Origin of the sequence: Alicyclobacillus acidiphilus NBRC 100859, from assembly GCF_001544355.1 — a bacterium.
GTDB classification, from domain to species: Bacteria; Bacillota; Bacilli; order Alicyclobacillales; family Alicyclobacillaceae; genus Alicyclobacillus; species Alicyclobacillus acidiphilus.
Genome location: NZ_BCQI01000012.1, coordinates 1 through 57671, shown reverse-complemented (window position 1 = coordinate 57671; position 57671 = coordinate 1). Strand labels below are relative to the sequence as shown.

Annotated in this window: 49 protein-coding genes, 13 tRNA genes, 1 pseudogene and 1 riboswitch (1 of these 64 running past the window's edge); of the genes and pseudogenes, 17 read left to right on the top strand and 46 right to left on the bottom strand. The window is 57.1% G+C overall.

All coding sequences use genetic code 11. From position 1 onward, the window contains the following. The 12 genes from murB to bshC form a co-directional block, all read right to left on the bottom strand. Positions 1-75, bottom strand: partial view of a UDP-N-acetylmuramate dehydrogenase gene (gene murB / locus AAC01S_RS06710; RefSeq protein WP_067620751.1) — the start only. The gene continues 849 nt to the left of window position 1, outside the view; the window shows 75 of its 924 coding nt (coding positions 1-75); the start codon lies at positions 73-75; its stop codon lies beyond the left edge, outside the window. A gap of 122 nt (positions 76-197) precedes the next feature. Next, positions 198-1295, bottom strand: a complete 1098-nt coding sequence (murG, locus tag AAC01S_RS06705; protein ID WP_067620749.1) for an undecaprenyldiphospho-muramoylpentapeptide beta-N-acetylglucosaminyltransferase — start codon at positions 1293-1295, stop codon at positions 198-200. Next, positions 1292-2410, bottom strand: a complete 1119-nt coding sequence (gene spoVE / locus AAC01S_RS06700) for a stage V sporulation protein E (protein ID WP_067620745.1) — start codon at positions 2408-2410, stop codon at positions 1292-1294. Before spoVE ends, murG begins: the two co-directional genes overlap by 4 nt. Before the next feature lie 144 nt (positions 2411-2554). Continuing rightward, on the bottom strand, positions 2555-3940 hold the full coding sequence (gene murD, locus AAC01S_RS06695) for a UDP-N-acetylmuramoyl-L-alanine--D-glutamate ligase (RefSeq protein WP_067620742.1): 1386 nt from the start codon (positions 3938-3940) through the stop codon (positions 2555-2557). Positions 3941-3956: 16 nt separating this feature from the next. Next, complete coding sequence (mraY, locus tag AAC01S_RS06690; protein ID WP_067620739.1) at positions 3957-4925, bottom strand: phospho-N-acetylmuramoyl-pentapeptide-transferase; 969 nt, start codon at positions 4923-4925, stop codon at positions 3957-3959. Between the two features lie 26 nt (positions 4926-4951). Next, a complete protein-coding gene (locus tag AAC01S_RS06685) occupies positions 4952-6439 on the bottom strand; it encodes a UDP-N-acetylmuramoyl-L-alanyl-D-glutamate--2,6-diaminopimelate ligase (protein ID WP_067620736.1) in 1488 nt (495 codons plus the stop codon). Between the two features lie 50 nt (positions 6440-6489). Next, entirely contained in the window at positions 6490-8463 is a 1974-nt protein-coding gene (locus tag AAC01S_RS06680; RefSeq protein WP_441394804.1) for a stage V sporulation protein D, read from the bottom strand. A gap of 98 nt (positions 8464-8561) precedes the next feature. Continuing rightward, positions 8562-10775, bottom strand: a complete 2214-nt coding sequence (locus tag AAC01S_RS06675) for a penicillin-binding transpeptidase domain-containing protein (protein WP_067620734.1) — start codon at positions 10773-10775, stop codon at positions 8562-8564. A 9-nt stretch (positions 10776-10784) separates the two neighbouring features. After that, positions 10785-11168, bottom strand: a complete 384-nt coding sequence (locus tag AAC01S_RS06670; RefSeq protein ID WP_067620731.1) for a septum formation initiator family protein — start codon at positions 11166-11168, stop codon at positions 10785-10787. Positions 11169-11243: 75 nt separating this feature from the next. Continuing rightward, complete coding sequence (gene rsmH, locus AAC01S_RS06665; RefSeq protein ID WP_067620728.1) at positions 11244-12206, bottom strand: 16S rRNA (cytosine(1402)-N(4))-methyltransferase RsmH; 963 nt, start codon at positions 12204-12206, stop codon at positions 11244-11246. Between the two features lie 74 nt (positions 12207-12280). Further along, positions 12281-12712 (bottom strand): division/cell wall cluster transcriptional repressor MraZ, encoded by a 432-nt coding sequence (gene mraZ / locus AAC01S_RS06660; protein WP_067620842.1) that lies wholly within the window; start codon positions 12710-12712, stop codon positions 12281-12283. A gap of 293 nt (positions 12713-13005) precedes the next feature. Further along, complete coding sequence (gene bshC / locus AAC01S_RS06655; RefSeq protein WP_067620725.1) at positions 13006-14643, bottom strand: bacillithiol biosynthesis cysteine-adding enzyme BshC; 1638 nt, start codon at positions 14641-14643, stop codon at positions 13006-13008. 340 nt (positions 14644-14983) lie between these two features. Between bshC and ymfI the strand changes: the two genes are divergently transcribed. Both ymfI and AAC01S_RS06645 read left to right on the top strand, forming a co-directional pair. Next, complete coding sequence (gene ymfI / locus AAC01S_RS06650) at positions 14984-15766, top strand: elongation factor P 5-aminopentanone reductase (RefSeq protein ID WP_067620722.1); 783 nt, start codon at positions 14984-14986, stop codon at positions 15764-15766. Between the two features lie 32 nt (positions 15767-15798). Beyond that, the gene (locus AAC01S_RS06645) at positions 15799-16314 is read left to right on the top strand and encodes a hypothetical protein (protein ID WP_067620720.1); all 516 of its coding nucleotides are present in this window, start codon (positions 15799-15801) and stop codon (positions 16312-16314) included. A gap of 1 nt (position 16315) precedes the next feature. Here the strand turns inward: AAC01S_RS06645 and AAC01S_RS06640 are convergent, their stop codons facing one another. The 6 genes from AAC01S_RS06640 to clpP form a co-directional block, all read right to left on the bottom strand. Further along, positions 16316-17533 carry a Ger(x)C family spore germination protein gene (locus AAC01S_RS06640; protein ID WP_441394805.1) on the bottom strand — a complete coding sequence of 406 codons (1218 nt, stop codon included), beginning with the start codon at positions 17531-17533 and terminating at the stop codon, positions 16316-16318. A 160-nt stretch (positions 17534-17693) separates the two neighbouring features. Further along, entirely contained in the window at positions 17694-18335 is a 642-nt protein-coding gene (locus tag AAC01S_RS06635; protein WP_245630105.1) for an RsfA family transcriptional regulator, read from the bottom strand. A 135-nt stretch (positions 18336-18470) separates the two neighbouring features. Then, positions 18471-18719, bottom strand: a complete 249-nt coding sequence (locus AAC01S_RS06630; RefSeq protein WP_067620714.1) for a hypothetical protein — start codon at positions 18717-18719, stop codon at positions 18471-18473. Positions 18720-18878: 159 nt separating this feature from the next. Further along, the gene (gene thiI / locus AAC01S_RS06625) at positions 18879-20048 is read right to left on the bottom strand and encodes a tRNA uracil 4-sulfurtransferase ThiI (protein WP_067620710.1); all 1170 of its coding nucleotides are present in this window, start codon (positions 20046-20048) and stop codon (positions 18879-18881) included. Between the two features lie 11 nt (positions 20049-20059). Continuing rightward, positions 20060-21214 carry a cysteine desulfurase family protein gene (locus AAC01S_RS06620; protein WP_067620707.1) on the bottom strand — a complete coding sequence of 385 codons (1155 nt, stop codon included), beginning with the start codon at positions 21212-21214 and terminating at the stop codon, positions 20060-20062. 37 nt (positions 21215-21251) lie between these two features. Continuing rightward, a complete protein-coding gene (clpP, locus tag AAC01S_RS06615; RefSeq protein WP_067620704.1) occupies positions 21252-21830 on the bottom strand; it encodes an ATP-dependent Clp endopeptidase proteolytic subunit ClpP in 579 nt (192 codons plus the stop codon). Positions 21831-22752: 922 nt separating this feature from the next. Here clpP and AAC01S_RS06610 point away from each other — a divergent pair. Beyond that, the gene (locus AAC01S_RS06610; RefSeq protein ID WP_067620701.1) at positions 22753-23190 is read left to right on the top strand and encodes a YgaP family membrane protein; all 438 of its coding nucleotides are present in this window, start codon (positions 22753-22755) and stop codon (positions 23188-23190) included. A gap of 65 nt (positions 23191-23255) precedes the next feature. Here AAC01S_RS06610 and AAC01S_RS06605 read toward each other — a convergent pair whose 3' ends face one another. Then, complete coding sequence (locus AAC01S_RS06605; protein ID WP_067620698.1) at positions 23256-23459, bottom strand: hypothetical protein; 204 nt, start codon at positions 23457-23459, stop codon at positions 23256-23258. 263 nt (positions 23460-23722) lie between these two features. On the opposite strand from AAC01S_RS06605, the gene AAC01S_RS06600 reads away from it, so the two are divergent. The 5 genes from AAC01S_RS06600 (at position 23723) to AAC01S_RS06580 (ending at position 28057) form a co-directional block, all read left to right on the top strand. Beyond that, a complete protein-coding gene (locus AAC01S_RS06600; protein ID WP_067620688.1) occupies positions 23723-24211 on the top strand; it encodes an IDEAL domain-containing protein in 489 nt (162 codons plus the stop codon). Between the two features lie 155 nt (positions 24212-24366). Further along, positions 24367-24714, top strand: coding sequence for a YlbF/YmcA family competence regulator (locus AAC01S_RS06595; RefSeq protein ID WP_067620672.1), 348 nt, complete (start codon positions 24367-24369; stop codon positions 24712-24714). Positions 24715-24867: 153 nt separating this feature from the next. Then, positions 24868-25176: a DUF1292 domain-containing protein gene (locus tag AAC01S_RS06590; RefSeq protein ID WP_067620669.1), complete on the top strand. Its 309-nt coding sequence runs from the start codon at positions 24868-24870 to the stop codon at positions 25174-25176. 260 nt (positions 25177-25436) lie between these two features. Continuing rightward, the gene (acs, locus tag AAC01S_RS06585; RefSeq protein WP_067620666.1) at positions 25437-27392 is read left to right on the top strand and encodes an acetate--CoA ligase; all 1956 of its coding nucleotides are present in this window, start codon (positions 25437-25439) and stop codon (positions 27390-27392) included. 104 nt (positions 27393-27496) lie between these two features. After that, a complete protein-coding gene (locus AAC01S_RS06580) occupies positions 27497-28057 on the top strand; it encodes an acetate uptake transporter (protein WP_067620663.1) in 561 nt (186 codons plus the stop codon). Between the two features lie 68 nt (positions 28058-28125). Here AAC01S_RS06580 and AAC01S_RS06575 read toward each other — a convergent pair. From AAC01S_RS06575 to argF, 10 genes are all read right to left on the bottom strand, one after another. Continuing rightward, a tRNA-Thr gene (locus AAC01S_RS06575) sits at positions 28126-28200 on the bottom strand. A 15-nt stretch (positions 28201-28215) separates the two neighbouring features. Beyond that, positions 28216-28292, bottom strand: a tRNA-Met gene (locus tag AAC01S_RS06570). A gap of 66 nt (positions 28293-28358) precedes the next feature. Then, positions 28359-28451, bottom strand: a tRNA-Ser gene (locus AAC01S_RS06565). Between the two features lie 58 nt (positions 28452-28509). Further along, complete coding sequence (locus AAC01S_RS06560; protein WP_067620836.1) at positions 28510-29616, bottom strand: HAD family hydrolase; 1107 nt, start codon at positions 29614-29616, stop codon at positions 28510-28512. 33 nt (positions 29617-29649) lie between these two features. Then, positions 29650-30732 (bottom strand): 3-phosphoserine/phosphohydroxythreonine transaminase, encoded by a 1083-nt coding sequence (serC, locus tag AAC01S_RS06555; protein ID WP_067620659.1) that lies wholly within the window; start codon positions 30730-30732, stop codon positions 29650-29652. A gap of 18 nt (positions 30733-30750) precedes the next feature. Further along, positions 30751-32337, bottom strand: a complete 1587-nt coding sequence (gene serA, locus AAC01S_RS06550) for a phosphoglycerate dehydrogenase (protein ID WP_067620656.1) — start codon at positions 32335-32337, stop codon at positions 30751-30753. Between the two features lie 70 nt (positions 32338-32407). Continuing rightward, positions 32408-32553: riboswitch (ZMP/ZTP riboswitch) on the bottom strand. A gap of 63 nt (positions 32554-32616) precedes the next feature. Beyond that, complete coding sequence (locus tag AAC01S_RS06545; RefSeq protein WP_067620653.1) at positions 32617-33858, bottom strand: aspartate kinase; 1242 nt, start codon at positions 33856-33858, stop codon at positions 32617-32619. 94 nt (positions 33859-33952) lie between these two features. Next, positions 33953-35329, bottom strand: coding sequence for an argininosuccinate lyase (argH, locus tag AAC01S_RS06540; RefSeq protein WP_067620650.1), 1377 nt, complete (start codon positions 35327-35329; stop codon positions 33953-33955). Next, entirely contained in the window at positions 35326-36591 is a 1266-nt protein-coding gene (locus AAC01S_RS06535) for an argininosuccinate synthase (protein ID WP_067620647.1), read from the bottom strand. The genes argH and AAC01S_RS06535 overlap by 4 nt, the downstream gene beginning before the upstream one ends. Beyond that, positions 36591-37574 carry an ornithine carbamoyltransferase gene (gene argF / locus AAC01S_RS06530; RefSeq protein WP_370670814.1) on the bottom strand — a complete coding sequence of 328 codons (984 nt, stop codon included), beginning with the start codon at positions 37572-37574 and terminating at the stop codon, positions 36591-36593. The genes AAC01S_RS06535 and argF overlap by 1 nt, the downstream gene beginning before the upstream one ends. 247 nt (positions 37575-37821) lie before the next feature. On the opposite strand from argF, the gene AAC01S_RS19210 reads away from it, so the two are divergent. Next, positions 37822-37959: a hypothetical protein gene (locus AAC01S_RS19210; protein ID WP_157071081.1), complete on the top strand. Its 138-nt coding sequence runs from the start codon at positions 37822-37824 to the stop codon at positions 37957-37959. A 56-nt stretch (positions 37960-38015) separates the two neighbouring features. Here the strand turns inward: AAC01S_RS19210 and AAC01S_RS06525 are convergent, their stop codons facing one another. Together AAC01S_RS06525 and AAC01S_RS06520 are read right to left on the bottom strand one after the other, a co-directional pair. Next, the gene (locus AAC01S_RS06525) at positions 38016-38372 is read right to left on the bottom strand and encodes a hypothetical protein (RefSeq protein WP_067620641.1); all 357 of its coding nucleotides are present in this window, start codon (positions 38370-38372) and stop codon (positions 38016-38018) included. Between the two features lie 65 nt (positions 38373-38437). Beyond that, on the bottom strand, positions 38438-42940 hold the full coding sequence (locus AAC01S_RS06520) for a glutamate synthase-related protein (RefSeq protein ID WP_306307171.1): 4503 nt from the start codon (positions 42938-42940) through the stop codon (positions 38438-38440). 160 nt (positions 42941-43100) lie between these two features. On the opposite strand from AAC01S_RS06520, the gene AAC01S_RS06515 reads away from it, so the two are divergent. After that, positions 43101-43592 carry an N-acetyltransferase gene (locus tag AAC01S_RS06515; protein WP_067620634.1) on the top strand — a complete coding sequence of 164 codons (492 nt, stop codon included), beginning with the start codon at positions 43101-43103 and terminating at the stop codon, positions 43590-43592. A 171-nt stretch (positions 43593-43763) separates the two neighbouring features. Here the strand turns inward: AAC01S_RS06515 and AAC01S_RS06510 are convergent, their stop codons facing one another. From AAC01S_RS06510 to argC, 3 genes are read right to left on the bottom strand one after another with little or no spacing between them, the layout of a single operon-like run. Then, a complete protein-coding gene (locus tag AAC01S_RS06510) occupies positions 43764-44930 on the bottom strand; it encodes an aspartate aminotransferase family protein (RefSeq protein ID WP_067620631.1) in 1167 nt (388 codons plus the stop codon). Further along, the gene (gene argB, locus AAC01S_RS06505; protein ID WP_067620628.1) at positions 44927-45724 is read right to left on the bottom strand and encodes an acetylglutamate kinase; all 798 of its coding nucleotides are present in this window, start codon (positions 45722-45724) and stop codon (positions 44927-44929) included. The genes AAC01S_RS06510 and argB overlap by 4 nt, the downstream gene beginning before the upstream one ends. A 12-nt stretch (positions 45725-45736) precedes the next feature. Next, positions 45737-46777, bottom strand: a complete 1041-nt coding sequence (gene argC, locus AAC01S_RS06500) for an N-acetyl-gamma-glutamyl-phosphate reductase (RefSeq protein WP_067620626.1) — start codon at positions 46775-46777, stop codon at positions 45737-45739. Positions 46778-46940: 163 nt separating this feature from the next. On the opposite strand from argC, the gene AAC01S_RS06495 reads away from it, so the two are divergent. Continuing rightward, positions 46941-47159: a hypothetical protein gene (locus tag AAC01S_RS06495; protein WP_067620623.1), complete on the top strand. Its 219-nt coding sequence runs from the start codon at positions 46941-46943 to the stop codon at positions 47157-47159. 163 nt (positions 47160-47322) lie between these two features. Here the strand turns inward: AAC01S_RS06495 and AAC01S_RS06490 are convergent. From AAC01S_RS06490 to AAC01S_RS06445, 10 genes are all read right to left on the bottom strand, one after another. Then, a tRNA-Arg gene (locus tag AAC01S_RS06490) sits at positions 47323-47398 on the bottom strand. Between the two features lie 70 nt (positions 47399-47468). Beyond that, on the bottom strand, positions 47469-48992 hold the full coding sequence (locus tag AAC01S_RS06485) for an anthranilate synthase component I family protein (protein WP_067620620.1): 1524 nt from the start codon (positions 48990-48992) through the stop codon (positions 47469-47471). 20 nt (positions 48993-49012) lie between these two features. After that, entirely contained in the window at positions 49013-49579 is a 567-nt protein-coding gene (locus tag AAC01S_RS06480; RefSeq protein ID WP_067620617.1) for an anthranilate synthase component II, read from the bottom strand. 213 nt (positions 49580-49792) lie between these two features. Next, positions 49793-49869: transfer RNA gene (locus AAC01S_RS06475), tRNA-Ile, on the bottom strand. A gap of 22 nt (positions 49870-49891) precedes the next feature. Further along, positions 49892-49966, bottom strand: a tRNA-Val gene (locus AAC01S_RS06470). Beyond that, positions 49967-50041, bottom strand: a tRNA-Glu gene (locus AAC01S_RS06465). 4 nt (positions 50042-50045) lie between these two features. Further along, a tRNA-Asn gene (locus AAC01S_RS06460) sits at positions 50046-50120 on the bottom strand. A gap of 5 nt (positions 50121-50125) precedes the next feature. Continuing rightward, positions 50126-50201: transfer RNA gene (locus AAC01S_RS06455), tRNA-Ala, on the bottom strand. A gap of 46 nt (positions 50202-50247) precedes the next feature. Beyond that, positions 50248-50330: transfer RNA gene (locus tag AAC01S_RS06450), tRNA-Leu, on the bottom strand. Positions 50331-50333: 3 nt separating this feature from the next. Next, positions 50334-50410: transfer RNA gene (locus tag AAC01S_RS06445), tRNA-Arg, on the bottom strand. A gap of 157 nt (positions 50411-50567) precedes the next feature. Between AAC01S_RS06445 and AAC01S_RS06440 the strand changes: the two genes are divergently transcribed. The 5 genes and pseudogenes from AAC01S_RS06440 to AAC01S_RS06420 all read left to right on the top strand — a co-directional run bounded on the left by AAC01S_RS06440 (position 50568) and on the right by AAC01S_RS06420 (position 53740). Next, positions 50568-50786: a hypothetical protein gene (locus AAC01S_RS06440; protein ID WP_067620614.1), complete on the top strand. Its 219-nt coding sequence runs from the start codon at positions 50568-50570 to the stop codon at positions 50784-50786. 306 nt (positions 50787-51092) lie between these two features. Further along, positions 51093-51167: transfer RNA gene (locus AAC01S_RS06435), tRNA-Gly, on the top strand. 164 nt (positions 51168-51331) lie between these two features. Further along, a tRNA-Ser gene (locus AAC01S_RS06430) sits at positions 51332-51421 on the top strand. Positions 51422-52377: 956 nt separating this feature from the next. Continuing rightward, a pseudogene (locus AAC01S_RS19875) lies at positions 52378-52482 on the top strand (helix-turn-helix domain-containing protein); the annotation flags it as partial. A 58-nt stretch (positions 52483-52540) separates the two neighbouring features. Continuing rightward, entirely contained in the window at positions 52541-53740 is a 1200-nt protein-coding gene (locus AAC01S_RS06420; RefSeq protein WP_083511580.1) for a phospholipase D-like domain-containing protein, read from the top strand. 593 nt (positions 53741-54333) lie between these two features. Here the strand turns inward: AAC01S_RS06420 and AAC01S_RS06415 are convergent. After that, positions 54334-56316 carry a TOMM precursor leader peptide-binding protein gene (locus AAC01S_RS06415; RefSeq protein WP_067620605.1) on the bottom strand — a complete coding sequence of 661 codons (1983 nt, stop codon included), beginning with the start codon at positions 56314-56316 and terminating at the stop codon, positions 54334-54336. A gap of 151 nt (positions 56317-56467) precedes the next feature. Beyond that, positions 56468-56998: a PadR family transcriptional regulator gene (locus AAC01S_RS06410; protein ID WP_067620602.1), complete on the bottom strand. Its 531-nt coding sequence runs from the start codon at positions 56996-56998 to the stop codon at positions 56468-56470. A 140-nt stretch (positions 56999-57138) separates the two neighbouring features. On the opposite strand from AAC01S_RS06410, the gene AAC01S_RS06405 reads away from it, so the two are divergent. Continuing rightward, the coding region (locus tag AAC01S_RS06405) for an MFS transporter (protein ID WP_174520830.1) at positions 57139-57671 on the top strand (533 nt) is incomplete at its 3' end.

Genomic DNA, 57671 nt, shown 5'->3' with positions numbered 1-57671 from the left:
GGCCATCGGTTCATCGACGCGCGCGTCGTCGATACCGTACGCAGACAAGACGGACAGCACTTCGTTTGCGACCATGCGAGAACCTCCATTATCATCGATCATTTCTATCGCAGCAGCCTACGCCCAGGTTCCGCATGGCATCATATGCGATCAGCCAGGAAGGGTGCGAATCGGCACACCATCGCGACCGTGAGCCATTACTTGACGAGGCCTTTGACGAGATCGTAGAGCCGAACGACGGCGTCTGGCGTTCCAAACTGCTTCGCCCGCTGTTTCATGTCGGCCAATCGCTTGTCGTCCAGGGCTTCGACAATGCTCTGCCACAGCAACTCTTCGGTGAGGTCCGCCTCGCGGATCATCTTCGCCGCGCCCTCGCGGACCAAGCCGGCCGCGTTCGCTTCTTGGTGATTCGCGGTCACGTAGGGACTGGGAATCAGAATGGATCCGATGCCGACCGTGCAAATCTCCGCCAACGTGCTGCTTCCAGCCCGGCTGATCAGCAGGTCCACATTGGGCAACAGGCTCGGCATGTCGTGAATGAACGGATACACGGAGACGTTGCGCGGAAGATTGCCGAGTTTGCTCACGAAAGACTCATAGTGTTTTTCGCCGGTGACAAACAGGCAGCGCCACTCGGGATGTTCCGCAAACTTTGGCAGCACCCTGACAACCACTTCGTTGACCGATTCCGATCCACGGCTGCCAGTAAAGATGAGGATCACTTTTTGATCGCGCAAAATACGATACGTATCGAGTGCTTCGCGCTTCTGCCTGACGTCGACAGAGACGACCTCGCTAGCGCGCGGATTGCCTGTCAGGACCACGTTTCGAGCGCCCGGGAAATAACGGCGGCTCTCTTCGAAACAAATGGCGACAGCGTCACACCGCCGTGCGCACAGTTGGTTGGTCAGTCCAGGGCGCGCGTTTCCCTCCCAGACCACACTCGGGATGCCGAGCGATCTCGCCGCAAACACGACTGGCAGGGTGACGAAACCGCCCGTTCCCACCACGATATCCGGCTTCCAGGAGCGCAACAGGCGGCGCGCCTGGAAGAAACCGCGAGTCGTCTTCAGCAGCGTGCGGACGGCCGCAATCGAAATTTGGCGCCGCAAACCTGCCGCCTCCACGGTGGCAAAGGGCAAGTCCAACGGGCCGACGATAGTGCTCTCCAACCCTTCTCGCGTTCCGATATAGTGCGCTTCCAACTCGCTTTCACGCTCTTTCATGTATCGCCAGAGCGAAAGCGCGGGATAGATATGACCACCCGTGCCGCCGCCCGTGAACACGACCTTCATCGAACCACTCCAGCCTGCTTCGATATGTTGAGTAGAATGCCGACGCCGCTCAGCATCAACGTCAGTGAAGAACCACCGTAGGAAATGAACGGCAAGGTGATGCCGGTGGCGGGAATGGAACCGGTCACGACGCCGATGTTGATCAGCACTTGTACCGCAATCATGCCAGTGATTCCTACGGCCAGTAAAGTCCCAAATTCGTCCGGCGCATAGAGCGCGGTTCGAATGCCTCGCCACACCAGTACGCCAAACAGCAGGAGAACTGAGACCCCGCCCAGCATGCCGAGTTCTTCGCCGATGATCGAAAAGATGAAATCGGTCTGCGGCTCGGGCAGATAGAGAAACTTCTGTCGGCTGTTGCCGAGCCCAAGGCCCAGAATGCCGCCTGAGCCCAAGGCGTACAGCGACTGGATGACCTGATAGCCTTTGCCCAGTGGATCCTTCCATGGATCGATGAAAGCCGTGATCCGATCCATGCGATACGGCGCGACCGCGACGAGACCGCCGAAGCCAAGCAAGCCTACGCCAAACAGACTGCCTAGGTGGGAGAGTCGAGTGCCTGCAGCAAACAGCATGATGACGGTGGTGCCCATAATCACGACGCTCTGGCCCAAGTCCGGTTCCAACATGATGAGGCCTACGGCGACCACGGCAAGCCCCATCGGCGGCACGAACCCTTTCCAGAAGGAATGCATCCGGTCTCCGGATTCGCTCAACATGTGCGCGAGAAACACAATCAGTCCGAGCTTCGCAAACTCCGACGGCTGGATGCCAAGCGAGCCGATGCCGAGCCACGCCTTCGATCCGCCGCGATTTTCGCCGACGATCAGCACGAGCACCAGCATCGCGAAGCTCGCGATGGCGAGTTTCGGCGCGTGGCGGCGCCAACTGTGATAGTCCACACGCGAAAACCACCACATGCACAAGACGCCGATCACCGACCAAATCAGCTGCCGCTTGGCGAAATAGAACGGATCGCCATACTTCTGGGCCGAGATGACGGATGACGCGCTGTGAACCATCGTCAGACCGAACACGAGCAACAACAATATGACGCCGACAATCACGATGTCCCCAGCTTGCCGAGGTGTAAAACTGGCGCGGGTTCGAAGCAATGTATATGCCCCTCCTCAGACGCCTGCCCGGCGTCCAAGCCTTCGGAACGGTCAAACAGCGACACTCCGAACAGCGGGAGCCGGCACAGACTGTGTGAGCGCGCGGTTCGCGAAACGAACCGTCTTGTCCGAGTGGACACGCTCCTACAGTCTATGCACAGCCTCTTTGAACATGCTTCCCCGAACCTCAAACGACGTAAACATGTCCCAACTCGCACACGCGGGCGACAACAGGACGGTATCACCGGGTTGGGCGAGTAGATGGGCCATGGCGACCGCATCCTCGAGCGACTCGACAACCCGGACGTCCGGTACCCCGGCCCGTTGGCAGACGTCGCGCAATTTCTCCCGGGTCTGGCCCAACAGAATCGCGACGCGGACGCGTTGGCGCACATCTGGGATGAGCGAGTCGAACGAAATCCCGCGGTCCAATCCGCCGGCAATCCAGACGAGATTGCTTGCAAACCCGCGCAACGCCTGAATCGTGGCGTCCGGGTTGGTGGCCTTAGAATCGTTGTAGTAGCGCACACCCGCCAGTTCGCGTACCAGCTCCATGCGGTGTTCGACGCCTGCGAATGAACGCGCGACGCTCGCGATGGCTTCATCGCTCGCGCCTGCCGCTTGCGCCACGGCTGCCGCCGCGAGCACGTTCTGGAGATTGTGCGGACCTGGGAGGGAGACATCCCCCACCGGCAAGAGCGGACGGGAGACACCGTCGCGCACGAGCACGACGTGATGGTCGCGAACAGCCGCACCGTTTGGAAATGACGGTTCCTCAACGGAAAAGTAGTGGATCTGCGAACGCAACGCCGCCGCTCCATCGCGGACCAAGGGCTGATCGTGGTTGAGGACGGCGACGTCCGTGTCCCGCATGTTCTCAAATAAGCGCCACTTCGCCTGTTGGTACGCTTCATACGAACCGTGGTAATCCAAATGGGCCGGATAGAAATTGAGCAGCGCCGCGATCCGCGGGCGAAACCGCCATGTCCCCATCAACTGAAAGCTCGATACTTCCAGAACCAGCGGCAGGCGCTGCGGCAGCGTCTCCACGAGGCCGGATACGGCTGTCCCGATGTTGCCCGCGACAGGCACATCCTGGCCGCTCGCCCGCAGCATTTCGCCGACGAGGGTCGTCGTGGTCGTCTTGCCGTTGGAGCCCGTGATGGCATAGATAGGCCCTTTGGCGAACCAAGACGCGATTTCGATCTCGGTGAACACCACATACCCGCGATTCACGAGCGATTCGATGAACGAGTTCTGATAGGGTATCCCGGGATTTTTCACGACGAATTGCCATGGCCGATCCAATAAGGCGTCCGGATGCCCTCCGAACACGAATTGAACGCCCTGGCTCTCCAGGGCGTCGACACCCGAATTTCCTTCAGGACGAACGCTGCTATCTGTCACTGTCACGCGAAAGCCGTGCGCATGAAGCAGGGTCGCCGCCGCCGCTCCACTCTTTGCAAATCCAACCACCAGCACATCCCCGGGAGAACTCAGCCATCCCGCCAAGCGCGATTCACTACCCATCGCGTCATTCACCTTCTCAATGCGAAAGTACGGCAAGCGTTCCAAACGCGCAAATAAACGAACCTAACCAAAAGAGCAGGACCACTTCCCATTCAGACCACCCACCGAGCTCAAAGTGGTGATGGAGCGGGCTCATGCGAAAGACGCGTCTGCCGAACGTCTTGAACGAAAACACCTGAATCATGACCGACAATGCCTCCAGGACAAACACGAGACCGAATAAAATCAGTGCCAATTCACTATGCGTCAAGACGGCGACCATCGCAAGCCCCCCGCCTATCGCAAGCGAACCCGTATCTCCCATGAACACGCGCGCCGGGTGCCGATTGAACGCCAAAAAGCCGCCCAAGGCCCCGACCATGGCCGCGCAGAAGAGAGCGACGTCGTAATCGGTATTCCAGTAGGCGTACACCGCGTACGCGGCGAACACCATGATGGCGCAGCCGGACAGCAAGCCGTCCAAGCCGTCCGTCAAGTTGACCGCGTTCGTGGTGCCAACCAGGACGACAAGAAGAAAGAGAACATAGAATATGCCGACGGTGAGCGCCCAGTTCGAAAACGGGACGTGAATCGAAAACGAAGACACGTTTCCTTGTTCGACGCACAGGAGTCCAAACAGCAGGATCGTCAACAAGCTTTGAAACAGGATTTTTTGTCGGGCCGTCAAACCCAAGTTGCGCTTCTTGACCACTTTGATGAAGTCATCCGCGAAACCAATCAAGCCAAAGCCCACGGTGCCAAGCAGCAGCATCGCCGTGTCGAGCGACCCGAACGCGAATTTGACGGTCGTCAAAAGCACCGCAATGACGATGATGACGCCGCCCATCGTCGGGGTGCCAGCTTTCGTCTGGTGGTGCTTTGGTCCTTCTTCGCGAATGGTTTGTCCAAACTTCAGTCGACGAAGAATTGGAATCGCGATGGGTCCAAGCAAGAGTCCGATTGCGAACGCCGCGATCGCGGTGAAAAATAAGGCCTGTAAGTCCAACGGTTCTCCCCCCAAAACGCTTCATCTCAAAGCGCTTGCTTGATTGCCCTTCGCGCTTCTTCGCGATCATCGAAGTGAATCTTGTCCCTGCCGATCATCTGATAATCCTCATGGCCCTTCCCGGCGATCACGACAATGTCGTCGGGGCCCGCCGACTTGATGGCTGTCTCAATCGCCTCGCGGCGATCGACGATTCGGTGCACCCGATCTTCACGGCCCGCGGGGAGCCCCTCGAACATATCGTCCAAGATCCGGTTCGGATCCTCCGTTCGCGGATTGTCACTCGTAAAATACGCTTCGTCCGCCCATTTCAGCGTCGTGGCGGCCATCAGGGGGCGCTTTGTCCGATCGCGATCGCCGCCGCAGCCGACCACCACGATCAGCCTCCTCCGCGCGAACTCCCGTATTGTACGCAGCACGTTCTCCAAACCGTCCGGCGTATGCGCGTAATCGACGAACACGCCAAACGGCTGTCCTGCGTCCACGCGTTCACATCGGCCCGGTACCCCTTCATACGTCGCGACGGCCGACGCAATGGCCGACAGCGGAACGCCTTCCGCCAATGCCACCGAGCACGCGGCGAGCACATTGTACACGTTGAAACGGCCGATGCAGGACGACGCGAGATCCACCTCGCCCTGCGGCGTCACCACGCGCATCGAAAGGCCCGCCGACGTCAGATTCACCTGTGTCGCCCGCACATCCGCAGGCTGATCGATCCCGTACGTCAAAATCGGCGCCGTGGTGGCCTGCGTCATCACCTTCGCATAGGCGTCGTCCGCGTTGACGATTGCGCACAGCGGCCTCCCGGCGCCGTCCGTGAACCGGTTGCCGAGGCGCGCAAACAGCAGCGACTTGGCAGCCGCGTACGCATCCATCGTCCCGTGATAGTCCAGGTGGTCCTGGGAAAGGTTGGTGAACACGGCGATCCCAAAATCGACGCCTGCCACACGCCGTTCCACGAGTGCGTGGGAGGACACTTCCATCGCCGCGTGCGTGCACTTTTCCTGAACAAACGTCCGAAGCAGACTGTGCACCGACACAGCCTCCGGCGTCGTATTCGGGAGTGGGATTTCAACGTCGCGGTACTTGGCCCCGACCGTGCCAATCAAGCCTGTCGGATGGCCCGCGTGTTCGAGAATGTGGCGGATGAGGTGCGTGACGGTGGTCTTACCGTTGGTGCCCGTCACGCCAATCGTGCGCAATGATCGCGACGGATGGCCAAACAGCGCGTCCGCGAGCCGCGCGGACACATATCGCGTATCGTCGACGACGATCTGCGGAATCTCGCTCGGCGCGTCCTCGACGACGCGTTGCACCAGCACCGCGACCGCGCCTTGCTGGATCGCCTGCGGGACGAATGCGTGACCATCGACGGTGAACCCGGGAACAGCGACAAACAAGCTTCCCGGGACGACCTTGCGAGAATCGGTTGTGATATCGAGAATATCGGGGTTTGCATCCCCGTGAATCGTGTAGGTCAAGAGCGGTTGCACGAGTTGCCGTAGCCGCATATGATGTCCCTCCCGGCGTCATTCATGAACCCCTGAAGTCCACTGCCACTCTATTGGTTTTGCTTCTGGTTGTCAATTGCGCTGTTCGCCGGCGCGTTGCCCAAAAGCAACCGGATCGTCGAGCCGGAGTCGACCCTGGTTCCTCCAGCCGGAGATTGCGCAATCACGTGTGTCCCGCTCCCTTTGATCTCGACACGAAGATTCGCCGTGTTCTGCAACGCGAGATTCTGGGCCTGCTTCAACGTAAGGCCCTGGAAGTTCGGAACAGTGACCGGAACCGGATCGGGATACCTGTACTTCTTGGCCAATCCCGTCGTGGTCGGCTGCACGCCGAGTTCGTGGAGACTGTCCGCCAGGATGTTGCCGACGATGGGCGCCGCAATGACGCCGCCAAACACCACACCGTGTTTCGGGTGCGGATTGTCGATGGCGATATACGCGACCAGTTTGGGATGATTCGCTGGCGCCAGCCCCATGAACGACACGATGTAGTGACCCGATTCATAGTGGCCGTTCTTGGCGACCTGGGCCGTGCCTGTCTTGCCGGCGATCCGGTAGCCGTCGCGGTACGCCTTGCCGCCGCTGCCGTTCGCGACGACGCTCTCGAGCGCCGAGCGCACTTGCGCCGCGGTGTTGGCAGAAATGACCTGCCGGACGACCGTCGGCTTGGTCCGCGAGATGACCGCGCCGGTGTCGTGGTTCAACACCTCGGATACGACATACGGCTTCATCAGTTTGCCGCCGTTCGCGACCGCCCCGACTGCCATCACCTGCTGAATGGGCGTCACTGAAACGCCTTGACCGAACGCGGTCGTCGCCAACTCCAGCGGCCCAACTTGATTCAGCTTGAAGAGGATGCCGTTGCCTTCGCCAGGGAGATCGATCCCGGTTTTTTGCCCAAAACCGAATTTCTTGATGTACGAGAACAACGTCGTTTTGCCCAAGCGTTCGCCAAGCGCGATAAATCCTGGGTTACAGGAGTTCTCGACCACGTTGAGGAACGATTCCGATCCGTGTCCTCCCGCCTTCCAGCAGCGAATTCGGTGGCCTGCGACCTCGTAGTAGCCGGGATCGTAGAAACGGTCGTTCAAGTTCACCTTGTTTTCTTGCATGGCCGCGGCGAGTGTCACGATCTTAAACGTCGAACCTGGCTCAAACGTCTGCCAAATTGCAAGATTGTGGTTGTAGGTCGACGGATCGGCTTGCTTCCAGTCAGAAGGGTTGAACGTTGGATAATTCGCCATCGCAAGTATGGCGCCGGTATTCGGGTTCTCGACGATGGCCGTTACACTGTCAGGCTTGTACTCCGCGACTGCCGTCTCGATTTCCCGCTGTACGTACTGCTGAATGGCGAGATTGATGGTCGTCTTGATGTCGTCGCCATCAGTCGGTTCGACAACCGACTGCCCTTCGCCAGGAATCAGTTCGCCGTTGGCCTTGGCGTAGAATGTGATGCCGCCCTTTTTTCCCGTGAGCACTTGGTTGTACTGTTTCTCCAACCCGGTGAGACCGACGTTCTCGTAGCCCGTGATGCCGAGCACCTGCGCGGCGAGGTTGCCGTACGGATACGCACGTTTGCCGTCCTCCGTCAGATAGATGCCTGGCAGTTCGAGCGCCCGGATTTGGTTGGCCTGCTCTTCCGACATCTGCCGTCCGCCGGGCCGGATGTACACCATCAGTTCATTCTTGGAAATCTGTTTGAGCACGGACTCCGTCGACATCTTCAAAATCGGCGCAAGCTTCGCGGCTGTACCTGGCTTGTCCTTGATCTGACTCGGAACCGCCAGCACCGTGGGCGCTGTCGCCGTGTAGGTCAACGGCTCGCCGTTCGAAGCCAGGATGCTCCCGCGGACGCCTGCCAAAGGCACCGTTCTGTCCCACGATCCCTTCGCGAGATTGGACAACCAACTCGACTGCAGTACTTGTACGAAAAACAAACGCCCCACTAACCCCAGGATGGCGATAAATAAGAGAATCATCAGCCAAACCAGGCGCCGTCGGATCATTCCAGGAGTCACTCGCAACAGGTTCGCCTCCAAGCTCGTTCGTCGAGACTAACCTATGCGGACAACTCCTGAAATAGTATTGCAAACCAGCGTGATCGACACGTCTGAAGCGAGTCTTACGGCTGCAGTGTCACCCTAACCGTCGATCCCGCCGAAACCGTCTGCCCCGCCGCCACGCTCTGGCTCGTCACATAGCCCGAACCTTGCGGATCGATCGTAAGTCCAAGCGCCGCGAGAAGATCCGTGGCATCGCGCAGCGACAATCCTTGCAGGTTGGGAACCGCAATCTGGCTGCCCGTCCCGGACTGCAGAACGCCGTACATCTTCGATCCCTCCGCCACCTCGATACCTGGCTGCGGCCACTGTTTCGTGACGACGCCCCCGTCGCCGGAAATCGTCGCTTTCAATCCGAGCGATTGCAGTTTGGCCTCAGCTTCACTTGAAGACATGCCCACGATGCTCGGCGTCTCCACGTACTTCACCTGTCCAGCGCCCTTTGTCTCGTCCGCTAGCGAACTCACCGCGCCAGTCGGCGGAATGTGGTAATAGTTGAGGCAATCCTGGATGATCGCTCTGGCAGGAGGAATGGCGACCGTGCTTCCCCACTGTTCGTCCGGGGCAGTCTTTGGCCAATACAGCGTGACGTACACAAGCACTTTCGGATCGTTTGCAGGCGCAAATCCAATGAACGAAGTCTCGAAGCGATTCTGATAGTACTGTCCGGTTTGTGGATCGACAATCTGCGCCGTACCTGTCTTACCCGCAATTTCATAGCCCTTGATTGCGGCACCCGTGTCAATGCCCTGCGGCCCCGAAACATCCAACACCATGGTGTGACTGACCTCTTGGATCACATTCTGCGGCAGAAAACCTTGCCGCACCACTTTCGGCGACGTTTGCTCGACGACCTTGCCGTTTGGCGCGATCACTTTCTGCATGATATAGGGGCGCATCAGCTTGCCGCCGTTCGCGATAACCCCCATCGCGGCGACCTGTTGCAGCGGCGTGACGGCAATACCTTGACCGAAACCTGTCGTCGCGAGCTCGATGGAATTTTGGTACGACTTCGGAAAGAGCAGAGAGGTGGCTTCATTCGGGAGATCGATCCCAGTGGGCTGCGTAAAACCGAACAGATTGAGATATTTGTTCATGTTCGGCCAGCCCAAGGCCAGGGCGATTTTCGAAAATCCGACGTTGGACGATTTCTCCAAGGCCTCTTGGTACGTGAGCGTTCCCCAACCGCCCCACAGCCAATCGTGAATCGTCTGTCCGTCCACGACCGTTTCGCCCGATTGGAACGTTGCGTACAGGTTGATGGAATTGGTGGCGAGCGCCGCCGACAGCACAAACGGCTTGAAGGTCGATCCCGGCTCAAACGCGCTGCTCACCGCCCAGTTCTGCGACAACGCGGTGGATGACGCGTCCCAGTACTCGTTCGGATCGAACGTGGGTCGGCTCGATATCGCCAAAATCGCGCCGGTTTGCGGATTTTCCACGATGATAGCCGCGTGTTCCGGATGGTATTCCTTAATCAGTTCGTCCATTTGATTTTCGACGTAGCCTTGGATGGTGTCGTCGATGGTCAATTGCACCGTGTCGCCCGGCTTGGACGGTTTGACCACCTTGACGGTTCCCGGCAAAGGAACGCCCGTCGGATCCTGTTTGTAGGTGAGTTCTCCATTCGTACCCGAAAGCACTTTGTTGTACTCCAACTCGACTCCGCTCTGGCCAGTGCCCTTCGAAACGTAGCCGATCGTGTTGGCGGCAAACGAGCCATATGGATAGACCCGCTGCTCGGTCGGGCTGAAGGTGATCTGGTTCGACCACGCGATGGAGCTTTTTCCCGGCGCCCAAGCGTGCGTGGCAAACGCCTGCTGCAGCTTTGCCTGAACAGGTTCTTGAACAGGCGTCGGCAGTTCTATCCACTCGTCCTTCTGCTCATCCTCCGAAAGCAGCTTTGTCAAATCCGACTGCGACGTGCCGAGGATAGGTGCCAGGATACTCGCGGCGGTCGTCGCGTACTGCCGCAGGTACTGAAGTTGGATATCGACGTAATAGGCCGGAACGTCGTACGCGAGCTCATTGCCTTGCGCATCGAGAATCGCTCCGCGAGGCGCCAGCAGAGGTTTCGTCACGTCGACGACCCCATTGGCCGACTTCTCCAATTGCCTACCGTACACGTGCTGGACATCGTAGACGCGCCAGACAACCGTGGACAGCGTGGCGACCATGACGACTTGGAGTGTCCAAATACGCGCCTTCTTACGCCGAATCGCCTTTGGACTCGTCTTTGAGTTGAGAGATCTACCGCCTTGGCCGCTGTATTTCATCGAATATCACTACTCCGCGTGTGTGCTGGGGATTTCGATAGGGGTCTTGTACTGCATGCCCAACTTGTTCGCTTCCTCAAGAATTCGCGAAGGTTGTTTCAACTCGTCGACTTGCGTCGACAACGTCGCGTTGATGGCCTGTTGCTGTTGAATTTCTGTCTGCAATTGAACATTTTTTTGATTGAGCGCATAGACTTCCGCGCCCTTGCTTGCGACCATCCAGACAGCCGCAAAGGCAAGCAGACAGCATACGGCAAGACTGATTCCATTCGCCCAAACGCCGACTTTCGACTGTTTTGTCTCTGGGCGGCCATGTTGCCGCTCGCGAATTTGCGGAGCTTTGGCGAGCGCCCCTGCTCGCGTTGCTCGAATCTGTTCCTGCACTGCCGCCATCTGTTCAGTTCCCCCTTATGTCTTGAACATCTGTCTTGAACATCGCTGCCTCACAGCATCTCAAGCAAATCCGACCTACAACTTTTCAATGACTCGCAATTTCGCCGATCTCGCCCTGGGGTTCGCCTCGACTTCGCCCTCCGTCGGCTCGATGGGCTTGCGTGTAACGAGCTTGCCTTCAGGCTCCCGCCCACACCGGCAAATCGGCAGTTCCGGCGGACATATGCATCCTGTCGCAAAATCGCGAAACATCACCTTGACCATGCGGTCCTCAAGCGAATGAAAACTGATCACCGCCAACCGTCCTCCGCTGCGCAGCAGCGCAAACGCCTCTGCAATCCCCTGTTCGAGCACGGACAACTCGTCGTTCACCGCGATTCGAATCGCCTGGAACACGCGCCGAGCCGGGTGCGGGCCACTGCGCCGAGCCGGGTGCGGGCCACTGCGCCGAGCCGCGGCCGGAATCGCCGATTTCACGATATCCGCGAGTTCCGTGGTCGTCGTGATGCGATGTGTTCCTCTCGCCTCGACGATCCGCCTCACGATGCTCTTGCTGAACTTCTCCTCGCCGTATCGAAAGAATATCCGTTCCAGTTCCGACGGTTCCCATTCGTTGACAACCGTCTCCGCCGTCAACGTTTGCCGTGTGTCCATCCGCATATCCAGCGGACCTTCATGGCGATAACTGAAACCTCGCAACGGAACGTCAAACTGCGGTGAGGACACGCCGAGATCGAACAGTACGCCGTCCACTTCCCGAACGCCGTACGCTTCCAGGCGCGAACCCATTTCGGAAAAATTGCTGTGTATGATAGTCAAGCGATCCGCCGGCGCATCGGCCAGCAGCAGCTTGGCATGCTCAATGGCAGCCGCGTCTTGATCGAAGGCGAACACCTTGCCTGCCGGTGCCGACAACTCAAGAAGCAACCGAGTATGTCCCGCTCCCCCGAGCGTTGCGTCCACGTAAACGCCGCCGGAATGAGGGAGCAACGCGTTCACGGTTTCGTTCAACAGTACGGTCTCATGCTGAAATTCCAAATCCTCACCCCATCGCGATCGGACGAAAACCACTTCTTCTCGCACGCCTACTCACGCCAACGCGTCGCTGCGCGTCAAAACGCAAAGTCCACCAGATTTTCTGCGATGTCCGCGAACGATGCCTCAGCGTCATTCGAGTAGTTTGCCCAAATGTTCGAATCCCAAATTTCCACACGATTCGACACACCGAGAAGCGTACAGTCTTTCTCCAGTCCAGCGTAGTCGCGAAGCTTCTGCGGCAACAGGATTCGTCCTTGCCTATCCAATTCGCATTCACTTGCCCCGGAGAAGAAGAAGCGTACGAACGATCGGGCATCCGATCGCGTCATAGGGAGCGCCTTCAACTTGGCCTCGAGGATTTGCCACTCTTCATGCGGGTAAACAAACAAGCACTTGTCCAGCCCACGGGTCACCACGAACGACTCGCCCAACTCGTCCCGGAACTTGGCCGGTACGGTCAACCGCCCCTTCGTGTCGAGCGAATGCTCGAATTCTCCCATGAACAACGACATTCACCACCGGCCTGTTCGTATTCCCCACTTTGACCCACTACTCACCACATTTATAGCATTTCGCTCCTCCGATCTATTTTCCTGCCGACCTCCTGAGGATTTTGCAAATTTTCGACACACACTCAAAAACCCGCACGATGAATGGGATTCCGAGACATTCGAAGGGAATGGAACGACCGGTTCAACGATGGTGGGACGAAGTGGGGAAAAATCAGGGATGGTGGTGGGTGGGTTCGATCCGGCGGGATCGAACCCACTTTGCGGCAGGTGGGCCAGGCAGAGTTCGGTTACTCAGCAACCAGTTCGAGGACGGCGCCAGGCTGGCGGAAATCACCCCACACAGGCAACTGATGAAACCACTCAAGGCTGAGTTCGGCCCAGAGGTTCATCGGGGAGAGCCTGCGCTCTTGCTCGTGGCCGTCGGTCCAGAACCACGTCTCGATGCGTCGCAATTGCTGGACATCGTCGTGGCGGCGGCGCTCTGCCAACTGATAGACTTTGCGGTGCAAGCGTTCGAGGAGCTGGCGCTGCTGCGTTTGATGACGCGCCACGATATCCTGAACCTGTGGGCCGAGGTGTTCGTAGGTCGCGGTGAAACGCTTCATGTGTTGTTGCAGCATGCCGGAGAATTCGTCCATGTCGGCTTGCAGCGTCTCTGTCATGTCGCGCAACGCGCGAAGGGCGACCAGATCCGCCGGTTGTCGGACATCGGCAAACCCGATCCCCCACGCGTTCATCGCCCGCCATACACCTGGCGACGCAATGCGCATGCGCTGACGCATCACAAGCGGCGGCAGCGAGCGGCCGTGCGCGTGGAAGATGGCCTTGGACAAGCTGTGATACGCCAGTTCCGATGGGCCGCCCACGTAAGCGAGTGTCGGCAGCAGATGATCTTGAACGACTGGACGCAGCAGGACGTTGGAGCTGAAGCCGGCAGGATCATCTCGACAAAGTTGCAGCCAATCTGCGAGCGTACGCGTTTCGCCGTGGCTCCGCAAGCGCAACTGGCCGTCCTCCGTTCGCTCGATGACATACCGCCGTCCGTCGACGACGCGAAACACGGTCGTGTGGCGATCATCGCGAATCACCTCTGGCGCAAATCCAGCCGCTTCGACAGCCGCATACGCGTCGGACAGACGCGCCTGCACTTCGTCCGCGTTGGCGAGCGTCCGTTCGAAGACGGGCGCGACGAGGCGGCGCAGTTCGGGAAGACAGGGATCGACGAAGACAATCGGGTGATTCGCCAACATCCGCGACATCAGCCGAGTGTACCAGACCGCCAGCGAATCCCCCTCCCGCCACGTGTCCTTAAGGGTATGCAGCAAATCGACCTTGTAGGGTGTTTCATGGAGGGTTCGTTGCACTTGCTGGATGACGTGGTCGACCTGGGATCGGCTGAGCGACGCATGGTATACCATCTGGTGCGGATCGAACGAATGATCCAGTTCGATGCGGGCGGGAACATTCACGTGATCGATCACGTAGGCGTGATCGACTTCGGCGAAATCGTGATCTTCGGACGCCACCCAGAACACGGGTACGACGGGCCGCCCCAACAGGCGCTCCATTTCCGCGGCGACGCCAATCGCGGACAAGGCTTTGCTCAGAGAGTACAGCGGCCCCGTCAACAGACCCGCCTGCTGGCCAGTCACGACAACGACGCTTTCAGGGTCGAGCAAGCGTTGAATGCCGTTCATCTGCGCGGGCGTCGCTCCGATGCGCTCGTGGTATGCGGACAACGCCTTCACCAACTGCTGTCTGTGCGTATCGTCAAACCACGGCAGCACTTTTTCCGCACGGCGTTGGAACGTCGTCGGATCGGTCGGATTTTGATCATCATAGAGATTGGAAACGCTCTGAAATTGAAACAGGTACGCGTCTGTCAATGGATTACCAGTCGGTGCCTGATAGATGGTACATTTCAAGGAGTAACAGTCCCTTCGAACGCTCCACGATCCGCCGGACCATCTGGAACGGGCCGTTTTGTGTGGCGGGATCGACACAAGATTTTCTTAGGCCTCGACATCGTACCACACCTCGTCGACTCTGATAGCGAAGGGCTGCCAGATGGCCGACGAGATCGAGGACCAGACTCATCATAACAACAAGTTGGCGCTAAAGTAAAATAAGTAGTTGTCGTTGCCTATGAGGCCTGTCCGGCGGAACGCCTCAGGCTGCGAGAAGAAGCCAAGTGACTTTCCCGAGATCGATTTCCCGCTCGCGCACACGGATGCGCAGCGGCTGGCATAGGAGTGTAGAACAAACGTGACGTGTTACCAAACGACCAACCATCCATATCCGAATGCACGAAATCTCGCGGGCCGCAACGCGATTGTGACGGGCGCGTCGCGCGGCATTGGGCGCGCCATCGCAATCACGCTTGCGAAGGCGGGCGCGAATGTCGCTGTCCACTATCATCGCGAGCGGGAACTCGCTGAACAGGTCGTTCGCGAATGCGAGGCCCACGATGTGCAGGCCGTGGCGATACAGGCCGATGTACGCGACGAAGGCGACGTAAAGCGCCTATTTATAGAAAGTACGCAGCTTGGCATTCCAAGCATTCTCGTCAACAATGCCGGCGTGAGCGACTACGGTTTGGTCATTGACATGACGCTCGAGCGATGGCGGACACTCGTCGATGTCAATTTGACGTCGATGTTCCTTTGCACGCGCGAGGCCATTCCTTACTTGAGGCGCGTGGAACATGGCCGCATCGTCAATCTCGCATCGATCCACGGAATGGACGGCGCCGCCATGGAAGCGGCATATTCCGCGACAAAGGGCGGCGTGATCGCCTGGACGAAAGCGGTCGCCAAGGAATTGGCGACGCTTGGCATCACCGTCAACGCCGTTTCGCCAGGCGCCATCGATACCGACATGATGGCCCAATTTGACGACGCGGAGCGATTGGCCATCGCGGAATCGACACCGATTGGCCGACTGGGGCAGCCAGAAGACGTCGCGGCGCTCGTCACCTTCTTGGCGTCCCCTGAAGCAAGTTTCATTACGGGTCAAAATATCAGTCCGAACGGAGGTTTGTCGACGTAGTCTCGGTCCAAATTCAGGGAGGGAAATCGTCCATGGCTCAGACCTCTGCAAAATCCAAGCGATCTGGCAAGAAACTGAGCAAGCTGGCGCGAGAGATTCGAGAAGAAGCGAGAGCGTTGAATCTCACGGAACGCGAGTACTACCGCCTGACGCTGGCCATTTCAAAGACATTGCGATCCGCCATCACAGAGTCGGGCATGTCCGCCAAAGATGTGCTCGGGTTGTTCGATTCGCCGATTGTAGGAACTCTCATCCGATCGATGCTGTCGACCGTCGTCACGGGACTCCAATCCGGCTCCAGCGACGCCGGCGACACGACCGACAGCAAAGAAGCCAAACCAGAACATGGGCAACCGCCAGTGCCGCCAGTGAGTCAGCCGCCAGCCCGTCATCCGATGCCGAACCAGCCGTTTCCGCACTATGCCGTACCCTATCCGCCAAAGCCGATGTACCAAGCTCCGCCCGCACCGCAAGGCACACCGCAAAGGGCCCCGCAAGGTGCGGAGCATCGATACGGGCAGTTGCCGCCGCAATATCCGCTTTGGTAATTCAGCCCTTCTTCTGGATAGATTCAATTTGAACGCCAAAGCGGCGCACGTGAATGTCGGAGTCGACGGAAATCTCCGCGGTTTTGAGGTGATCTTCCCACGGGTAATCCGCAAACTTCGCGTATGTTGAAAATTGCCCCCGGATGGCCCGCGAGATCGGAACGACGTCCGATTGATCTTTGCGCAGCAAGCGATCCAACAACGCTTCCGCGTGCTGGTCAAACTGCTTCTTCAAATCCTGTTGGAATTGCATGCGGATACGCCTGTCCGAATAGTCGATCCCGCTCGCGATCCCGACGACGTCGACGTCCAGCGGCAGCAATACGCGAATCTTCACAGGGTTGCCTAGCGTGACGCGGTATGTAGCTGGACGTTCCTTGTGCAATTCAATGCCCACCGGCTGCGACGGATTGTTTGGATCCTCCAGGTTCAGCATGGCATGGCGTACACTTCCCTGGAGCAGGCGCAAGTAGATGTTGTCTTCGCCCGTAATCGTGTCAACCACCCGATCCGACTGAAACACCGCCGCGCCCATCCAATCGACAGGGTTGCCGCCGAGGCGCTCCACACCACCGGGCTGGTAGTCGACGTTCGCCTTGTCCGGCAGCTGCTGTTCCTGCTTGGATACATATTGGTTCATGCCGTACAGCGGCGCGATCGCGTTCTCGTGCGGTTGTTCCATCCCCGCCATGAGGTCCTGAATTCTGCACATGGGCGCAATGCCACTGCGCTGCGAAACCAACGCGATGCCGTCGGCGATTCGCGTGATCGACGTATCGAGCATCGGTTGAAACGCGTCGATCACATCTTTTGCCGTTGTCGTGGACACCGATACAGGAACCGTCCGGCGAAATTCCCTGTACCTAGTCAGCGGTTCGACGTACTGCCGTACCCCTGATTTGGCGAGATCGGCACCCAGGATAATCAAGGAAAGATGCGAGAACGTGATGGTGCGCTCAATCGATCCGCTGGCCAGCACCATGGCCTCGCTGATGCTGCGCGCGCGGATTGTGACCGGCTCTTTGCCCGCAAGTGGTTCCATTCCGCCTTTATCGCCTCCCCCTGACGGATTGGAGGGCTGCGCGATGCGGAACGTGCAGTCCAAGAGGTTGCCTGGCGCTTTGTCAAGCCCTAATACCGACACAAAAGCCTGCTGTTCCAGCTCCTGTCTGTCAAAACACCCGCTCGTGCCAAAGGGGAGTAGGGCCAACAAACCCACGAGGCCAATCCGACCGCATTTGCTGGATGTCAACTTGCGACGGTCTTGGTTCCGTATCCCACGCCAATAATTCCTTACCCACTTGAGGAACATCTCTTCTCACCATCCTGGATGTAGGGTGGCTCACAAGAGAGGCTGAAATGCATGAAAAAGAGCGAGCTTATTCAGCTCGCTCCACCGGTTCGTGTTCGACACGTTCCAAATTGCCGTATTCGTCGATCTGGTACATGAACCCTTCGCCGAGTTGTGTTTCGTCCAACAAAGCGGCTTTGCGGGCGCGCTCCATGATTTGGACAAGCACTTTGTAGTCCTGCGCGATGGTTTCGTAATTCGCCTTGACACGATTCAGTTCTTCCCGCGTCTGCCGGTATTCCTCCTGGAGTTCGCGATACCGGTTTTTCCATTCGTTGCTTTGGCGTTCCGCACTTCGCCAGCGCGAAGCCCATTCCTGCGCTGTGTTTTTTTCCTGGCGCAGGAAGCGGAGCACTTGCGCCCAAGACATCAACGTCGCGGTCGGATGATCCAAATCTCCGCCTTCCATCTGCGCCTGAACGCGCTCCGACTTGCTCTTCTTGCGCTCTTCCTTGGCGAGTTCGATGATCTGCCGCTGCTGCTTGCGCACGCACGCGTTCCAGCGAAATCCGCAAGCCGCGGCCGTCCTTCCCAGGCGTCGCGAAGCTTCGTTGAAACCTGCGAGCTGTGTGCTACCTTGTTTAATGTGTTTCAGGACAATGTCAGCTAGAATCTCGTCGTCTTCTGTTGTCCAAGCATCTTGGCGCATTGCTCTAGATGATTGACGCATGATGTTTTCCTCCTCAAATGACCTCTTGACATGACCTCATTGCAGAGGTCGGCGTTTCCTCACGTTCTCCACACATGGCTTATCACGACGCTATCATTTGTTATAACCACATTTGAGAGTGCTTAAACGTGAGAATCACGAGTCGGTGTCATCAGGGGCGTTTTTCGCAATGCGTCGCCATCCGCGACGACGATAAATCGCGTCGGTATGCGGATCGACAAACGTGAAGACAACGCGTGGAGGCGTGGTGACGGATCGTCTGCGGAAATACTTCCAGAGCATACTCCCAATGTAAAACGCGCGGGTCGCCCGAGACGCCCGCCAAATGGTAAAGCCGATAGACAGGAATCGAAACAGCCGAAACAAGATGCGAATCGTGCGCAACCGTCTCACCTCGAGACTCGGGGATATCGATTCGTCGTGATCGAATCAGGTCTAGCCTGCCCTAATCTTCTCCCGGACATCCGACATGGCGAAAAAATGTACCTCTCGCCGCTCGAGTGCCGCGCCATTCACATCCTGTTCCGTACGGAATCCAAATGGTCAAACCGACGCGATGGTCTTCACTTCTACCGTATCCATCGCTCTTTGCACCAAACCTTCGATATCGAGCGCGGCTTCGCCCTCGGTAACTTCCTTCAGCGTTGGGTGTGTTTTCGGCCGTCTCGGAGCGAATAGAGAACAACAGTCATCGTACGGCAATATCGAGACGTCGTACGTTTGGATGGCTTGCGCCATGCGAATGATATCCACTTTGTCTTCGACGGCGAGCGGCCGGATCACCGTCAGAGGCGTGACAGCGTCCACCGCGTTCAGGGCCTCCAGCGTCTGGCTGGCAACCTGGCCGACGCTGTCGCCGGTGACAATGCCACCCCAGTTGTTTCGATCCGCCATCGCCGTCACGATCCGAAACATCATGCGCCGCAAAAGAACCGTGCGCAAACTTTCCGGGCATTCCCGTCTGATTTCGGCTTGAACCTCAGTCAGCGAGACCAGGTACAGCCGTCGCGGTCCCGCCCAGTCGGCAAGCAGGCTCGTCAAATCCTCGACTTTCCGCTGTGCGCGCTCGCTGGTGAACGGGAACGAATGAAAATGGACGAGATCGACATCGAGACCGCGCCTCAACGCTTTCCAGACAGCGACAGGACTATCGATGCCCCCCGACAACAGACCTGCGACGCGTCCGCTCATCGAAACCGGAAATCCACCCGCGCCTTGCACTCTGCCGGCAAAGACGTAGGCGTCGGCGTCCCGAACATCCACTTCCACCTGAACCTCCGGGTGGTGGACGTCTACGGTTGCACCCTCGACGTCGCGCAGAATCGCAGCGCCGACTTCCCGCGCCAGCGTTGGACTGTCGAGTTCGAACTGCTTGTTGCCGCGCCGGACCTCGACCTTGAACGATCCCGGCGTCGGCATTTCATGCCGATACACCCGGACAGCGGTATCGAGGATCGCCTGAACACTCAACTCCGTACGCGCCACCGCGGACAGCGACGAAATACCAAAAACGCGGCGAAGCCGGTCCATGACCGGCTTCACGGGCACATTCCCTAACTCGACCACGATTCGGCTGCTTTTGCGGACGACCCGAATGGTCGGCCAAGGCTGCACCGCCTGTTGAATATTTCGTTGTAAAATCTGCTCAAGCTGCGATCGGTTGTGACCCTTGGTACTTAGTTCGCCGAAGCGAACGAGAATGTGATCGTACATTGTACCCTCCACTATCTTCCCAACATTCGCAACAGCCACGTGCTCTGGCGTTCAACCACCTGCAGCGCCTGGTTCAGTTCATCATCTGTCGTCGTGGGGTGCCACGAAAACCGAACAGCCGCATCCGCCCACTCTCGGCGAATGTTCATCGCTTCGAGGACATGGCTTCGCTTCTGGCGGCTGCGGGCACTGGAACACGCGCTGCCGGCTGAAACGTACAGACCTTGCTCTTCAAACGCGTGAACGATCACTTCCCCTTTCAGCCCAGGAAGCGTCGCACACACAATATACGGTGACACATTGGGCGGATCAATCACGTTCCACCCAGGGATCGCCCGCAGCCCTTCCACAAAACGCCTTCGCCGCTCGCCGGCATACGGCAATTGCCGATGCACCGCGTCCATCGACGCCTTGGCGGCCGTCGCGAACGCGATGGCGCCGAGGACATTTTCGGTGCCGGATCGAAAACCGAATTCCTGTCCCCCGCCGACCACGTGCGGATCCAACTTCACGCGCGGACGGATGTACAGTCCGCCGACACCTTTCAACCCGCCCACCTTGTGCGCCGAACAGGCGTACAGGTCGATGGCGTGATCACCAACGGAAAACGGAATCTTGCCGAATGCCTGCGTGCCATCGACATGAAACCTGACACGCGGGAACTTGTCCAGTTCCTGCGCCAGGCGCTCAATCGGAAACACCGCACCCGTTTCGTTGTTCACGTGCATGACGCTCACCAGCACGGTGTCTTCGCGAACCGCGCGAATGACGTCAGTCCAATCCAAATCCCCGTCTTCCCGGGGCCGTACGTAGCTTACCTCGTACCCAAGCTGTTCGAGCCGGCGGTACGCTTCCAGCACGGCCGGGTGTTCCACGGCAGTCGTCACGACGTGCGCATGTCGATCACGCTGCGCAAACACACTCCCAAAAATGGCAAGGTTGTTTGCTTCCGTGCCGCCGCCAGTGAACACGAACTGTCCACCGCGGGCGCCCAGACTCTCCAGCATCGTCCGCCGGGCTTCCGACAGCACGTTCTCCGCTTCCATGCCAAGACGGTGAAGGGACGACGGATTGCCAAAGACGTCCATCCACTCTGGCACTTTCTCGCGAACCGCGGGATGCAGCGGCGCTGTCGCCGCCCAGTCCAGATAGATTACGTCTGCCATCGTCGTCCCTCCATCAATTCAACCAACGCATCCAAATTTAGCGATATAGTACCTCGTCAATGAGCCCGTACGCCTTCGCGTCCTCGGCCGACATGAAGTTGTCGCGGTCCGTGTCCTGCGCCACCCGCTCGATCGGTTGCCCGGAACGCTCCGCAAGAATTTTGTTCAAACGTTCCCGCGTACGCAAAATGTGTTTCGCGTGAATTTCGATATCCGAAGCTTGCCCACGCGCGCCGCCCAACGGCTGGTGAATCATCACTTCGGAATTCGGCAACGCGTAGCGTTTGCCCTTCGCACCTGCCGCCAGCAAAACCGCACCCATGCTCGCAGCCATACCGATGCACATCGTGCTGACGTCCGGTTTGATGTGCTGCATCGTGTCGTAAATCGCCAGACCTGCCGAAACCGAGCCGCCAGGGCTGTTTATGTACATCTGAATATCCTTGTCCGGATCATCCGCTGCCAAGAACAAGAGCTGCGCAACCACCGCGTTTGCAACATCGTCGTCAATGGCGGTTCCCAGAAAGACGATACGGTCTTTCAAAAGGCGCGAGTAGATGTCATAACTGCGTTCACCGCGCGAAGTTTGCTCGACCACATACGGAATGAGACTCATCCTGAAGACCTCCTCATCGTCATAACACTACAATACCCACTATCGATCAAAAAGACCATTTAGTCAAGATTAGTCAAAGTCAAATTAAAGGGAAGCGGAGGCGCGTGGCGGGTGGCGTGATCGGGCGGGGGCGAGTCTTGGGCAGCGGGTTGGCGCGTGGCGGGTGGCGTGATTGGGCGGGGGCGGGTTGGCGGGTTGGCGAATAAGCGGCCCCAGGCCGCTTAAATGTGTCGAATCGTCTGATCAGCGCCAAATAAGGGGCCCACAGCCGCTTAATCGACTGAAACCGCGTCATTCCGAGGCATCGGAGGCAAATAAGCGGCCTCGGGCCGCCTATTTGTCTTCGCTTGGGCCATGTCGCCGAAATAAGCGGCTGAGAGCCGCCTATTCGCCCGCCAACCTCCGCCCCCGTCGCGATCGCGCCGCCACAACAGAACTTTGTCCATTGCGCCGGGCAACTCGCCCCTCGCCCACCGCGATCGCGGCGCTATCTGCCCGGCCTGCCGCATAATTCTGGCAAACGGCGAGTCTTGGGCAGCTGGGCGGGGGCGGGTGGCGTGATTGGGCGGGGGCGGGTTGGCGAATAAGCGGCCCCAGGCCGCTTAAATGTGTCGAATCGTCTGATCAGCGCCGAATAAGGGGCCCACAGCCGCTTAATTGACTGAAACCGCGTCATTCCGGGGCATCGGAGGTAAATAAGCGACTGAGAGCCGCCTATTTGCCTTCGATCCCGCCATGTCGCCGAAATAAGCGGCTGAAAGCCGCCTATTCGCCCGCCAGCCCCCGCCAGCCCCCGCCAGCCCCCGCCAGCCCCCGCCCTTCCTCAAGGGCGTCTAAATCCGAATAAATTCCATGCCGGCTTGGATGATCATTGAACTCGTTGCGGATACTGAACCTACGAATATGGAAGGAGGACATGGAAATGGGTGTGGAAGCCAACCTGTCGATGCCGGATCGATACTTTCGCCTGGCCACAGGAGTCCTGAGCATTGCGAGCGCAACGCGGGGGCGTCGGCAATCCGTATTGACTAGGGCGTTTCTCCTGTCGTACGGCGCGATGAAGGTGGCCGAAGGCGTCACCGGATGGTGTCCGATGAGATACGCGACGACGCTCATAGCGGGTGATAAGAAAAGCGGCGAATCGGGTAAACAGGCAGCGAAGAACGAGTCGCCGACTGGACAAAAGGAGAACCAGGGAAAACATTCCCACTCGTCTGGGAAGGAAACATCCGGCAAAGACTCGTCAGCGAGATCGGAGGAATCCCGAGACAGGAAACACGAAGGCGATGCATCAATACCAAACGAAACGATTTCCTATCTCATGGATTCGGACGACGCGTATCGCGCGACCAGTCACTGAGCCTATAGGCAAAAGGCTGCCCGCCTTGGGCAGCCTTTTGTTTACAATTGCTGTCGTGTACTCCATCACACTCTCGCCAACGACGACGACGACGCGTTTTCCTGCCGACGGAATCGAACGCCATAACGACCACCGCGGGAACGGTAAATTTCCACTTCCGTAGGCCGTGCCGAACGTCGAATCCGTTCGTCCGCTTCAACCCACATCACAGCACAATACGCTTCGAACTTCGTATCGTACAAACCCGCGAAGTACACCCACTCGTCCATCGGCATCCCCTCCAAGGGTAGTATCAAACGCCGTCGTCGAAGACAACCGAGGTAATCCGTTCATGCCCTTCCAATTCCCGCTTCGTTCACTTTCCTCGCGTTTTAACTTTTGCTACAATAACTGCACATTCGAAGTTCACGCGCATGGAACGGCTGCAAGTGAGCCACGTTGCAATGATGGGTGCCGCTTTGGTGACAGCTTGACGGCGCATCGGCGTATGATAACACAACTGGCTGACTCCGCCGACGAAGGAGTGATTTCGATGATGACGAAAGACGATCTTTTGATTTTAAAGACCAAGCTTCTGCCGGCTGGAGCAGATAGCGTCATCGATTTTCTGGCTTCGCGACACGGTCAATTGGAAGCCACGAACATCGTGTTGGAGAATGTACCGTTGCTGATTATCGGCCGGCACGGAATGATTGCTCGTATCCCTATCAATGGTCGCATAAAGAAAGTAAGCCAACCGGATGAGGTGCTGCAGACGCTGCAGTTGTTCTTCGCGAACAGCATGTCGTCCGACAAGCTTTATGTGTTCGTCAATCTCCCAGATCTACCGATTCCACCGGAAGTGAAGGAAGTCCTGTCCGAGGTGGAAGCGCGGGCATTGCGCCGGGAACGAATTCGAATGCAAATCGATCAGGCGTTGGACACCCGTGATCGGGCACTGTTCGACATGGCGATTCGAGAACTCGAAGAACTGCAGCGAGGCGACGACAAGTCTGTGTGGAACGCGCGCCGATTCCTGTAGCAGTCAGTCATTGACGCCGCTTCGCAACATCGAGCCGTCAGGGACATGAGTCCATGACTTGGTATGAAGCCAAACGGGCTTGGAGAAGCTGATGGCCGTCGAGTGATCACGGTGTTCGATTCGCGATCACGCTTTGTATAGATGAGGTGTCGCCCATGGATAGAACGGAACTGTTGCTTCGCGCCGGTGAACTCGCTGATCTCATACTCGACTCCCCGGAAGCATACGCCTATCAAAGGGCCGATGCCGAACTGCAAGCACACCCTGAAGCAGTCAACCTGCTTCGCCGATTTCGTGAACTGCGCGAACAGGTTGCGGAATTTCAAGCTCGACGCGTGCCGCCGATGCATTATCACTATCTGCTTGAAGAAACGGACAAAATCCTGCAGCAACTGGAAGGCATGCCGGTTGTCAAAGCATTTGAAGACGCGCAGGCAAGTTTGAACACGTTGTTGGAGGAAGTGACAGCGCGGCTCGCAAATGCCGTGGAAAAGCGTTCGTGAATCGCGCTTGTATTGACACACCTCCAATTTCTAAAAAGTGTGTCGGTCGAGGTATGATTCGGCAGTCGTTCGTTGACACTCGTATCGTATGGTGTTATGTTTTTGCAGACATGGCACCAGCCAAATTTGGATAGCGGATAGGAATGAAAGAGCATGGCGGACGAGCATCAACATGACCACGACCACGATCACGACGACGAAATTATTGTCCTCGAGGATGATAACGGAGAAGAACACCAATTTGTCCTCGGGGAAGTTCTGACGGTGGACGAGAAAGATTACGCTGTCCTCCTCCCGATTGACGAAGATATGGAAGAAGGCGTCATTTTCCGGATCGACGGTGAAGAAGGCGACCAAATGGTGCTTGCGGAGATCGACAATGACGAAGAATGGCAGCGAGTTGTCGACGCCTATAACGACGACCTGTTTGATGAGGACGAAGAAGACGAGGACGAGGACTGATTTCTCCTGAGTTCTTCCATCGTTTTCGCAACGGAGAGGGACCCGCTTGGGGTCCCTTTGTTATACCTCTTTAAGGCCCTTCTCATGCCCCCATGAAAACACCCCGGGTGACTGTTTTCCGAAGCAGTGATAAATTCGGATCGTTCTCGAATAGCATCTATTAGCACCTACGTGACGTTGTTATTTTCCTATTCGTCCACTATGATTTGTTCAGAGACTCTGTTGCAGTCTGAATCATTTGATGGAGAGGGGCAACATCCATGGACGTCAAGAGTGAACGGTTGGATACGCTGCTTCACGAGTCGCGCTTGTTCCAGCCTGACGAAGCATTTCGAAATCAAGCGAATTTCAACGATGAGCGCATTTATGAGGAAGCCCTCGCGAATCCTGAAGCATACTGGGCGCAGCAAGCGTCCAACTTGACTTGGTTCCAGGAATTTGAAAGCGTTTGCAAGTGGGAGCCCCCTCATGCCCAATGGTTTCTTGGCGGAAAGCTAAACGCCGCGTATAACTGTGTGGATCGCCATACGCTCAACCATCGCAAGAACAAGGCCGCAATCATTTGGGAAGGCGAACCTGGCGACCATCGCGTCATGACATACGACATGTTGCGCCGAGAAGTCGATAAAGCTGCGCACGCCTTCAAGAGCCTGGGCGTCAAGAAAGGCGATCGCGTCACCATCTACCTTCCGATGATTCCAGAGCTGCCAATCTCTGTTTTGGCATGTGCGAAAATTGGCGCGATTCACTCCGTCGTCTTCGGTGGATTTTCTGCGAAAGCGCTTCGCGAGCGCATCTTGGACGCGGACTCGAAGCTGTTGATCACAGCCGACGGCGGCTGGCGGCGCGGCAAAGTCATCCCGCTCAAGGCGAACGCGGACGAGGCCGTGATCGACACCCCAGTCGAGAAAGTGCTGGTGGTTGAACGCGTGGGTGCGGCAGCGAATATCACCCTGCACGAAGGGCGCGACATCCTGTGGTCCGATCTCGTCGAAAACTCGCCGAAAACCCCCTTCCCCGCCGAACCGATGGATTCGGAAGACATCCTCTTCCTCCTCTATACGTCTGGGACGACTGGCAAGCCAAAGGGCATCGTGCACTCGACCGGAGGCTACCTCACCGGCGCCAACACGTCGATTCGCTCCGTGTTCGATTTGAAGGACAACGACGTCTTCTTCTGCAGCGCCGATATCGGTTGGATCACGGGCCACACGTACCTTGTCTACGGACCGCTGTCCGCCGGCGGCACAGTCGTCATGTACGAAGGTTCGCCGGATTATCCGGAGCGGGATCGCTACTGGTCCATCATCGAAAAGTACGGCGTCACCATCTTCTATACGGCGCCTACGTCAATCCGCACTTGCATGAAGTGGGGAACGCAGCACGTCGAATCCCACGATCTCAGCACGTTGCGGCTGCTCGGCACGGTGGGCGAACCCATCAATCCAGACGCTTGGTTGTGGTTCCACCACTATGTGGGCCAAGATCGCTGCCCAATCGTTGATACGTGGTGGCAGACAGAGACGGGCTGCGCGATGATTGCCCCGCTGCCGGGTTTGGTCGCGACGAAACCGGGATCGGCGACGCGGCCTGTGCCTGGCATCGATGTCGACGTGGTCGACGAAAACGGCGAATCGGTCGACTTCAACAACGGCGGCTACTTGGTCATCAAGAAACCCTGGCCCTCCATGCTTCGCACCGTGTGGGGTGACGACGAACGGTTCCGCAACACGTACTTCGGAAAGTTTGAAGGCGTGTATTTGCCGGGTGACGGCGCGCACAGGGACGAGGACGGCTACCTGTGGATCCTCGGCCGGATCGACGATGTCATCAACGTCTCCGGGCACCGCATCGGAACGGCTGAAGTCGAGAGCGCGTTGGACGCGCATCCAGCGGTTGCGGAAGCCGCCGTGATCGGCCGCTCCCACGAAGTGAAGGGCCAGGCGATTGCCGCGTTCGTCACGGTCAAGGAAGGCGTCGAAGTCAACGATCAACTCGTCGCTGAACTGAAGCAATATGTCGTCGACAAGATTGGCGCGATGGCGAGACCGGAGGAAATCCACTTCACCGCGGAGCTGCCGAAGACGCGCAGCGCCAAGATCATGCGGCGACTGCTGCGCGACATCGCAGAGGGCCGGGTTCTCGGCGACACGACGACCTTGGCGGATCCAAGCGTCGTCGAAGCCTTGAAAGCACAATACAAGGACAGCGAATGACATTCGCTGCCCCTTGAAAGGGGGGATGGCCGCTCGCAAAACAACCTGCTGATGGAACTCAATTCGCCGACCATTTCAATTTTGAGCGGAAAGAAGGATTGACCATGGCGGGAGAGACGAAAATTGCTGATCCTGGTCCTTTGGGGTTAGCCGGTTTTGGGATCACGACGTGCGTTCTCAGTTTGGTCAACGCGGGTGTCACCAGCAGCAATGCCCTCGGTGTCGTCCTTGGCCTAGCCTTGGCGTATGGCGGCGGCGTCCAATTGCTCGCTGGTATGTGGGAGTTTCGAAAGGGCAACACATTCGGGGCGACCGCCTTTTCTTCCTACGGAGCCTTCTGGATCGCGTTCTACTTCATTGAGAAAGCCGCCCCCCAAGCCGGCATCGGTGTATTCTTGCTCTTCTTCGGCATCTTAACGCTCTTTCTCTGGTTTGGTTCATTCTATTTGACCAAGGCGCTGAATTTTGTTTTCCTGACGCTCTGGATTGCTTTCCTCCTGTTGGCCTTGAACGGCTTTGGGCTGATTAGTTCAACCGCAGGAGGCTGGGTTGGATTGCTGTGCGGCCTTCTCGCACTATATACGTCTTTCGCCACTGTCATCAACGCCACGGCCGGCACGACCATTTTGCCACTGGGCAAGCCTTTCGCCAAATCAGGAACTTGATAGTGAGAAAAGGACTGTTCCAAGTCGCCGCTGACGACGCACGGAACAGTCCTTTTTCTTCGTACATATGGAGCCACCTGTCGGATTTGAACCGACGACCTGCTCATTACGAGTGAGCCGCTCTACCCCTGAGCCAAGGTGGCGAATCTGCGGAAGTCTGGTAGCGGCGGAGGGATTTGAACCCCCGACACCACGGGTATGAACCGTGTGCTCTGACCACCTGAGCTACGCCGCCGTCCGTTGTCGCTTTCGCGCATCGAAGAAACATTCTACTTCGACTACTGACGAATGTCAGTAAATCTGGCGGAGAGAGAGGGATTCGAACCCTCGAGACGGTTTAACCCGCCTACACGATTTCCAATCGTGCTCCTTCGGCCAACTCGGACATCTCTCCATGAAGCAAGCGGCGCGACATGTGATATCTTAGCACGGTCGCTCACCGCACGCAAGTCCTAAAATAATTCCTTGGCGGCGAGGACATCAGAAAAGATGAAGTCGGCGTTCAGCCGCTCGAATTTCGGACGTGCCGCCTCCCCTTCCAATCCGGTCAACACCGCCGCGAACGATGCGCCAAGCCGTTCAGCAGCCAGCGCGTCTGCGATCGAATCCCCGATAATCAGCACGCTCTGTCGAACGCCCTGTAGCGGAAGCGTGCGTGAGAGCAGACTGGCCGCATCGTGATCGCCAGTGAGAGAGCGCAGATAGGAAAATGGATGGGGCTTCGACAAGGGGCGGGCGGATGGAATCTGGCGCTCCGCTTCCACCACGTCGGACGCCGTCGTGACGTAGCGCAAATCGAAATACTTGAGCCACCCAAAATGCTCGAGCGGCACATGGGTCTCGGTCTGCGGACGGCCCGTCGCGATGCCAAGACGATACCCGCGTTCTCTCAGCGACGCCAGAAATGCGGAGAATTCGGCGGGATCGACAATCGGGTACTCGTTCGTCAAAAACCCGCGCTTACCCGTCAATCTGCCCGAGTACTCGTCCCCCAAGTACCAGGTCTGGAACGTGTCGTGGCCGATATTCCAGAGAGCGTGATGGTTGCCGCCGGGCAGATGGGCGTCGAGCGCCTGCTCCGCGCGTTCGAGGAGTTCCGCGCGCGATCCGCAGCCGTCATACAAAGCGTCGTACGCGCGCCACCCTACGACAAGATTTGGTCGAGCGTCGCGGATCAATTGGCCGATGCGGCGAAGCGCCTCGACGGTCCACCCCCCGCTCAACGCGTCGACCACCTGTTCCCATACTTCGGGAAGCTGCACAGCCTCCTGCAAGGACGCTGCCAATTCGGCCGCAAAGACGAAGTACACCATATCCCAATTCGCGTTCACGCCGACGTTTTTCAAGGCTTCGAGAATTCGGTTGTCCGCGAACACCTGGTTTCGGATTTGCTGAATCGTCTCGTCGTCCGGAGTCGGCGCGTAGTCGGGTGAGATCGAGGGCAACCCGAGAAATTGCGGACTCGTCAGCAGTTCGTGAACCGTCAGGGCGGAAGCGTCGAAGTATCGCTCTTCGCTCAACATCACGCCGTCAATGTCGAATAACACTGTTGTAAACATCTGTTCCTCCATCGTCGTTGGCCTCGCCGGAGATTAGCCGTTTCGGCGCGCGAAATCCTCCATGAACTCAGCAAATCTGTGTGCCGCCTCGACAGGAACAGCATTGTACAGCGAAACGCGCACGCCGCCCACCGTCCGGTACCCTTTCACGCCCACAAACTCACGTCCTGCGGCCTCTTGCAAAAACGCCTTTGTCACGCTATCGTCGCGCAGGCGAAACGTGACATTCATGTCCGATCGCGCCCGCTTGTACGCATGGCCAAGGTACAAGTCAGGATATTTGTCGATCACGCCGTAGAGCAGGTCAGCCTTCTCGCGATTTCGCGCCTCTGCACCTGCGACACCGCCGTTCTCCTCCAACCACTCCAGCACGCAAGCCATAACGTAAACCGCGAACGTCGGCGGCGTGTTATAGAGCGACGAAGCCTTCACATGCGTCCCGTAGGAGAGCATCGTGGGAACGTCCGCATTGGCTGAAGCCAGGAAGTCCTCGCGGATCACGACGACCGTGACGCCGGAAGGGCCGATATTCTTCTGCGCCCCCGCGTAAATCATGGCGAAGTCGGCCACGTCGATCGGCCGCGACAGAATATCGCTCGACATGTCCGCAACAAGTGGCACGGACAGCTTCGGCAGCGTCCTCCATTGCGTACCGTAGATGGTATTGTTCGACGTGATGTGGACGTAGCGCAGCCCGTCTTCTCCACCAAAGTCGATGGTCTCCGGAATGTCGCGGTAGCCTTCCGCCTTGGCCCAATCGTCCACCGAGACCTCTCCGTACCGCCGAGCCTCGTCCGCGGCCTTCTCCGACCAGGAGCCAGTCAGGACGTAATGAGCCCGCTCATCCCGCGTCAGAAAATTCATCGGCAGCATGGCGAACTGCAGGCTCGCGCCCCCTTGCAGAAACAAGACGCGATAATTGGCGGGGACGCCAAGCAGACGGCGCAGCCTGTCTTCGGCATCTTGGTGAATGGCTTCATATTCCGGTGAACGATGGCTGAGTTCCATCACGCTCATGCCGGTATCCTTGTAGTTCGGCAGTTCTGCCTGGATGCGTTCGAGCACTGGCAACGGCAACGCTGCAGGGCCAGGGTTAAAATTGTCGACGCGTTTCATATCTCTCCACTCCCATCGTTACAATTCGATAGCCCGAACCATCAGAATCCCATCGACGACCGCAATTTCATCGATCACGCTGGAGGAAATGCTCCGATCCACCATCAACAGCATGACCGCTTCCCCGCCAGACTCTCGCCGCCCAACCTGCATACCTGCAATGTTGATGCTCTGATTGCCGAGAAGTGTGCCGATGCGGCCGATCATGCCCGGTTTGTCCATATGCCGCGTGAACAAAAGGATTCCCTCGACAGGCATGTCGATTGGATACCCATCCAGTTCGACGATGCGCGGACCAGATTCGCTGTAGAGCGTCCCTGTAAGGTGGTGCGATCCTGCGTCCGTCTGGAGCGAGATCGAAATTTCGTTGGTATAGACACGGCCTCGCGATTCGCGGACTTCCTGCACGCGCAAACCAGCTTCTTCCGCGTATTGCAGAGCATTCACATAATTCACTTCGCCAGGGTACTGAAAGCCAAACAGCCCCTTCAGAAACGTTCGAGTGAGATAACCGCCGTCCGGGGTGGCCGCGTCGCCGGCGTATGTGATGGAGACGGACGACGGCGCTCCCTGGCCAAGCTGCGCCGAGAATACGCCTAGCTTTTCAGCCAGTTCCAGGTACGGCGCCAAATGCGCCTTTTGCTGAGGGCTGAGACTCGGGAGATTCACCGCGTGCTCAAATGTGTCGTCGCGCAGCACCTTGACGATTTCTTCAGCTACTTGAATCGCGACGTTTTCTTGCGCTTCAATCGTCGAAGCGCCGAGGTGGGGGGTCAAAATCACGTTCGTGAACTGGCGCAGCGGATGATCGTCGGCCAACGGTTCCTTCTCAAACACGTCGATGGCAGCCCCCGCGACCTGCCCGCTTTGCAGCGCGTCCGCGAGTGCCAGTTCGTCGATGATGCCGCCGCGAGCGCAGTTGATCAAGCGGACCCCTCGCTTCATGGTCGCCAGCTTTGCCGCGTCCAGCATGTGATGCGTCTCTTTGGTCAACGGGGTATGGACCGTAATAAAATCCGCCGCTTGTATCGCTTCGTCGAGCGTCGCCTTGATGACGCCCAAGCTTTGTGCGCGTTCTTCTGTCAGGAACGGATCGTAGCCCATCACGGTCATTTCGAAAGCCTTTGCACGCTTTGCGACTTCCGTGCCAATCCGCCCCATCCCGAGTACGGACAACGTCTTGCCGCGCAATTCCACGCCGACCCACTGCTTGCGGTTCCATTTGCCTGTGAGTAAATCGCGATTCGCGGCCGGAATATGACGGGCGAGACTGATCATCATGGCAAATGTGTGTTCGGCTGCCGCGATGGTGTTGCCGTCCGGCGCGTTAATCACCAAAATGCCGCGACGCGTCGCTGCCTCCAAGTCGATGTTATCCACACCGACGCCGGCTCGTCCAATCACTTTCAACTTCTTCGCCGCTTCGATCACGGCCTCAGTCACCGTCGTTTGCGACCTTACAACGAGCGCGTCCGCATCGGCGATGGCTCGCAGCAACTCAGGTTCCGACAGATTCGTCTGTACGTCAACCGTCGCTTCATCAAGCGACTCAAGCACCTCGATGCCTGTCGCCGAGATATCGTCGGTTACAAGGATTTTTGCCATGTCGACTCTCCTCACCACTCCGGTATTTACAGAAACGGCCGCTGGAAACTTTTACGCGCCCTTATTGCGCTAAAAGTGCCCAGGCGGCCGGCTCCATTAGAGGTTGTCCGAAAAGGGCCACAGAACTCTGATGAGTATCTCTGTGTCGTCGGACACACTCATTATGCATCGCACTCCCTTGTGGTTACCCACTCTCCGCCAGTCATGCGATGTTTGTGTCTGTATTGTGGAAACAATCCAAAACCCAACTTTGCAATCTTCAAAATTGACTATAAAAAACTATCGAGATTTGGTCAAGGGTGCAGTTGTATCGGCTTCGACAAACGTCTTGTGAAGAGCCTGGACCGCGGGCTCCACATCGCCCGCTCGAACGACGCAGGAGACCTTGATCTCCGAAGTGCTCACCATGTGGATGGGAATGCCAGCATCGCGCAGGGTGACGAACATCTGCGCGGCCACGCCAGGATTGCTGATCATCCCAGCGCCTACAATCGACACTTTGGCCAGCTTGGATTCGCTCTCAATCTTCTTGAATCCCAGCGTCTCCTGTAGTTCAGACACGACACTCACCGCCCGCGAGACGTCCGCCTCGTTGACTGTGAAAGACACATCGACAGCAGCTTCGTCGACCACGCTTTGAACAATCACGTCGACGTTGACTCCATGCGCCGCCAATTCGGAGAAGATGACAGCCAAGCCGTGTTCCTGAACCGGCACGCCGATCACGGCGATGCGAGCAACTTGACGTTCAAAAGCGATCCCCGTGACGACACGGCGACCTTCCATGCGATTTTCTGTCATTGTCACGACGTTCGTCCCGTCCTTCTCGGAAAAGCTCGATCTGACCACAAGTGGAACTTCAAAGTGCTTGGCGTTCTCGACAGCCCTAGGATGCAGCACCTGCGCGCCCAGATTCGCCAATTCCAACATTTCGTCGTAAGAGATATCCGCGAGTTTCACCGCTTCCGGGACAACCCGCGGGTCCGTGGTGTAAATCCCATCGACATCCGTGTATATCTCGCACAAGTCCGCCTTCAACGCGGCCGCCAAGGCCACCGCGGACGTATCTGAACCACCGCGGCCGAGCGTCGTCACTTGTCCATTCGCGATCCCTTGAAAACCGGTCACCACCGGTATGACGCCGTCCGCGATCAACTGTTGCAGCGTGTTCGTGTCGATCGACGACACGCGCGCATTGCCGTGAATCGGCTCGGTTTGAATGCCCGCTTGCCAACCCGTCAAGGATTTCGCCTTGAACCCCAACTCCAGCAAGCGCATCGCCAGCAGGCTCGCAGAAACCTGCTCCCCGGTAGCCAACAACTGGTCCATTTCACGTGCATCCCGATGTTCAACAAGTTCTTCCGCCAATTGAACCAACGCATCCGTGCTGTGCCCCATTGCGGAAACCACGACCACGCACGCGTGTCCTGCACGTGTTGTTTGGGCAACACGATCAGCGACGGCGCGAATACGCTCCGTCGTCCCGACCGACGTTCCCCCATATTTTTGTACAACCAACACGTCTCTCCACTCCCTACGCCTAGCTGCCGCTATTTCAGCTATCATACCTTACAGGCAAGCGTCGTGGAAAGTCCTCAGCGAGATCTGGCAAGCCTCACGACAGTCCACATTGTTCCTTCGCGAGCGCAAGTTGCATCTGAACTGCCGCAGGCGCGGTTCCGCCGCGCGAGATGCGCGCCCGGATGACGGCCTTGGCAGGAAGCACATCGTACACGTCGCGGCCAATCAAGCTGCAACGCTCCTGCATCGCTTCCAGGCTCAGCCCAGCCAAATTGGTCTCAAGCGCGATCGCGTCGCTGACCAACTGGCCGACGACAGCGTGCGCTTCGCGGAACGGCAGCCCTTTGCGGACCAGGTAGTCCGCCAGATCTGTCGCGTTGGAAAAGTCGCGATCGAATACGTGCGCCAGCTTGTCCTTGCGCACACGCATCGTCGAGAGCGTGCCCGCCAACAGTTCCAACGCAGGCAACACCGTGTCCACCGCGTCGAACGATCCTTCGCGATCCTCTTGCAAATCCTTGTTGTACGCGAGCGGCAATCCCTTCAGCACGGTCAGCAATCCCATCAGATGGCCGTAGACCCGCCCTGACTTGCCTCGCACCAACTCGGGTACGTCCGGATTTTTCTTTTGCGGCATAATGCTCGATCCGGTCGCGTACGCATCCGACAGCTCGATCCACGAAAACTCCTCGCTCGACCAGAGCACGAGTTCTTCACACAGACGGGACAAATGCATCATGATGGTCGAACAGTTGAACAGCAGGCCGAGCAGATAGTCTCGATCGGACACGGCATCGAGCGAGTTCTCGTACAGTTGCGAGAACCCAAGCTCTTCCGCGACCATTTCGCGGTCGATCGCGAACGTCGTACCGGCCAGCGCCGCCGCTCCCAGCGGCAGCCTGTCGATCTCGTCGCGCAAAGCAACCAACCGCTTTTCGTCGCGCAGCAACATCCAGACGTATGCCAACAAGTGGTGCGCAAGCAGTACGGGCTGCGCCCTCTGCAGATGGGTGAATCCCGGTATCACCACGTCGAAGTGCTCTTCAGCAACCGAAATCAACGACTGCTGCAGAGACTTTACGCCTTTGCGCAGCGCGTCGACCGCGTCGCGAGCCCAGAGGTGCATGTCAAGCGCGATTTGATCGTTGCGGCTGCGTCCAGTGTGAAGTTTGCCCGCCACTTCTCCAATTCGCTCGGTCAGGATGCGTTCCACATTCATGTGGATATCTTCATCGTCCAAATTGAACTCGATGAGACCTTGTTCATAGTCGCGCAGGATGCCTTCGAGGCCGTCGATGATTTTGCGGCTGTCCTCCGCATCGATGATGCCCGTCTCGCCAAGCATGCGCGCATGCGCGATCGAACCACGAATATCGTATGGCAACAGCCTTTGTTCGAACGTGATGGAAGACGTGTACTGCAGTACGAGTTGATTCGTATCCTCGCTAAAACGGCCGCCCCACAACTTCATGCTGTCGTCTCCACCTCGTCGGCAGAGAGCACGGACACGGACGCTTCGTCTGCCGATACACCGGATTGTTCCTTCTTGTGCAAGGCCGCATAAACGGTCGTCGGCAAGCCGAACAACGAAATGAACCCGACAGCGGCCATATGGTCAAACTTGTCGCCCGTTTCATACGTGGCCAAGTCGTGCCGATAGAGAGAGAACGGAGACTGACGACCGGTTACTTGTGCGTTGCCCTTGTACAGCTTGACACGCACCTCGCCCGTGACGTGATCCTGAGTTTGGTCGATGAACGCGTCGAACGCCTTCTTCAGCGGAGAGAACCACAGACCGTTGTAGATCAGTTTGCTGTACTCCAACTCCAGCCCCATTTTGTACTGCAGCACTTCGCGGGTCAGCGTCAGATGTTCCAACTCCTGGTGAGCCATGATCAGCACACGGCCAGCCGGCGACTCGTACACTTCGCGCGACTTGATGCCAACGAGCCGATTCTCGACGTGATCGATCCGGCCCACGCCGTGCTTGCCGCACACTTGGTTCAGCGTTCCGATCAACGCGGCGAGCGGCATCGCTTGCCCGTTCAGCGAGACAGGGACACCTTGCTCGAATCCAATCACGATCTCTTCTGCCGCATCCGGCGCCTTTTCCGCGTCTACAGTCCACTCAAACGCACCTTCCGGCGCGGCTTGCCACGGATCCTCCAGGACACCGCATTCAATGGCGCGTCCCCAGAGATTGGCGTCGATGGAAAATGGATTGTCGAGGTTGACCGGCACAGGCACGTTGTGCTCTGCGGCGTAGCGAATCTCGTCGTCACGCGTGAAACCCCACTCGCGCACTGGCGCGACCACCTTCAAGTTCGGCGACAGCGCGTTGATGGAAACCTCAAACCGGACTTGGTCGTTCCCCTTGCCCGTACACCCGTGAGCAACCGCCACAGCGCCTTCCTGAGCCGCCACTTCGACAAGCAACTGCGCGATCAGCGGTCTCGACAAAGCGGACGCCAACGGATATTTTCCTTCGTAGAGCGCGTTTGCCTTGAGCGCAGGTGTGATGAATTCCTTCGCGAATCGATCCTTCGCGTCGATCCGGTACGATTTTGTAGCCCCGACTTGGATCGCCTTCGCCTGGGTGGCGTTCAGGTCTTTGCCCTCGCCGACATCGACGCACATGGCAATGACGTCATATCCATAGTGATCGCGAATCCAAGGAATCGACACGGACGTATCCAATCCGCCCGAGTATGCGAGTACGAGTTTGTCTGCCATTATAGTTCCTCCCCAAATGCGCCTGCGTCCGCCATAGTCGCCGCCAGCACAGCCTTCTGCGCGTGCAGGCGATTTTCAGCCTGATCAAAAATCACGGAGTGCGAACCATCAATGATGTCCGGCGAAACTTCTTCGCCGCGGTGCGCCGGTAAACAATGCATAAACATGTAGTCCTCTTTCGCAAGCGCGCAAAGCGCCTCGTTCACCTGATAGCCTTCGAAGTTTGCGAGACGCTCTTCGGCTTCCTCCTCGTCTCCCATCGACACCCACGTGTCGGTGTAGATGACGTCCGCGCCTTCGACCGCCCGGTGCGGATCCGTCGTCACCAGAACCTCAGTGCCTTGTTGTGTCGCATGGAACTTCGCTTCTTCAATCACTTCCGGCAGCGGAGCATAGCCGCTCGGCGTCGCGATCCGAATATTCATGCCAAGCTTCGGCGCAAGTTGCAGCCAAGAGTTCGCCAGATTGTTCCCATCGCCCACGTACGCGACTGTAACACCTTCCAAATGTCCCTTGTACTCCAAAATGGTCAACGCGTCGGCAAGCAATTGACACGGGTGAAACTCATCTGTCAGACCGTTGATGACCGGAATAGACGCGTAGTCCGCAAACGTCTGAACATCCGCCTGCCGATATGTCCGAATCATCACCCCATCCACATAGCGCGACAGTACCTGCGCCGTATCTGGAATCGGTTCGCCTCGGCCAGTCTGCAGTTGACTGCCAGGCAAGAACAAGGCGTGACCGCCCAATTGCAACATGCCCACTTCAAACGAAACACGCGTACGAGTCGACGATTTATCAAAGATCATACCCAGCGTCTTGCCCGCAAGCAACGTGTGAACAAACTTTGACTTTTGGGCTTCTTTCAACACTTTTGCAAGATTGACGAGATTTTTCAAATCGTCTGAACTCACATCGGAAAAATGCAACAAATCCTTGCCAGCCAACACCTGATGCGAAGCAAAGAGCGCGTTTTGCAGGCGCACCGACAAGTAATTCGATCCCAACGGAACAACCGCCGACGTCCCCCGGCCGACTGCACCAACCTTTTCCCATATAGCCACAGCCAAAACTCCTTCCCACTCCATCGAGTGCGCTATGTCTTTTCCTGATCCGCGCGCATCGCGGCTCCGCATCGCTTCCGCACGGTCATGCTATGCATCATTATACACAAGAATGTATATATATCAAACGCTTGTATCATGACATCCGCGATCGAGCGAAAAAATGGGCGAACGGGAGGGGATGGCGGGATGGCGGGCCGCGACCTTGGCACAGAGCGGCGGGACGGGGACGGGGACGGGGACGGGGACGGGGACGGGAACGGGAACGGGAACGGGAACGGGAACGAATAAGCAGCTGTAGGCCGCTTAAGTTTGTCGAATCGTCCGATGTGCCGCAAATAAGCCGCTGAGAGACGCTTAAGTGGCTGCAACCGGCCCATTTCGGGCATAGCGGAGACAAATAAGCGGCCTTGGGCCGCCTATTTGCCCTCGCTCCCGCCATTTCACCGAAATAAGCGGCTGAGGGCCGTCTATCTGCCATGTCCCCGTCCGCCACCCGTCCGCCACCCGTCCGCCACCCGTCCGCCACCCGTCCGCCACCCGTCCGCCACCCGTCCGCCACCCGTCCGCCACCCGTCCGCCACCCGTCCGCCACCCGTCCGCCACCCATCCGCCACCCATCCGCCACCCGTCCGCCACCCGTCCCCCATCCGCGATCGCGCCACCACCGCCGTCCTGGTCGGCTCTAACGATCCACCAACCCACTCTCCACATAAGAAAGCCGCCACAGCGCGGAAAACAAGATCCGCGCCATGACGGCTGACAAAGTTCAAAGTTTGTTATTCCGTTGCGATGTCTTGATCCGTGATCTCGTGACCAGGCTCAATCATCATGAAATGGACCGTTGGATTGTCGATAAACTTCTGAATGCGCCTTGCCTCGTCTTGCTGGCCATATCTGCGCAACTCCAGTTGGTACGCGCCGAGCAGTTCAGCCACGTCGCGCTCGCCCTTTGCGTCGAGCACCCGCAGCGCAACTTTGGCTCCCTTCGCGATCCGGCGGCGCAAGGCCGCTTCGTCTAAACCGAGCTCCGGCTGGTAACGAAGGTACACGCGGCCGCCGGTCATGCCTGAACAAATCCACGGACCGGGATCCCCCATGATCACGGCGCGGCCACCGGTCATATACTCGAACGCAAAACCTTTGATGTTCGCGCGGCTGCCGATGTGTGATTCGTGATCGTTGACAGGAGCGGACAACTCCCCGCCAATGACGATATCTGCACCCGACAAGCGGATACCCGCTCTCGCATCGGCGTCGCCTTGAACGATGAAGAGTCCGCTCGCTGCGCCATACGCAAGACCCTTGCCGACCGAACCGCCGCGCCAAGTGCCGTCTGCGCAACGCGCCTTCAAGACCACCACTTTGCCGCCGAACGCCGCTTTCGCCACGCCGTCTTGGGCGCCGCCGATCGCGACCGATGTCATACCTGACGTATGATAGGCCGCGAATCCAGCGCCTGCGACGCCTTCGTGAACGATGGGTCCCACGTCGCCGCCGCTGCGGGTGCGCACTGTCTCGCCGCTGATGCGTGCGCCCAACGCGCGAGGCACGGCACGGATGCTTTGGACTCGCGACGGCATCGAGGCAACCGCGCCATACGTTCCAGTCGCAGCGCCCACTTCAGCAACGGTCTGGAGCACGTCGCCGTACGCCTGTTCGAACGTGCGCGCCGTGACAACCGTCCCTTTGCCGATAAACTCTTCGTTTACGCGCATCAGCCAAGATGTGTCGATCCGGGAATCTTCGCGGAGCTGCACCAGCAGATCGCTGCGTCCGACCAGATCCTGCGTCCTGCTTGCGCCAAGCTGTTTCGTCAATTCCCCCACATGCTGACCCACGGCGGAGAAGAACCTAACCAACTGTGACACGGCTGTGTCGAAATCCTGCGGTTCGAACGCCTTCAGCCCCTTCTCGCGGGCTTCTTCAATGCCGTGCATTTGCGTCGCGATGCCCACGTGACACGTGTCCTTGTGGCAGGCGCGGCAGGCCGTACACCCGATGGCGACCATTGCCATGGTTCCGAAGCCAACGCGGTTGGCGCCAAGCAGGATGGCCTTCATCACGTCCGTTCCGGACTTGACGCCGCCGTCGGCCCAAAGTTCCACGACATCGCGCAGCCCTGCCTCGCACAGCGCCTGGTGCGCCAGCTTGACGCCAATTTCCATCGGCAGACCAACGTGGCGAATCGCGTGGGAACGCGCTGCACCTGTGCCGCCGTCGAACCCGGACAACGTAATGACGTCCGCGCCGGCTTTCGCGATGCCGACCGCAATCGTCCCGATATTCGGAACAACTGGCACTTTGACCGAGACGCGCGCATGTGGATTGATTTCCTTCAACTCGTAAATGACCTGTGCCAGATCTTCAATCGAGTAGATGTCATGGTTGTTGGACGGCGAAATCAGATCGACGCCAGGCGTCGCGTTTCGAGCGTTGGCAACCTGAACGGTCACTTTCGATCCCGGCAGGTGGCCGCCTTCGCCAGGTTTTGCGCCTTGCCCAATCTTGATCTCAAGGACATACGCGCCGTTGCACAAGTCGGCGTTCACTCCGAAACGGCCGGACGCGATTTGGCGTCCGCGATTGCGCGGATACTTGCCAAGCAAGTCCTTGATCTCGCCGCCTTCGCCATTCAAGCAGACGATGTTCATCTGGTACGCCGCTTCGGCGTATGCGCGATACGCGGTTTCGTTTTGCGATCCGAACGACATCGACGAAATGACAATCGGATACTGGTGACCGTCGACCGTCGTATCGACGTCGCCTTCAAACGGCTTCACATCGTCCCGGAAGCCAAGCAAATGCCGCAGCGACAACGGATTGTCCGTCTCAAATTGCGTCAACTTGGACACAAAGTCCTCGTATGGCACGTCGCCTTGCGCAACGGATCCCGCCGACTTCCAAATGCGAGGATACAACTGGAACAACTTGTTCGGCCGGACGCTCTTTCGATCCGCCGCACCGTACCACGTGTGCCGCAGTTCCGACAGTTCCTGCATCCTGGCCAACGTCAAACCCGCGTCATCCGTTCCACAGAACGTCGCAACCCCCAAATATTCGCTGACAGCCGTGGACAGCCCGATGGCGCCAAACAGGCGTTCATACCCGCGCACTTCGTGAATGCCAAGCGTCGATATGACCTTCTCGATACCTTTCGTCAACGCCTTGTACAAGTTTTCCAACGACTGCAGGTCGCCCTTCGACGCCGCGATTTCCCACATCAGGTACGGCACAACCGCATCGGCGCCAAGGCCGATGGCGACCATGATGTCGTGCAGGTTGCGAAGTCCGCCGCTGCGCAGAATCAATGACGAACGGCGGCGCAGGTGTTCTCCGCTGTGCTTTGCGGCAGGCCGCAGCAAAGCCTTGTGAACTGCGGCGGTGACGAGGAACGGATCGATATGGCCGCCGCGCTTGAACTGCAGCCGATCGTCCAGGACAATCGCGTTCGCACCCGCTTGTACAGCCTCCAGCGCCTCGAGTTCGAAACGGGCAAGCGCGTCCGCAACGGATTCCCCTTCTTCGCGGTGAATCAGGATCTCCACCGTCCCGTAGGGGCTGGTGTGAAGCATCGCCAACGCGTCCTCATAGCAGATGGTGCCGTGGCGGTGCGCCAAGTTCTGAATCTCTTGAAACTCAATCCCGTACGCGTGCGGCAGTTCTTCGAGCAGAATCGGCGCCTGCACTTCGACTCGCGGCGCTTCTTGGTACAGCCCGTCGAACGACGGACGGCGGCCAAGCACCGCGCGGGTGCTGAAATGTTCGATCTCGCGTTCGCGATCGATAGCCGGATTCGTGACGACCGCGACCGTTTCGTGCAAGAAGTCGGACAACAAGGTGGCTTCTTCCGAGAGCGCCGCCAGCGGGCTGTCAAATCCCAGCGATTTGATGGGTTCGGCACCGGTCTGGATCTCCTGCTCAATCAACTTCAGATCATCGTCGCGGAAACCAAACGCGAGCGTCCGAATGTCGAGCGGACGTTCATCGCGCTTCGGATGCGCGACATCGCTCTGTTGGCCGTACGGCACGGCGAAATGAAGATTGCGATGTTCGCCGCGGAAGTCGAAGCGCTGCTTGGCCAGCATCAGAACCTCCTGCTGGAGCTTGGCGTACGTGTACAATTGCGCGCCATGGTCCGTCCACCGAACGCCAACCTTTTCGCCCGGCGCCAACGGCTTCGGCTCCGCTGTCCACGTCTCTTGCGGAACAATGCCTTGCTCCGAGGAGAAATAATAGGCCGTGGACGATTCGAGCAGCCACATCGGCCGCAAGCCAAGCGCGTCCACGCTGTACACTGCCGCATTGCCGTGACGCATCATGACGCCAGCCGGGCCTTGGGCGAACGGCCCCCACAGAGAACGGTAGTACATATACAAATCAGACATCTCGTCTGACATTTGTTTGATTTCATTGACAATAGGCGGGAACAACAGTTCCGCAGCCTCAAACAACGACCAATTCCGTGTGGACACAAGCGCGAGCAGCGTGCGATCCACCATCTGCGAATCACTGAAATCCGGCCGCAAAGGCACATTGATCATTTTCGACTCTGTAAAGAATCGCAGAATCGTGTTGATCTCGCCGTTGTGACCGATGCTCGAAAACGGCTGAACCCGTGGGAACGACGTCGTCGTGTTGGTTGAATAGCGCGTGTGCGCAAGCACGAACACCGTCTTGAACAGCGGATTCTGGAGATCTGAATAAAAATGATACAGGGTTTCATCGTTGCCGATGACCTTGTAGACAACTTGAGAATGCGACAGCGACGCCACGTGAACGCCGGGCAGTTCATCGATCTCGGCGAACGCGTCGTGCATACGGGCGTCATCGTGCGCACCCGCGCGGCCAACCACCTGCACGAAGCGCGGACAGACGGCTTTCGCCATACTGCCAAGCGAGGATTCATCCACGCCATCGTCGATCCAAAGAGACCACTCCAACCCTTTCTCCTTCAGTGCCGCCTGAATCGCATCGGTTGACCCGACAGCTTTATCAACGAGAAAATGGCCGACGAAAAAATCGTCTTCGTAAGCCCACTTTGGGTTCAGCCCCGCCGCTTCCAGCCGAGAGGCCCACAATGCCCTCGGAATGTCGAGAAGCAACCCACAACCATCGCCCTCGCCCTGTACGTAACCTGCACGGTGTCTCATGGCGCGAAGCGCGTCAAGTCCATTGCGAACTGGTTCGTAAGATGGCTGTCCCGATTTCTCTATCTGCGAAAAAATTCCACATGCATCGTGTTCGCGGTGAATATCCATGGACAATTTGTTCAAATCCACTTGCGCCACTCCTTTTAGCATAATATTTTGACACTATCTCTTTATGTGGTCAATCGGTTGTGCGAAAATTTCAAACGAATTATGAAACATTATACGGTTTCTTGAATAATCATGCTATCGCATGTTATAAATATATGCAATTGTGAGAGGAGGGTCCGGAATGGAGATCCGGAAAGCGACCTCAGCGGATGTGGAACAGATGCAGCAGCTCATCCAACAGTTCGCGGATATCGGCCTGATGTTGCCGAGAACCATAAAATCACTTTGTGAACACCTTCAGAACTTTACTGTGGCAGTGGACGACAATCAGAAAGTCATTGGCGTCGCGGGATTGCACATCCTGTGGACCGACTTGGCTGAAGTGAGGTCGCTTGCCGTTGCACCAGAGGCGCACGGCCGCGGAATTGGACGACAGATTGTTCAAACGCTCCTCAAGGAGGCCGAACAATTAGGTATCGCACAAGTGCTGTCACTGACGTATCAGACGCGGTTTTTCGAGAAATTGGACTTCCATGTCGTCCGCAAGGAAACACTGCCGCATAAGGTATGGAAAGACTGCATTTACTGCAAGAAGTTCTACCACTGCGACGAAGTTGCCATGGTGCACTATACGCGGCATTTCCGGATGTCCGACAGGGCGAAGGAAGCGTAATGGCAACCGGGTGACGGCGAGGGATAGACGATTGTCCCCCGGCTTGACGTGAACTGAGCGGCGACCATGTCGAACACGCTCATAAAGCGTACTGCAAGTATAGCAGACCAGTCGTCTGAATCAATCACCATCGGGAATGACCTATCCGGTCACTCCCGATTTTACTATGGCTCAAACCGTTCCGACACTGGTAAGAATATCTGCGAAGCGCTCGACGTGGTGTTCATCGATGATGAGCGGCGGCAGAATTCGAATCCGCTGGTTTGAACATTTCGTGACCAGCAGCCCGGCATCTGCGGCTTTGGCCGCCCAAACGTTGGCGTCCGGAACATCGAATCCCCACATCAGGCCGCGGCCGTCGACGTGATCGAAATGAGCCGTCAACACGCTTTGCAAAGCCTGGCCAACGGTTTGTACATGCTTCAAAAAATCAGGCTGCGAGACGCAGTCCACCACGTAGTTTGCCACGGCCATCGCGAGCGGGTTGCCGCCAAACGTCGTTCCATGGGCGCCCGGCGTGAACGCCTCCGCCACGCTCGATTTGGCGAGAATCGCGCCCGTTGGCACGCCATTGCCCAATCCCTTCGCCAGCGTGACGATATCCGGCTCGATGCCGTACGCCTCAAAGCCGAAAAAGGTGCCGGTCCGCCCAACGCCCGTCTGAACCTCGTCGACAATCAACAAGGCGCCCTTCTCCTTCAGCTTCGCGGCGAGCGCCCGGACAAAATCGGCGGCGAGCGGCCGCACACCCGCTTCGCCCTGAATGACCTCCACGATGCAAGCGGCGACCGTGTCATCGACGTGATCGATCACGTCGTCGAGCGCAGCCGGCGTCTCGAAGCCTGGCACGAGCGGCGTGAATCCTTCATGATATGCCGCTTTCGGTGTCACTGACAGCGACCCGAACGTTCTGCCATGGAAACCGTGCGGCAGTGACAAAATTTTCGTCTTGTCCCCATGCCCCTGCAGATACTGGTACCGCCGCGCCAGCTTCAGCGCGCCCTCGTTCGCCTCGGTGCCGCTGTTGACGAACATCGTGCGATACGGGACGGACTTCGAGACCAACTGCGTCAATTTGCGCGCGAGATCGACCTGCCCCTGCACGAGGAAGAGGTTCGACGTGTGAATTAGCGTTCTCGCTTGTTCGGAAATGACCGCCGCCACACCTGGATGCGCGTGACCGAGATTGCAAACCGCGATGCCCGCGGTGAAGTCGAGGTATTCCTTCCCTTCGTCGTCGTACAGAAAGGCTCCGTCGCCTCGTACAATCGAGATATTGCGCTTTCCATAGTTCTGAAATAACACGTCATCCGCAAGCGTCTTCGTCGTCGTGCTCAAAATACGTGCGCCTCCTCCGTGGATCGGCTCAATTTTGTTCCTCGATCTCGCGGCTCCTCCGCCATGGACAGCCCCAACGCGAATTGAACGCTGTCGGCGTTTCGCCCATCGACAACCCACACTTCCGGAATATCCCGTTCCGCTGCGTACAGCATCGCCGTGACTTTCGGGATCATGCCGGATGTGAAGGAACCGGACGCCATCAGTTGCCGCAGTTCTTGCGGCGTCGTATCCAACAGGCGCGTCCCCGCTTCAAAATCGGCGTACACACCTGGAACGTCGGTCAGAAAAATCAATCGATCCGCCTGCACAGCCTCCGCGACATGCGCCGCCGCAACGTCCGCGTTGAGATTGTAGAAATCTCCCGAGGCCGACTTCCCGTACGGCGGCAGCAGCGGAATATTTCCAGTCCGCGTCGCTTCCGCGAGTGACTCGGGGTGAACGCGGCTGACCGATCCGGTTCTCATCATACCAATGTCCTCCGCTTCCACGATATCCCCGTCGACGAACGGAACAACCGACAATCCCGCCCCCTGCAGCGTCGAAAGCAAGCTTTCGTTGCACTCCCGCAGCGCTTCGACCACAAGTCCAACCGCCTCTTCGGTCGTCACGCGCAGTCCATCGACAAAAGGCAGTTCGAGGTTGGCCGCAGCCAATTTTCTCGAAATCGCAGGGCCACCGCCATGGACGAGAATCGGCCGCAGCCCCTGGGCCATCGAAGAGCGCAACGCCTCAACCAGCACGTCGGCACCTTGGCCGTCGAGAGAACCTCCGACTTTTAAAACAACGTTCATCCCGCCACCTCCTCAGGTCCAGAGTGCTTCCTGTGTCAGCCCGGTTGTCTCCGCGAATCCATAGGCGATGTTCACGTTCTGGACCGCCTGCCCCGATGCACCCTTACCCAAATTGTCGATCACGCTGAAAACTTGCAAAATCCCCGTCCGTTCATTCAAATGGACACCAATTTGCACATGATTGGTCCCCACGACAGACTTCATGTGTGGCACCTGGCCATAAGGAAGGACGTGGACAAATGGTTCGTCTTGATAGAAGGACTCGTAATGCCCCTGGATCTCCTCCGCGCGGACATCGCCTGACAGCGTTACGTAACTCGATGTCAGAATGCCTCGCATCACCGGCAGAAGCTGCGTCGTCAGCAGAACGGTGCACTCGTGGGACAAAGCCTGCTCAATCTCTGGTGTGTGCTGATGGGAACCTACGCGGTACGGATAGAAATCATTCGCCAGTTCCGCAAACAACAGATGGCTTTTCAGACCTCTGCCAGCCCCCGTTACCCCGGATTTCGCGTCGATCGCCACTGGACCTTGGATACGCGCCTCCGACCACGAGACAATGGGCTTGAGCGCCAAAATGGCAGCCGTCGCGTAACACCCAGGATTCGAAATCAGATTCGCCGCCGCGATCCTGGAACGATTGAATTCGGACAGTCCATATACCGCTTCTTGAATGACGTCGTCCGGCAACGGTTCCTTGCCGTACCAGGTTTGGTACACATCGCTTGGCAGACGCAAGTCGCCGGAGAGATCGACCGTTCGCACGCCCCGCCTCCACAGTTCAACTGCAACTTTTCCCGATTCGCCTGAAGGCAGTGCGACAAAGGCGAGATCGCACGCCTGTGCGCACACGTCTGCGTCGAACGTCACGATGTCAGGGCCAGCGACGTGCGCGAAGTGCGGAAACACCTCCGCCAGCGTTCCCGAATGGTTGCCTGACCCAGCCAAATAAGTCAGTTCCAGATGAGGGTGGCCAATCACGATTCGGATCAGTTCCATACCCGCATATCCCGTGGGCCCGATAATCCCGACGCGGATCGGCCGCTCTTGCATGTATAAACATCCCCTAAATTGTATTTCTATTCATTATATCGAAGAGAGCGCTGGATGAGAAGGATCGAATCCGTGATTTGCCAGCGAATTTTCTGTGCGAGTGTCCGTATCGAAGGGCTGCTGTCCCATCATTTCATGCAGTAACTCTGGAGGAGGGGGATATATGATGGGTGTGTTTGGCGGATATACGAGATGGGCTGTGGTCTTTCTGATCATCTTCGTGCTGTTCTTCCTGCTTTGCCCAGCCTACAACTATGTCGCAGGACCAGCTGGCGCCAATGTCGTGTCGTACACAGAGTACGACGCAACGACCATGACGGGTGGATACACCTACGGCGGCTATGGTTACAGCGGATATGCCGACGAGAGCAGCAGTCTCTGAGATCCATGCGCAAAAAGGCTGTCCTGCAGCAAATCAACTGCTGGGGACAGCCTTTTTGTGTGGCGTGTTCATCCGTTATCCGCTGATTTCCGAGAAAAAGAAAAAAAACCTCTCGGATTTACCGAGAAGCTTTATCCCGCAAGGTCTCTCCCTGCAACAAACTTGGCGCGTCCGGAGGGATTCGAACCCCCGACCTCTGGCTCCGGAGGCCAGCGCTCTATCCACTAAGCTACGGACGCAAGTGACGAGGTGTATCTTAACACACCTTCGTCCTCTGACGCAATGACCATTTACAGGCGAAATCCAAATTTACACGCCTTCACGGGAACCTGTGAGCACATCGAGAATCGCGCCAGCCTTGTGATGGCATTCTTCCCACTCGCGCGTCGGAATCGAGTCGAGAACGATGCCCGCTCCCGCCTGCACGTACTGGGTCCCTTGGATCTCGACGACGGATCGAATGACAATCGCCGTATTGGCGTTTGCATCCGCATCGATCATCCCAATAAATCCACCATACGGCCCCCGCCTCACGCGCTCCAGTTCGTCAATGATTTCCATCGCCCGAATCTTCGGCGCGCCTGACAACGTCCCGTTGGGGAAGGTCGCCAACAGCGCGTGAAATACGCTGACGTCGCTCCGCAACACAGCCTCCACGCGCGAGACAAGATGGTAGAGGTGCGAATACTTCTCAACGGTCATGAAGTCGGGAACATGAACGGATCCAATCTCGGCGACGCGGCCGAGATCGTTGCGGCACAGATCGACCAGCATGACGTGCTCCGCGTTCTCCTTGGCGTCGTTTTTCAACTCCGCGACAAGCGCGGCATCTTCCTCTTTGGATTGCCCGCGGCCGCGTGTCGTGCCCGCGATGGGCTTCATCTCCGCACGTCGATCCACACAGCGAAACTGCACTTCCGGACTCGCGCCATACAACCGCATACCTGGGTACTCCGCGACGAACATGTACGGCGACGGATTCAGCTTGCGCAATCGATTGTAGGCGAGGTACGGATGGATCCCTCCCTCGATGCGGATGCGTGTCGACAGGACCACCTGAAAAATGTCTCCAGCCCTGATGTACTCCTTGGCCCGAGTCACGTTGTCGCAGAAGGCGGTTTCCGGGAGATCGTAGAAAATCTTCGCTCCTCCGGCGGAAGAAGGCAGCGAAGCGAGCACTTCCGGTTGCCCCAGGTCCCTGTGTTCCAGTTGCGTAAGAACCGCTTCGATCCCGGCAAGTTCCTCCGCAACGCGCGCGTTCGCGGCGATGACGCTCTGATCGTCTTGCCGGTACAATGCAACGCCACCGTCCGCCAGTTGGATCATACCCGCGTGCCACTGGAGACGAACGTCGGGTAATTCGCGATCGTCCTCGGTGGTCTTCGGCAAACGCTCCAGATAATGAATGGCGTCATAGCCGACATACCCCAAAAACCCCGCGCTGAACGGCTTGCTCATATCAGGCGCGCACGTGTCGTGGAGCGTTCCACGAAGCTTCTCGAGAAACGCCATCGGGTCATCCGCGTGAAATTGCGCGATCACGTCGCCAACCGCACTCTGCCACCTTACCTCCGCCACTTGTCGTGCTTCGGCAATGAGCGGCAGCACACTATCCGCCAGCTCTGGTATCGCGCTGACGGTCACAAGGTGATCCCGGACCTGAACCTCGACAATCGGGCAGACGCCAATCAGGCTGGTCTGATACATGGCACTGTCGTCTTCTCGGCCAGCCTCAAGCAAGAAGGCCCGATATGCCCCCACCCGGGACTGGATATGCAGGTATAAATGGAACGGATCGACGCTCCCAAACGGCTTGTAATCTTGTACTTTCACAGTCTGTTCCCCCGCTTCCCTTACGCTGCGCCCTGCAAGAAGTTTGCGATCATCCGCTTGCCATAGTCGGTCAGGATACTCTCCGGGTGAAACTGCACACCGACGGCCCCTGTCGGACGATGGCGCATCGCCATGATGACCTCGTCAACCTCGGCGGTCACATCGAATTCATCAGGCAAGGAACTCGGATTGACCACGAGCGAATGGTACCTGGTCGCCCGAAACGCCTTAGGCACCCCAGCGAACAAAGCGTCTTTGCCATTGTGGCTCACCATCGACGTTTTCCCATGCAGAGGTTCGGCCGCGCGAACAACCTCGCCGCCAAACGCCACCGCGAGCGATTGATGTCCCAGACAGACGCCAAGCAGCGGAATTCTTCCGGAAAAGTACTGAATCGCTTCTACAGATACACCGGCTTCGGTTGGTGAACACGGACCAGGCGAGACGATCACAGCGGAGGGATGAAGCAATTGGAGGTCGCGCAGAGGAACATCATTGCGCCGAACGACGACTTCGGCCCCTAACTCAGAACAATACTGGACCAAATTGTAAGTAAACGAATCGAAATTGTCGATCACTAACAGCATGAAACTCGGCTCCTCTCAGGCTCTGCACAGGACGAACCCGTGCCATTCTCAACTTTGCTCACTCAACTAGCATTACCCTACATGAGAACCGGGAAGTTCGTCAACAGGACGTTTATCCCTGCCGCCCGATCCGCCACATGCCCCCAAATGCACAAAAAGACCAATTGAAGCCACGCGATTCACGCGCTCCAATCGGTCTTCCGTTCTCGGTTGTGGTGGGCCCAGGAGGACTCGAACCTCCGACCTCACGATTATCAGTCGTGCGCTCTAGCCAGCTGAGCTATGGGCCCTCAAAGTTGTCAACAACAATGGTGGTGGGCGGTGGCAGGATCGAACTGCCGACCCCTCGCGTGTGAAGCGAGTGCTCTCCCCCTGAGCTAACCGCCCTGGTGACCCCAGCGGGACTCGAACCCGCGTTACCGCCGTGAAAGGGCGGTGTCTTAACCGCTTGACCATGGGGCCTGACTGGCTCCCCGAGTAGGATTCGAACCTACGACCCTCCGGTTAACAGCCGGATGCTCTACCGCTGAGCTATCGAGGATCATATGGTGGAGCTAAGCGGATTCGAACCGCTGGCCTCTAGAGTGCGATTCTAGCGCTCTCCCAACTGAGCTATAGCCCCATCTGCAAAGTCACAACGGATACTCTCAAAAAACGATGAAAGTATCTGGTCCCGGAGGCCGGACTCGAACCGGCACGGTTTCCCGCACGATTTTGAGTCGTGTGCGTCTGCCAATTCCGCCACTCCGGGAGATGGCGTGCCCTGAGAGATTCGAACTCCCGACCTTTTGATTCGTAGTCAAACGCTCTATCCAGCTGAGCTAAGGGCACACAGTTGAAATGGACGATGGATAGCATACCACCTTTGTCGACATCTCGCAACTCCATTTTTCTTGTTTTGTGGATCGTCTTGAAATTGAACGCTCCTGGCCATCCAGCAAGCAATCAATTATAGTGAAGTTAAACTTGCCTTTGGGAGGTGACGCACATGCTGTTCTCTGGTGTGCCGTCCAACTTGCTCGAGGCATCGAACTTACAACACGTGATTTATCCAGATGCTGGCGGCCAAGCCGCTATAGTTTCGGTGCCTGCCGCACCTCAGACTTCATCGAAGAATACCAGTTCACAATCAGAGTCGGACAGCCAGCAGCAACATACGCACTCCAGCGATCCCGGCAAAGGCCGCTACATTGACCTGTACGGATGACTGCCTTGATGTGGACCGGTCACAACCTTTTCTGAAACCAAGTCACTGAACAGACGAAAGGACGGCACAAGTGCCGTCCTTTCGCAAAGGCTGTTGACAGACACCACACGACGAATTCAATGGATTCGTATTGCGGCACATCAACCTCCTGTGCAATTATGTTGCCCCGATTTTGGCGCGCTATTCGCGGCAGTCAACAAGTTCATCAAAGACTGGCCACAGTGCAGTCTCGAGGAGTCACACGATCTCTTGACAGAGCCGATGAAGGCTTGTATATTCATTAATGCGGTTTGAACAATCGCTTGTGCGGAAGTGGCTCAGGGGTAGAGCATCGCCTTGCCAAGGCGAGGGTCGCGGGTTCGAATCCCGTCTTCCGCTCCAAAGAGCAGCGTATTCGGGATTCTCATCAGTGGTTCCCTTCTTCTGGGACCCAGACAGGCCTACGGTCTGTCCGCCGAATCTCGTCCACGCTTCATAAGCACCAGAATAGGATTCTAAGCCTCCGCTGAAGCGGAGGCTTAGAAATCAATACGGAATTCCCACCTGGAGAGGTGGTCGAGTGGTTTAAGGCAGCGGTCTTGAAAACCGCCGTGTTCGCAAGGGCACCGTGGGTTCGAATCCCACCCTCTCCGCCATATGTTTCGGCAAGTGCCTCGGATCGCTACATGCGGTCTGGGGCGTTTGTTTTTCTCCTGATCGACGGCCTCACGATACCGACGAGCGAGGGAATCATCATGGCTGAACGCGGTCAGCGCGAAACATCGACATACCTCTGACCGTTCTATACCATCTGACAGCCACGGAAATTCTGCAAAATGCACAGACAATTCACAAACAAACTGTAGTGTTTCCGTCGCATGCATCGCCAAGCCACGTTCATACGATAGCCATATGCTACACTCATTTCAGTCATTTACAATTTTGGAGTCGATGCAAAACGATGGAAACAGGGTATCCAATGTGCAGGGGTACCTGGAGAACATTAGGCAACCATCGGTTAGGCCAATTTCACTCCAACAAAAGCTCTTTCGGGTTTTGTTCGTATTATTGCTTGGGGCAATATTGGGCTTTCTAGCGAAGTTCCTCGGAAGTATCGCCGTTGATGTTCCAATGCCCCCAGTTGCCAGGCAAGTCGTGGACGAAATCCGTCAATTTATCGCCAGTTATCCCGGAAGATGGATATTCGTCGGGACGATCATTGGTGCTTGGAGTCGTTCACCGAAGACAGCGGCTCTACACGTCTTTGTTTTCCTGGCGTCCATGCTTTGCACCTATTACATCTACGAAATGAAATTCTGCCAAAGAGAGGTTGGAAGCACTTGGAAGTGTTATCCATTTCCATCGTTCTGTGTTTTCTAGTTGTGCATTTTCATCTGCTTCGCACTTACTTTTGACCGTTCCAACTGGAGTGCCGTTTTTGGAATGCACACACTCGACAGCCTGTTAGTGGCTTCATTGGCCATGCATTGAAGGGAACAAGAAGATAAATTGCTCGACCTGACCAAGAGCGCTGTTCGTATCATTTTAGGACATCCCTTTGGCCTTTCACCATCGTGTCAACGGTTTACAAGTGGGTTCATACTGACGTGATAAGGCAAAACCGATTCGCTTTTCAACATTGGAAGCGATCTGTATGGCTTTGGACTGCCAGCCAGGTGATATTTTGGAGTACAGAGGTGAAGAAGACGGCGAAGGCTCTCGACTATTATACGAGGTTCATAACGTCCAGTATCATCGATTCGGGAGTGGTAACGATGTTCGTACAGAAAAAATCTAAGATCATGCCCAGACTTCTGCTGGCCGGAGGTCTCCTCTTGTCTATTCCGGCCACGGTTTCCGCAGCCACAAGCGCAGCCGTGTCTTGGATTCCTGAGCCGGGTTCAGCTGCGCAGCCATGGGTGATAATGATCGACTCTGCCAAATCCTCGGTCTACATCAACGATTACATCATCACCGACAAGCCCATCGTGCAGGCTCTCGTCGCGGCTGCGAAACGAGGGGTGAATGTGCGCGTGATCGCAGACGCCCATCCCTACGACGATTCCAGCGCCGTAACCGAGGAACGGAGCGAATTTGCCAATACGAAGGTTCAAATTCACTTTTGGAGTCCCTCTGCCAACAGCTTTGACCATGCGAAGTACTTGGTTGCAGACGGTAAGAGCGCGATCGTCGGCTCAGCAAACGCGGATTATTCAGCCATGGAGGGCGGCGACAACCTGGAAGGCGATGTCGCGATTTCGGGCGGAACGATACCTGATACGCTAACCAAACTCTTTGTCGCCGATTGGTCTCACAAGTCGGCCACGGTGTCGAACGCATCGCTCATCATATCGCCGGGAGCTGAGTCGGGGATCATCGGTCTGCTGAAACAACCTGGCGTTGTGTCCGTCGCGTCGGAGGAATTGGGCAGTGAAAAGGCAATTCTGCAAACCATGCAGACGAAAGGCAAGCAACTGCGGTTGTTGCTGCCGGATTCCGTGTCTTCAAGCGATTTGAACAACGCTCGTGCACTCGCGGCTCACGGAGTTCAGGTGCGGCTCCTCAAAAGCCCGTACGTTCATGCCAAGGTCATCGTATCCGCTGCAAAGCTGTTCGTCGGCAGCGAAAACTTGACGACGACATCGCTCACAGAAAATCGCGAAGTGGGTGTCGTGGTTGAACAAAAATCGGTGATTCGCCAGGCGTCCGCGTGGTTCTCGACATACTGGGCCAAGGCCACTCCCTTGACGGCAACGAGTAAAACTGCGACAGAAACGAGTACATCGAATGGATCGTATCCATACTTGCCGCTTGGATTGTCCGAAAGCGAAGTACGGGCTCGCTGGGGAAGCCCATCCAGCGTGAGCACCACCACCTATCATGGAGAGCCGGAAACCGTATGGCACTATCCGAATGGTGACGAGTGCTACTTCAATACGAGCGGCAAGCTCGTCTACGTGCATCGATCGAAATAACCCAGAGCATCAATCGCCTGGCGGTTTCGCACGTTCATCAACCAAAATGGGCGAATGTCCTGGGTCATGTGACCTTTGATAGGACAATCCACTGGACATAAATCTAAACAGACGCCAACCATAAGGAGGGAAACGCATGTACGGAGCATTTGGCGGGTATACCCGATGGGCAGTCGTGTTCTTGATTATCTTCGTTCTGTTCTTCTTGCTTGTACCAGCAGTTGGTTATGGCGCAAGCTGCGCGGCAGGCTATTAATCACGCGTTTTTGAACGGCAGCGACACGCTCCTGGGACACCGAATCCGCAATGTAAACCATCATGAAGAATGGTGAGGAGGGACTTCCATGTACGGAACTTTTGGTGGATACACGCAATGGGCCGTAGTGTTCTTGATCATCTTTGTTCTGTTCTTCTTGTTTGTACCAGCCGTCGGCTATGGTGCAGCTAGCAGCTGCAGCTGTGCAGGAGCGTACTAAAGAGACAAACCCATAGAATTTGCGTAGCCTGATTGCGTTCAAATGAAAGTCGAAAGGCGTCCCCTGAGGACGCCTTTGCTTGCGCCATTGCCAGAACACAGGAAACGATCATCCGTGTTACGAAAACGGATGGCAATCCGGATTTAAATCCTCTTCCGTCAGCACTTTTTCGGCGTAGCCCATTCGGTATGGCAATTCGAACAGCCGTGAGAGTCCTCGAACTCGTTGAAACCCATAGCCAAACGTAATCGGAGTCATTCCGGGTATGAGCGCTTTTACGGCATGCAGGCCGCCGTAAGCTACTTCCACGCTGGTTTGATCGATCACGATCACGTCAAATCCCCGCCCGTGCAAGTCCTCAAACACGGAATTGAGAATGCGTCGAATGTCGCGTGAATCGATTTGGTATTGTCGAGCTGCGTCGGCGTACTCGTCTTCGATGGCTCGTATTCGCCCTTGATTCTCCCGCCTCAACAGGAACGCCCAACGCGAGTAGGCTTCGGGCAATGCGGCGACCGCGACGTGATCGAGAATATCCCTGATTTTCGTCGGATCCAAAAACATCGAGAATGCCTCTTTGCGCCTCTCTTCCGGCGCTCGGAGCAAATTGAGCACTTGCACGGTCAATTCGCGAAGCGCACCATAGGCAGCCTGATACGGATTGATGTGGCACGCCGAACCGCACACCACTTTCGGATAGTCGTCTTTGTCGCGAACAGCCACAGCGCAGATCGTTGGTATGGCGAGATCGTGGGACATGCGGAACAATCGAACCTCAAATCCCTTTTCCGTGAGATAATCAAACACTTCAGACACCTTGGTCGGACACTGGGGCCCCAACATGAGCTCAGGCAGCGGCATCTTCGCATACCACATGTTCAAAAATCCGTCCCGCTCGATCACTTCGAACATTCCATGCAGCGCGGCTTCTTCCACGGTCCCTCCGATCGCGCAACCATTGGACGTTTGCATGACAAATCGCTTCTCGTCAGCCGTTGGTCCATAATAGGCAATCTGCTCAGGAACGAGGACAGGGCGATTGTACTTGGTCGAGTATGCCCAGACCCACGAATACGCCTTCTCTTCATCGAAGGGTTCAAGGCGATGGTGGGACGACTGGTACAACTCGTCGCTGTGCAACCCGAATTGCAACGGATGGACGGCTGTATCGTGGAAGTCCGAATGCTTGCCAAACACGACCGGCCGTCGATTCACCGCCTCAAACCCGCAGCTGCGCTCCAGCACTTCAAGCATGGCGGACTGTTTGGCGTCGGTGATCGACAACCCTGAGCCATAGCCAGCGATTTCGGCGCCAGCAGGCGTGTAGATATAGGCGTCCGCCTGAACATAGCGGTCTTCGTTCGAATAGGCGTTGGCGGCTGAAATATACCCAACCTTGTGGTGGATGAACAACCTTTCCAACCGCTTAAAGTCCAACGTCTTCACGCGCAGCGCTTCCGCGTCGCCGACGATATGAGAGGCGAACTGGCATTGGGCGAGAGCGGGATCGTCATCTGGCTTCAGGTTGCATCGAGGACAATCGTGACTGGGGACGACTGGAACCCACTGAAAGGGCTCCCCATCGTCAAGCACGCCGACATGGCCCTTGCAATGCGGCGCATGGAGAGACTCTGCCGTGATCGAGCGCATCTCGTCGATCACGACGTTTCCCAATATGGAGAGTGCAGATGGAGACATCTCCAGTGGCATCGCGGACGATTCCTCATCATCGGCAGCGAATGGGCTAAAAATGGAACTCAGAAGACTGCGCTCGAACGTGTTTTCCCAACGCAACTCAAGACACGTGACGCAACCAGGTATTCCTGGGGTCTCCAGCGGCCCCACCAGAACGGTCGATCCTCTGCCAAGCACAGATAAGACGCTGAATTGCCGTTCTCGGCACGTTTGCAATACCAGGTGCTCGAATTCAGATGGCGTATCCGATGCCAACATGACAAGGTTTGGACAGCATCGTTCCAGATCATCCAGCGAACCGCTGTCAACCAGACGAATGTCCTGAATTTGACCCATCTGTTCGCGCCAGGTGTCCGAGATTTGTTCAGCTAGTACGGAACCGTTGTGAACAAGGACAATCTCCATGATACTCCCCCGCATATCCCGCGCAACGCGGCGTCAGTCTCCTGATTTAATGACTACATCCTAGTCATCCTATTCCTGCGTTCCTTTGTATAGAACGAAAGAGACCAACACTGCATTAGGGGCACCGCATCGACGCCTGGCGCGCAGCGATCTAGCGGGCAGGTGCTTCCCCGCTTTGCAATTTCCGCTTGAGTTCGTCAATCCAGGCCAATTCAGATTCAATCTGGGTGATTTGGAAGCGAACCACTTCCATCGCCCACGCCAATTCAGAATGAACAGTCTCGATATCGCGGCAAAACTCCAGTTGTTTCCACAAAACATCCTGCCGCGTCTGTAAAATTCCCTGCGCGACATCGGGGTCCAGACGATCAAAGAAGGCGACCCGCACTAAAAAATCGATGGAGTTCGCAGCGGATTTCGCGGGAAAGTCGCGAATCAGCTCATAGAACCTTCGCTCCCCTTCATCGGTCAGGATATAGACATTTCGATCCGGTTTGCCCTCAGCCTTGATGACTTGTTTCGAGATGGCTCCCGTCTCCAGAAAACGGCGCAGCGCAGGGTACAGGAGATTATTGTTCAGTTCAAAGCCCTCACCGAGCGCCCTTTGAACGTCCTTTTTGATTTCATACCCATGTTTCGGGCCCGACAGAAGTTCCCCCAAGATCAAAATGTCCGCGTACACGTGCATCACCTATTTTGAAATTTATGTGAACCGATTGTTTTCGTCGGTGTCCATATGTTAGATTAACACATATAGCAAATACGTTAAACTAACCTATGTTAACGTATCTTTCTGCCGAGGAGCTAGGAGGCTTTATAAACATGCAGACACAGACCGGGCACCCAAGCGTGGGGCACCTGAATCGAACCATGATTATGATTGTCATGGTTTCCGGGGCCTTCGTATCCATTCTCAATGAAACATTGTTGAACGTCGCACTGCCGCCCATCATGAGAGAACTGCACATCGCGGCAACGACCGCACAGTGGCTCACCACAGGCTACATGCTGACGAACGGCGTGCTCATCCCAGTCACCGCGTTTCTGATCCAACGATTCACGACTCGAACTTTGTTTCTTACGGCGATGTCCCTATTTGCTGTCGGTACGTTGATTGCCGCCGTGTCTCCTGACTTTGGCTTCCTCTTGGTCGGGCGCGTCGTGCAAGCCAGCGGTGCGGCGATTATGCTCCCCTTGCTGATGACGACTGTGCTCACCGTCTTCGCCCCCCACGAACGCGGCGGCGCGATGGGCATCATGGGGCTCGTCATCATGTTTGCGCCCGCCATCGGTCCGACGCTGTCCGGCTGGCTCGTCGAGCACCACTCGTGGCGGATTCTGTTCTTTGTGATACA

What these genes read in the sequence shown, in the direction of transcription:
- AAC01S_RS06675 (WP_067620734.1), bottom strand. Translation starts at nt 10,775, where the DNA reads ATGAAATACAGCGGCCAAGGCGGTAGATCTCTCAACTCAAAGACGAGT.
- AAC01S_RS06610 (WP_067620701.1), top strand. Translation starts at nt 22,753, where the DNA reads ATGGGTGTGGAAGCCAACCTGTCGATGCCGGATCGATACTTTCGCCTG.
- AAC01S_RS06600 (WP_067620688.1), top strand. Translation starts at nt 23,723, where the DNA reads ATGATGACGAAAGACGATCTTTTGATTTTAAAGACCAAGCTTCTGCCG.
- AAC01S_RS06440 (WP_067620614.1), top strand. Translation starts at nt 50,568, where the DNA reads ATGCTGTTCTCTGGTGTGCCGTCCAACTTGCTCGAGGCATCGAACTTA.
- AAC01S_RS06495 (WP_067620623.1), top strand. Translation starts at nt 46,941, where the DNA reads ATGATGGGTGTGTTTGGCGGATATACGAGATGGGCTGTGGTCTTTCTG.
- thiI (WP_067620710.1), bottom strand. Translation starts at nt 20,048, where the DNA reads ATGTACGATCACATTCTCGTTCGCTTCGGCGAACTAAGTACCAAGGGT.
- AAC01S_RS06525 (WP_067620641.1), bottom strand. Translation starts at nt 38,372, where the DNA reads ATGTGGAGAGTGGGTTGGTGGATCGTTAGAGCCGACCAGGACGGCGGT.
- AAC01S_RS19210 (WP_157071081.1), top strand. Translation starts at nt 37,822, where the DNA reads ATGGGCGAACGGGAGGGGATGGCGGGATGGCGGGCCGCGACCTTGGCA.
- AAC01S_RS06420 (WP_083511580.1), top strand. Translation starts at nt 52,541, where the DNA reads ATGTTCGTACAGAAAAAATCTAAGATCATGCCCAGACTTCTGCTGGCC.
- AAC01S_RS06645 (WP_067620720.1), top strand. Translation starts at nt 15,799, where the DNA reads ATGGCTCAGACCTCTGCAAAATCCAAGCGATCTGGCAAGAAACTGAGC.
- AAC01S_RS06595 (WP_067620672.1), top strand. Translation starts at nt 24,367, where the DNA reads ATGGATAGAACGGAACTGTTGCTTCGCGCCGGTGAACTCGCTGATCTC.
- clpP (WP_067620704.1), bottom strand. Translation starts at nt 21,830, where the DNA reads ATGAGTCTCATTCCGTATGTGGTCGAGCAAACTTCGCGCGGTGAACGC.
- acs (WP_067620666.1), top strand. Translation starts at nt 25,437, where the DNA reads ATGGACGTCAAGAGTGAACGGTTGGATACGCTGCTTCACGAGTCGCGC.
- serA (WP_067620656.1), bottom strand. Translation starts at nt 32,337, where the DNA reads ATGGCAAAAATCCTTGTAACCGACGATATCTCGGCGACAGGCATCGAG.
- AAC01S_RS06415 (WP_067620605.1), bottom strand. Translation starts at nt 56,316, where the DNA reads ATGGAGATTGTCCTTGTTCACAACGGTTCCGTACTAGCTGAACAAATC.
- argH (WP_067620650.1), bottom strand. Translation starts at nt 35,329, where the DNA reads ATGAAGTTGTGGGGCGGCCGTTTTAGCGAGGATACGAATCAACTCGTA.
- AAC01S_RS06620 (WP_067620707.1), bottom strand. Translation starts at nt 21,214, where the DNA reads ATGGCAGACGTAATCTATCTGGACTGGGCGGCGACAGCGCCGCTGCAT.
- argC (WP_067620626.1), bottom strand. Translation starts at nt 46,777, where the DNA reads ATGCAAGAGCGGCCGATCCGCGTCGGGATTATCGGGCCCACGGGATAT.
- AAC01S_RS06590 (WP_067620669.1), top strand. Translation starts at nt 24,868, where the DNA reads ATGGCGGACGAGCATCAACATGACCACGACCACGATCACGACGACGAA.
- AAC01S_RS06635 (WP_245630105.1), bottom strand. Translation starts at nt 18,335, where the DNA reads ATGCGTCAATCATCTAGAGCAATGCGCCAAGATGCTTGGACAACAGAA.
- AAC01S_RS06515 (WP_067620634.1), top strand. Translation starts at nt 43,101, where the DNA reads ATGGAGATCCGGAAAGCGACCTCAGCGGATGTGGAACAGATGCAGCAG.
- serC (WP_067620659.1), bottom strand. Translation starts at nt 30,732, where the DNA reads ATGAAACGCGTCGACAATTTTAACCCTGGCCCTGCAGCGTTGCCGTTG.
- AAC01S_RS06605 (WP_067620698.1), bottom strand. Translation starts at nt 23,459, where the DNA reads ATGGACGAGTGGGTGTACTTCGCGGGTTTGTACGATACGAAGTTCGAA.
- AAC01S_RS06535 (WP_067620647.1), bottom strand. Translation starts at nt 36,591, where the DNA reads ATGGCAGACAAACTCGTACTCGCATACTCGGGCGGATTGGATACGTCC.
- argB (WP_067620628.1), bottom strand. Translation starts at nt 45,724, where the DNA reads ATGAACGTTGTTTTAAAAGTCGGAGGTTCTCTCGACGGCCAAGGTGCC.
- AAC01S_RS06685 (WP_067620736.1), bottom strand. Translation starts at nt 6,439, where the DNA reads ATGCGGCTACGGCAACTCGTGCAACCGCTCTTGACCTACACGATTCAC.
- murD (WP_067620742.1), bottom strand. Translation starts at nt 3,940, where the DNA reads ATGGGTAGTGAATCGCGCTTGGCGGGATGGCTGAGTTCTCCCGGGGAT.
- AAC01S_RS06580 (WP_067620663.1), top strand. Translation starts at nt 27,497, where the DNA reads ATGGCGGGAGAGACGAAAATTGCTGATCCTGGTCCTTTGGGGTTAGCC.
- murG (WP_067620749.1), bottom strand. Translation starts at nt 1,295, where the DNA reads ATGAAGGTCGTGTTCACGGGCGGCGGCACGGGTGGTCATATCTATCCC.
- AAC01S_RS06560 (WP_067620836.1), bottom strand. Translation starts at nt 29,616, where the DNA reads ATGTTTACAACAGTGTTATTCGACATTGACGGCGTGATGTTGAGCGAA.
- AAC01S_RS06480 (WP_067620617.1), bottom strand. Translation starts at nt 49,579, where the DNA reads ATGCTGTTAGTGATCGACAATTTCGATTCGTTTACTTACAATTTGGTC.
- AAC01S_RS06670 (WP_067620731.1), bottom strand. Translation starts at nt 11,168, where the DNA reads ATGGCGGCAGTGCAGGAACAGATTCGAGCAACGCGAGCAGGGGCGCTC.